Consider the following 57671-nt stretch of genomic DNA (forward strand, 5'->3'; position numbering starts at 1 on the left):
GCTTCACGTACGTGATCTTCTACCAGGAGCAGAACTACGGTGGTCGGAGCGCAGGTCAGGCGGGAACGCTGAAGAAACTGCTGACGTGGATGGTAACGGACGGTCAGAAGTACAACGAGGGGCTGGATTACGCGCAGTTGCCGAGTAACGCGGCCGCGAAAGCCAAGAGCATCATCGCCAGCATGACCTACAACGGCAAGAAGTTCTGAACCCCTGATCCGGACTCGGATTGAACGGTCTTTGCGGCCCATTCAATCCGGGTTCGGATGACCTCCCCGGCACCCCCGACAGGCAGCTCCCTCGCGCGAGGTGGGCTGCCTCTTTCGTGGCGGGCCATTTTCCGTTGCAGCCTGTATCCAGGTCACGCCGTCTCTGCCTGTGCTGCTGGTCAGTCATACGGATTCCGTTTATTTCGTTGACAGATCGGAACACCACCGATCTGCCAACTCCACGTCCGGAACCCGTTTTTCTCCCACTCGCTCCGCTCGGATTGAACGGGCTTTGCAGCCCATTCAATCGGAGTCCGTATCAGGCGCACTCCAGCGGGCGTCCGTCCATTTCTGGTCGCTGCGGGCACTCTGCACGACCTTCTCGATGAAATGCACGCCGCGCGCGCCGTCCTCCAGGGTCGGGCAGGTGCGGAGCGGGTCGGGGGCGCGGCCCTCCTGCTTCGCGCGGATCGCTTCGGCCGCGCCGTCGTAGATGTTCGCGAACGCTTCCAGGAACGCCTCGGGGTGCCCGGCGGGCAGGCGGGTGGCGGCCTGCGCGGCGGGACTCAGGTACGCCTGCCCGCGCGTGAGCACCTGCCGGGGGCCGCCCAGCGGCGTGTATTCCAGGCGGTTGGGGTTCTCCTGACTCCAGCTCAGGCCGCCGTGCGTGCCGTACACGCGCAGGTTCAGGTTGTTCTCCTCGCCGACCTCGACCTGCGAGCACAGCAGCGCGCCGCGCGCCCCACCGGCAAAGCGCAGCAGGACGCTGCCGTCGTCGTCCAGGCGGCGGCCCGGCACGAAGGTGCTCAGGTCCGCGCAGATGGCGTCCAGGTGCAGGCCCGTGACGGTCTCGGCGAGGTTCATGGCGTGCGAGCCGATGTCACCCACCGCGCCTGCCGCGCCGCTGCGGGCCGGGTCGGTGCGCCAGTCGGCCTGTTTGCTGCCGTGCGCTTCGAGGTTCGTGGCGAGCCAGTCCTGGTGGTACTCGACGATCACCTTGCGGATCTCGCCGAGCGTCCCGGCGGCGATCATGTCCCGCGCGTGGCGGATCAGGGGGTAGCCGGTGTAGTTGAACGTGACGGCGAAGACCACGCCGGACTGCCGCGCGACTCTCAGCAGGTCGCTGGCCTGCTCGCCCGTGTGCACCAGCGGCTTGTCGCAGATGACGTGAATCCCGGCCGCCGCGAAGGCCCGCGCGACCGGGTAGTGCAGGTGGTTGGGCGTGACGATACTGACCGCGTCGATGCGCTCCCCCACCGGCCGGGCCAGTTCGCCGTCCAGCATGGCCTCCCAGGTGGGGTACGAGCGGTCGTCCGGGAGGCCCAGCTCCCGCCCGGATGCCAGCGCCCTCTCCGGGGTGCCCGACAGCGCCCCGGCCACCAGTTCGAACTGCCCGTCCAGCCGCGCGGCCGTGCGGTGTACCGCGCCGATGAACGCGCCCTGCCCGCCGCCGACCATCCCGAGTTTCAGGGGGCGCGGCATGCGAACCTCCCTTCATTCCCGGTCGCCCGGAACAGCACCGGACGCCCGTCCATTGCGTGAGATTCGCTGTCGTTCCCACTCGCGTCCGCTCGGGTGTCGCGCGGCCTGCGGCCTCTGTGCACCGGAATCATCAGCGATCCCTGGAGAACGCGGCGTCGAAGGTCACGTTCGAGCCGGGAAAGTCGAGGCGGCGGGTGTACGCGGCGCTCTCGGTCGCGCCGTGCACGCGGTCCATGCGGGCGTCCTCCCACTCGATGCTCAGCGGCCCGGCGTAGCCGATGTCGTTCAGGGCGACGATGATGTCCTCGAACCTGATGTCGCCGCGCCCCACCGAGCGGAAATCCCAGTAGCGCCGGGCATCCCCGAATTCGGTGTGGCCGCCGAACACGCCGACCTCGCCGCTGCCGTGACCCCACCAGACGTCCTTCATGTGCACGTGGAAGATCCGCTCCGCGAACTGCCGGATGAACCGCACGTAATCCACGTGCTGGTACCCCAGGTGGCTGGGGTCGTAGTTGAAGCCGAAGCGCCTGTGGCCGTTCACGGCGTCCAGGGCGCGCTGCGCGGTGGCGAGGTCGAAGGCGATCTCGGTCGGGTGGACTTCCAGCGCGAAGTTGATGTCGTCCCGGTCAAACGAGTCGAGGATGGGCGTCCAGCGGCGCGCGAAATCCTCGAAGCCCGCGTCCCAGTACGCCTGATCGGTGGGTGGGAAGGCGTACAGGCTGTGCCACACGCTGGAGCCGGTGAACCCGTTGACGGTCTTCACACCGAACGTCGCGGCGGCGTGCCCGGTGTCGATCATCTCCTGCGCGGCACGCGTGCGCACGCCCTCGGGGTCGCCGTCGCCCCACACGTGCGCGGGCACGATGGCCTTGTGACGGGCGTCGATGGGGTCGCACACGGCCTGCCCCACAAGGTGGTTGCTGATGGCGTGGCACTGCAGGCCGTGCGAGTCGAGCAGCTCGCGCTTTTCTCTCACGTACGAGTCGTCTTTCAGGGCGGCCTGCACGTCGAAGTGATCGCCCCAGCAGGCGAGTTCCAGGCCGTCGTAGCCCATCTTCTTCGCCAGCGGCGCCAGGTCGGCCAGGGGCAGGTCGGCCCACTGGCCGGTGAACAGGGTGACGGGACGGGGCATACGGGAACCTCCGGGGATGGGTGATGCTCGAACGTGGGCGGGGAATGGACAGGCCGGGTGGCCGTCACCCGCCCTCGCCCAGCGTCAGGTGGGCAGCGTTGCCGTGAGCCACGTGGGCTGCGTGTCGAGCGGTGCGGGGCGTTCGGCATGGGTGCGGGGGGTCAGGGTCTTCTCGGCCTCGGCGGATTCGAGGATGGTGTGCATGACGTCCAGCACGTGCAGGGCGAGGTCGCCGCCCGCGCGGTGCGGCTGGCCGGGGGCGGCGGCGAGCATGTCGGCCAGCCCGATGCCGCGCGCGTTCTCCGCGAAGGGGCGGGTCAGGGGGATGTCCGTCCACTCCTTCTCGCCCCGCAGGCGGAGTTTGAGGGGACCGCCGAAGGTGTTCGGGTCGGGGACGCTGAGGGTGCCGTCGGTGCCGTGGATCTCGATGCGGGGCACGTCGCTGCCGGGCACGTCGAAGGACGTGACGAGGGTGACGACCGCGCCGCCGTCCAGGGTGAGGTTCGCGGCGACGTGCGTGGGCGTGGTGACGGTGATGAACTCCCCGGCGCGCGGCTGGCTGGTGATGGGGCGCTGCGAGAAGGCGGTGGTGGTCGTGGCGCTGACCTTCCGCACGCCGCCGAGCAGGGTGACCAGGGCCGTCAGGTAGTACGGTCCCATGTCGAACAGGGGTCCGGCGCCCCGCTGGTAGAAGAAGTCCGGGTTGGGATGCCAGGATTCCGGGCCGCTGCCCATCATGAAGGCGTTCGCGGCGACGGGCCGCCCGATGCGTCCGGCGTCGATGATCTCGCGGGCCGTCTGGATGCCCGCGCCGAGGACGGTGTCGGGCGCGCAGCCGACGCGCAGGCCGCGTGCGTGGGCGAGGTCCATGATCGCCTGCCCGTCCTCACGCTCGACCGCCAGGGGTTTCTCGGAGTACACGTGCTTCCCGGCGTTCAGGGCTTTCAGGCTCACGTCGGCGTGCGCGCCGGGCGGCGTGAGGTTCACGACGGCGACGATCTCCGGGTCGGCCAGCAGGCCCTCCAGGGTCATGGCCTGAATGCCGTACTCGGCGGCGACCTCGGCGGCCCGCGCCGAGTCCATGTCGGTCACGGCTTTCACGCGGAACAGATTCAGGTCACGCGCGATCTTCAGGTACGCGGCGCTGATGTTCCCCGTGCCGATAATGCCAATGATCTGCGGCCCTTCTGATGCACTTACTCCCATGTCGAGCGTCCCTCCTGGATGAGTGTCCGGGCGCTCTGGCCCACCTCGGCGAACACGTCCCCGGCGGTGCGGTCCATCTCCAGGATGTGCCAGCGGGTCTGCGGCGCGGCGGCGATGGCGGCGGCGTAATCGACAGCGCCGGTGCCGAGCGGCGTCTGGTCGGCCTCGGGCGTGGCGGGGCCGTCTTTCAGGTGCAGCGCCCGGACGCGCTCACCCAGGCGGCGGATCAGGGCGGGCATGTCCTGCCCGGCGGTGTGCGCCCAGTACGTGTCGATCTCCAGGCACACGGCCGGGTCGAGGCGCGAGAGCAGCAGGTCGAACGCGGACTGGTCCCCGAAGTGGCTCCACTCCCACCAGTGGTTGTGGTACCCGAGGCTCAGGCCGCGCGCCTGCGCGTGACGCGACGCCTCGTTCAGGGCGTCCGCGAAGCGTTCCGTGCCGCCTTTCGTGTCCATCACGTCACGCTCGAAGCCCGGCACCTCGCCCGGCCACGAGATCACGGAAAGGGTCGCGCCGAGCGCCTGGATGGCGTCCAGCACGGCCTCGGCGTTCTCGCCTGTGGGCGCGGCCGCGTGCGTGGTGGGGGCCTTCAGGCCGTGGGCGTCCAGCAGTGCGCGCAGGTCCTGCGCCCGGCTGACCTTCTCGGCGTTGCTCAGGCCGTGGTTCCCGATGCCGAACGGCTCGACGTACCGGAAGCCCAGTTCGGCGATGCGGGCAACCGTGCGGGCCGGGTCGGCGGCGTAGGCGTCCCGGAAGGTGTACAGCTGGACGGACAGGGTGCCTGGGGTGTGGGGCTGGGTCATGTGGTGGGTTCCTTCCAGTCGGCGCTGAGCGAGAGGCGGAGGGTGTGCGGCAGGTCGGCGCTGCTCTGCCCGATCAGCAGGTCGAAGTCACCGGCCCCGGCCACCCAGGCGTGGGCTGCATCGTCGTAGTACGCGAGGTCGCGCATGCCCAGCGGCAGGGTGACAGTCCCGATCTGGCCGGGGTTCAGGTGCACCTTCGCGAAGGCCCGCAGTTCCTTCTCCGGGCGGTCCAGGCGGCTCTGGCGGTCGTGGACGTACAGTTGCACGACGGTGCTGCCCGCGCGGTCCCCGGTGTTCTTCACCTGCACGCTGGCGGTCACGGTCCCGCCGGGGGCGATGCTGGCGGCGCTGAGCTGCGGGTTGGAGACCTCGAACGTCGTGTAGCTCAGGCCGAAGCCGAACGGGAACAGCGGCGTGATGCCCGCGCGGTCCACGTGCCGGTACCCGGTGTACAGGCCCTCGCGGTACGCCACGCGGCCGTCCTCGCCGGGGTACTGCACGTCCGGGTTCAGGGGGTGGGTGGGGTCGTCCTTCAGGGACGCGATGAACGTCTGCGGCAGGCGCCCGCCGGGTTCCGCGTGGCCGTACAGGACGTCCGCGATGGCGTGCCCGGCCTCCTGACCGGGGAACCAGGCCTGAAGGACGGCGGGCACGCGGTCCAGCCACGGCATGGCGACCGGGCCGCCGGTCTGGAGGACCACGACGGTGTTCGGGTTGGCGGCCAGCACGGCGTCCACCAGTTCGTCCTGGCGGCCCGGCAGGTCCAGGCCCCAGCGGTCGACGCCCTCGGTTTCCCAGTCGCCGTTCGTGCCGACGCACACCACGGCGTAGTCGGCGGCAGCAGCCACGGCGGCCGCCTGCGCCACGCTGCCCTCGTCCGGTTCGGCGCGGAAGCCGGTGCGTACGGCGTTGAAGCCCGCGATACCGTTGTCGAAGTCGTTGGGCGTGAAGGTGACGGTCAGTTCGTGCGGCCCGGCGGTCAGGGAACGCGCGCCGCGCACCTCGTCGGACCCGAAGCCGAAGTACGTGCCGCCGGGCGTCCAGGCGTCCCAGTTGTCCACCAGGGGTTCGCCGTCCACCCTGAGGCGGCTCAGGCCCGCGCTGGCGAGACTGAACTCGTACGTGCCGTCCTGGGGGGCCTGCACGGTCAGGGTCAGGACGGCGTGGAAGGCCTGGGGGTCCACGCCGTCCGGGTACGCGAACCACAGCACCTCGGCCTGCTCGCGGGTGTCGGAGGCGATCACGGTGCCGTCCGGCGCATGGTACTCGATGCGGACCGGCACCTGCGGGACGGGCAGGAACCGGTCGTTCTCGCAGCCGACGGCGGTGGTCACGGCCCCTGACCGCCGGGCTTCACGCAGGCCGTCGAGTGGGGAGACGCGGCGGTGGGCGTTCATCTGCGCGCTGCCGCCCCCCATGACCTGCGCAGTGGCGGCGTTCGGGCCGATCACGGCGACGGTCTTCCCGGCCGGAAGGGGCAGCAGGCCCGCGTTCTTCAGCAGGACCGCGCCCTCGGCCCCGGCGCGGCGGATCAGGGCGCGGGTTTCGGGGTACTCGGTGTCCCGCTCGGCGCTGTCGCGCACGTCACGCGGCGCGGCGAGGGTGCCGGTGCGCTCGATGAGGCGCAGCACGGCGCGGGCGCGTTCCCGCACGGCGGCGGCCGTGGCGGGGTCGTTCTGAGCTTCCTCCAGCAGGCCGGCGCGGGCCCTGGCGGGGCCGGGCATCTCCAGATCCAGGCCCGCGCGCACGCTCTCGCCGGCCGAGTGCGTGCCGCCCCAGTCGCTCATGACCAGCCCGGTAAAGCCCCATTCCTTTCGCAGCACCGTGTCCAGCAGCCAGGGGTGCTCGGAGCAGTACACGCCGTCCAGGCGGTTGTACGCGGTCATGATCGCCCAGGGGTCGGCTTCCCGGACGACCATCTCGAAGGGCCGCAGGTACAGTTCCCGCAGGGCGCGCGTGGGGATCTCGGAGCTGATCGTGCCGCGCTGGTACTCGGATTCGTTCCCGGCGAAGTGTTTGGGCGTGGCGGCCACGCCGCTGGCCTGGAGGCCCTGCACGTAGGCGACCGCGAGTTTCCCGGTCAGGATGGGGTCCTCGGCGTAGTTCTCGAAGTTGCGGCCGTTCAGGGCCGAGCGCAGCACGTTGATGGTCGGGGCGAGCAACACGCCCGCGCCCTTGTCGAGCGCCTCGCGGGCCAGGGAGGCGCCCACCTCGCGCAGCAGGTCCACGTTCCAGGTGCTGCCCAGCGCGATGCCGACCGGGTACGCGGCCGTTTTCATGCCGCCGACCAGCGGGCCGCCGCCGCGCACGCCGGCCGGGCCGTCACTGACTTTCAGGGCCGGGATGTTCAGGCGCGCAACGGGCACGGTGCGCCAGAAGTCCGCGCCGGACAGCAGCGACACCTGTTCTTCCAGGGTCATCCGGTCCAGCAGCGCGTCGATGTCGGTGGGCGGGTCTGAACGGATCGGCGGGGGTGGGGGGCTGGGCAGGTCTGGCATGGGTTCACCTCGGGGTGGGGTGGGGGGCTGAGGCGGCTGGTCCGGTCTTGTACGGATTCCGTTTGTTTCGCCAACAATCCGGAACTTCACCGGATTGCCGGCTCCACGTCCGGAACCCGTCCGGCTCCCACTCGCTTCGCTCGGATCGAACGGGCTTTGCAGCCCATTCAATCGGAGTCCGTATTATAGCGCTATAATTTCTGGTCCACGCGGGGGTCTCCAGGGAACTCCCCTCACAGGACATGAGCGCCGGACGCGCAGTGCCGGGAGGCAGACGGGTTATTTGTACCGCTATAATGTACGCTCTACCGCTCCCGGAATGCAATCTCGACGCACCTCACCGAAGGAAGGTCCACCCTGACAACCTCACGCCCCGCGCCCGCCACGCTCGCCGACGTCGCCCGGCACGCCCAGGTCTCCCCCATGACCGTCTCGAACGTCATCAACAACAAACCCAACGTGCGCCCCCAGACCCGCGCGCGCGTACTCGCCGCCATCGAGGCGACCGGGTATCAGGTCAACCCGCTGGCCCGCGCGCTGGCCGGCGGCAGGGCACGCGTGCTGAGCGTCCTGACCCGCCAGCAGAACCTCCCGTACGTCACGGAAGTCCTGATGGGCGCCGCGCAGACCGCCGAGGAACTCGGGTACGACCTGATCGTCCTGATGGCCGGATCCCGCACCGACAGTGACCTCTCCCCCATGGCCCGCCTGTCGGCCGGAACGCTGCTGATCCAGCCGCCCCCGGACGTGCGCGCCCGTTACCCGCACCTGCCCGCCCACCTCGTCAGCGTGGACGGCCCCTCCGACCGGCCCCTGACCGTCGACAACGCCAGCGGCGCCCTGGCCGCCACGCGCTACCTGATCGGACTGGGGCACACCCGCATCGCGTTCATCAGCGGCATGGACGCCCACGCGCGCCGACTGGCAGGCACCCCCCACGGCACGCCCGGCGTGGGCGAGGACGCCCCGCAACGCCTGAACGCCTACCTGCACGCCATGCAGCAGGCCGGGCTGGATGTACCGGCCGGGTACGTGCAGAGCGGCGATTACAGCAAACGCAGCGGCGAGGACGCCACGCGCCGCCTGCTGGCCCTGCCGGACCCGCCCACCGCGATCTTCGCGTCCGGGGACGCCATGGCCGTGGGCGCCGTGCATACCCTTCAGAACCTGGGGTTGCGGGTGCCGGAGGACCTGTCCGTGATCGGCTTCGACGACCTGCCCATGGCCGCGCAGGCCCGCCCGGCCCTGACCACCGTCCGGCAGCCGCTGCGCGAGATGGGCGCCGAGGGCGTGCGCCTGCTCGTGCGACTGGCCGAGGGCGAGGCGCTGCCCGGCGGGCCGCCCGCGCCCTTCCCGACCGAACTGATCGTGCGGGCATCGGCCGCCCCGCCTGGGCGCTGACCCACACCCGCAACGCGCCCCGGCACCCGGACGGCGCATGATCGATGGTACGGACAGGTTCATCACTTCAGGGCAGACCAGCGATGAACACGCCGTGGTTACCCCTCCCCCTTGAGGGGAGGCTGGGAGGGGGGAGGTTGGGAGGGGGTGAACAGGAATGGCGTTACAGAAGACGTGTTCCATGCTGTTCCCCTCTGATACGGACTCCGGTTGAACGGTCTTTGCCGCCCATTCAATCCGAGCGGAGCGAGTGGGAGAAAAACGGGTTCTGTATGACCCGCCCCTGACCCGCCCAGCAGAGGGGGTCGGGGGCGGTCAGTCGGGGTTCAGGTGGGCGGCTGTCAATTGTAATGTCGTGCAGGCCAGGGTCAGCTGACCAGGGGCTCATTTTTGCGTGTGGCTCGGGGTTCCCCCGGTGGGGGTATCGCCCGGCGCAGTTAATTTTTTTCACATGACCGCCGGGAAAGTGTATGATTTTCCTCACCAGAGTCGGGGGTCTGTTCGCTTCCTCACACCGTGCGGAAGGCGGCGCCCCTGACTCCAGTTCGGAGTGTTCAACGTGACGACCCATGCCATCAATCCCGCCCTGAGCGTCGCCCTGTACACCGAGGGCACCTACCCGCAAGCGCACGGCGGCGTGAGCGTCTGGGTGGATCAACTGGTGCGCGGCCTGGAGGACCACACCTTCGAGGTCCGGGCCATCTCGGGCCTGCCGTACGACCGCCCGGCGCTGGACCTGCCGGGCAACGTGCGCGCCGCGCAGATTCCGCTGTGGGGCGACCCGCCACGCGCCGCGCCGCGCGACCCGGACTGGCAGCGCCGCCTGACCGCCGCGTACGCCTCCATGATCGAGGCGCTGTGCACCCTGGACCTCGACCGCTTCGGAGCGGCGCTGCACGCCCTGAGCGTCCTGGGCCGCAGCGGCGGGTTCACGGCCACCCTGGAAGGCAGCCGCGTGACCACCCTGACCCTGGACCTCTGGAGCACCCACGCCGCCCGGCAGCGCCGCGACCGCGCGCCCGGCGACCCGCACCTGCCCACCCCCAGCGTGGCCGACGTGCTGGACGTGCAGGTGTGGCTGGAGCACGCCCTGCGGCCCCTGAGCAGCCCGGCGCCGCTGGCGCAGGTGGGGCACGCCGTCAGCAACGGCTTCGCGGGCCTGCTGGCGCTGAACGGCCTGTGGACGCACGGCACGCCGTTCATCCTGACCGAGCACGGCGTGTACATGCGCGAACGTTACCTGGAATTCCGCCGCGCCGGGTACTCGGCCGGGTTCAAGGGCATGCTGCTGCGCTTCTACCGCCTGCTGTGCAGCCTCACCTACCGCGAGGCGGCGCTGGTGCTGCCCGGCTCGCAGTACAACCGCCGTTGGGAGGAACGCCTGGGTGCCCACCCGGACCGCATCGAATGCGTGTACAACGGCATCGACCCGGACGTGTTCCCGCCGGCCGAACAGGAACCCGAGGAACCGGTCGTCAGCTGGGTGGGCCGCATCGACCCCCTGAAGGACATCGAGACCCTGATCCGCGCCTTCGACCTGGTGCGCCGCCAGCGGCCCGAGGCGAAACTGCGGCTGTTCGGCGGCACGCCCGCCGGGAACGAGGGGTACGCGCAGGGCTGCGTGAACCTGACCAACCAGCTGAACCTTCAGGACAACGTGACCTTCGAGGGCCGCGTGCCGGACATCACGGACGCCTACCGCGCCGGGCAGGTCGTGGCGCTGACCAGCGTCAGCGAGGGCTTCCCGTACACCGTGATCGAGGCGATGGCCATGGGCCGCCCGCCGGTCGCGACCCGCGTGGGCGGCGTGCCCGAGGCGGTCGGGAACGCCGGGCTGATCGTGCGCCCCCGCGACGTGATGGGCGTCGCCAGCGCCCTGGGCCGCCTGCTGGACGACGCGCCGCTGCGCCAGCGACTGGGCGCCGCCGCCCGCGAACGGGTCATGGAACTGTTCACGCTGGACGGCTGCCTGATCGCGTACCGCCGCGCGTACCCGGCCGCGCTGGCAGGAGGCGTCCGGTGAGCGGGCAGGCGCGGCCGCCCGGGAGCGGGTACCCGGACGTGAAACGCACCCTGATCGGCGGCACGCCGGGTTCGCTGACCCTCTCCGGGCACACGCTGCACGGGCACACCCAGACGGGGCACACCCAGACGGGGCACACCCAGGCGACCGCGCAGACCGATCCCGGCGCCGTGCGCGCGGCCTCCGGCCTGTGGGGCGCGGCGCCGTCGCCGGGCACGCTGCCCGAACGCCTGCGCGAGATCGACCTGACGCTCGCCCCGGAACGCGAACGCGTGATCGACGCCGAGGAGATCGCCGCGTACCTCGAAGCCGACGGGCTGGGCGACGAGGTCCTGCGCGACCGTTACGGCACCGCCGGACTGTTCGACGCCGCCGAACGCCTGTACCGGCAGCGCGGCACCGGACGCGCCCTGCACCGCCCAGCCACGCAGTCCGTTCCGGCGTTCCCGTGGCACACGCTGCTGCGCGGGCCGCTGTACCTGCTGCCGGGCGTGTCGGGCCTGCTGGTCGCCCGCGAGATGGGCGCCGGGGCCAGCGCCGCGTTCGTGTTCGCCGCCGCGTTCGGGTGGGGCTGGACCATGCTGATCGCGGGCGTCCGCTACGCCGAACCGCTGGCCGTGCCGGGCCGCGCGCTGCGCCTGACCATGCTGCTGGGCGGCCTGACCAGCCTGATCGGCGGCGCGCTCATGGCCGCCCTGAACGCCGGGATGGGCGCGGCCCTGACCGGCGCGGCCGTGGGGGGCGCCGTGGCGCTGTCCACCGGCGCGGCCGGGGTGCTGCTGGCCCTGCGCCGCACCGGGCAGCTGGCCGGTGCGTTCGCCAGTCCGCTGCTGGCGGCCGGGGTCGTCTACGCCGAGCCGTCCCGGCCGGGCGCGCTGGTCGCGCTGCTGCTGCTGGCCCTGGTGCCGCTGCTGACCGCCCTGAACGTGACCCGCGCGCCCGGCACGCTGAGCGCCCGCTGGGCCACGCTGCGCCCGCACCTGCGGCACGCCGCGTACGGCTGGTCGCTGGCACTGACCTTCGTGCTGCTGACCGGGCGGCTGGGCGCGTGGACGCTGCTGCCGCTGGTGATCAGCACCGGCCTGCTGGAGGCCGGGGTGTGGCACGCGCAGGAACGCCTTCAGCACGCCGCGCGCCGCAGCCAGAGCCTGGGCGCGCTGCGCCGCAGTGGCCGCCCGGTCGTGCTGCTGGCCGCCGCGACCTACGCGCTCGCGCTGGGCGCGTGGGTGTACGTGGCCGCCAACCTGCCCATTCCCGCGTGGGCGCAGGCGCACCCGGACGCCTGGATGCTGGTGCCCACGTACGGCGCGGCCACGCTGCTCAGCGCGTGGCTGGGCAACCACGGGCACCTGCCGCTGCTGACCGGGCTGTGGCTGCTGCTCGCGGGACTGCTGGCGTTCGCGCTGCCTTCTTCGTCTTCTGTCCTGGCGGTCACGCTGCTGGTCGCGTGCGCCGCCCTTGCCGCCCTGTCCCTCAGAACCCTTCTTGACCCCCGGAGTTACCGATGACCCAGATGGCCCCCGCCGCCCCGCAGACTTCCGCCTCTTCCCGCCCGCTGGTGGCCGTGACCGGCGCGGACGGTTTCATCGGGTCGCACCTGACCGAGGAACTCGTGCGCGCCGGGTACCGGGTGCGGGCCATGGCGATCTACAACTCGCAGGGTTCGTACGGCTGGCTCGATCAGGTCGGCCCGGACGTCATGCAGCACGTCGAGGTGCAACTGGGCGACGTGCGGGACGCCGGAAGCGTGCGGGAACTGATGCGCGGCGCGCAGACCGTGTACCACCTCGCGGCGCTGATCGCCATTCCGTACTCGTACGTCGCGCCCCGCTCGTACGTGGAGACGAACGTGACCGGCACCCTGAACGTCCTGGAGGCCGCCCGTGACCTCGGCACGGCCCGCGTGGTGCACACCAGCACCAGCGAGGTGTACGGCACGGCCCGCACCGTGCCCATCCACGAGACGCACCCGCTGCAGGGGCAGTCGCCGTACTCGGCCACCAAGATCGGCGCGGACAAACTGGCCGAGAGTTACCACCTGAGTTTCGGTCTGCCGGTCGTGACCCTGCGGCCCTTCAACACGTACGGCCCGCGCCAGTCGGCCCGCGCGGTCATTCCGACCATCATCAGTCAGGTGGCGGCCGGGCAGCGTGACATCCGCCTGGGCGACCTGCGCCCCACCCGTGACTTCAACTTCGTGGCCGACACCGCCCGCGCCTTCCGCGCCGTGGGCGAGGCGGGGAGCGAGGTGCTGGGCCGCACCCTGAACGCCGGGTCGGGCCGCGAGATCAGCGTCGGGGACACCGTCCGCCTGATCGGGCAGGTCATGGGCGCCGAGCTGCAGGTGTCGCAGGAGGACGCCCGCCTGCGCCCGGAAGGCAGCGAGGTCATGCGCCTGCTGGCCGATCACAGCGAACTGACCGCCCTGACCGGCTGGGAGCCGCGCGTGCCGCTCGAAGAGGGCCTGCGCCAGACCGCCGAGTGGTTCACGGACGCCGCCAACCTCGCCCGCTACCGCGTCGGCGAGTACACCATCTGACTGAAACTGACCCGCCCCAACCCCGCCTCTCTCGCCGCGCCCACCGCGCCCCCCCGGTGGAACAAGGAGTGCCCCATGCACGCAGTCATTCTCGCCGGAGGAAAAGGCACCCGCCTGCGCCCCTACACCACCTGCGTTCCCAAACCGCTCGTCCCGATCGGCGACACGTACTCGATCCTGGAGATCGTGCTGCACCAGTTGCGCGCGCACGGCTTCGCCAGCGTGACGCTGGCCGTGGGGCACATGGGGCACCTGATCCGCGCGTTCGTCGGGGACGGCAGCCGCTACGGCCTGAACGTGGACTACACCGACGAGGTCACGCCGCTGGGCACCATCGGCCCGGTCCTGAACCTGCTCGGCAGCCTGCCCGAGCACTTCCTGATCATGAACGGCGACGTGCTGACCAACCTGGATTACGGCGCGTTCCTGAAACGCCACGCCCGGGGCAATGCGCCGGTCACGGTCGCCACGTACCGCCGCGAGATCCGCAGCGAGTTCGGCGTGCTGGACGTCGACGAGAGCGGCGAGCGCATCGTGGCGTTCCGCGAGAAGCCCAGCGTGCCGTTCCAGGTCAGCATGGGCGTGTACGCCATGACGCGCGAGACCCTGCGCCGCTACGTGCCGGGGCAGGTGCTGGGCTTCGACACCCTGATGCTGGACCTGCTGGACAGCGGGGAACTGCCGGGCAGCGACCTGTTCGGCGGGTACTGGCTGGACATCGGCCGGCCCGAGGATTACGACACCGCCAACGAGCAGTGGGAGACCATGCAGCACGTGCTGCTGCCCCACATGAACCTCAGCGCGGCCGACTGATGACCGGGGAAGGTCCGGTGCGGCCGGTCGTGGTGCTGGGTGCCGGTGGATTCCTGGGCCGGCACGTCGTCGCGGCGCTGCGCGGGGCGGGTCAGGCCGTGCGGGTGCCCGGCCCGCCGGCAGCCCGTCCTGACCTGACTGGCCTGGACCGCGCCGCCTGGGACGACCTGCTGCGCGGCAGCGGCGGCGTGATCAACGCGGCCGGCCGCACCGCCGGCAGCGAGGCGGAACTGGAAGCCGCGAACGTGCACCTGCTGAGCGCCGCGCTGGACGCCGCCGGGCGCGTGGGCGTGCCGCTCGTGACCTTCGCGTCGGCCGCCGAGTACGGCCGCACGGAAGACGGGCACGCCGCCCACGAAACCGACGAGGCCCGCCCGCTCGCGCCGTACGGGCAGAGCAAACTGCGCGGCACGCAGGCGCTGCAACGCGCCGTGCAGGCCGGGCAGGTGCGGGCCGCCGCGCTGCGCCTGACCAACCCGCTCGGCGAGGGCATCGGCAAGGGCACCCTGCCGGGCCGCGCGGCGCGTGAACTGCGGCAGGCCGCGCGGCTGGGCCTGCCCTCGGTGCGGTTCGGGCCGCTGGGCGCGCGGCGTGACTTCGTGGACGCCCGCGACGCCGCCCGCGCTGCCCTGCACCTGCTGGCCCAGTTGCATGCAGAGGGGCCGACCCTGCCCGACGTGATCAACGTGGGCAGCGGCGAGGCCCGCCCGGTCCGTGATCTGGTCACCGGACTGGCCGCGCAGCTCGGATACCACGGCGAACTGCTGGAAGACGCGCCGGGCAGTCCCCGCAGCGGCGACGTGCCGTACCAGCGCGCCGACCTGACCCGCCTGCACGCCTCGGGCTTCCGCGCCCGGCACTCCTTCGGTGACAGCCTGCGCGCCCTGCTGCAGGAACCTGCGCCCGCCTGAACGGCACCCACCCCTCTTTCCGCCGCCCATTTCGCTGCCCATTTCGCCGCCCTCTCGCCCGGCCCCGCCTTCCTTCACCGGCCATCCCCGACCCAGAGGAGACGCCCCATGACCCGACGCACCACGCTGGCCCTGACCTTCCTGACCCTCACCCTGGCCGCCTGCGGACGCCCCAGCAGCGCGCCCGCCGTCACGGACCCGCAGACCGGGACCGTGAGCGTGGGGAGCAGTCACGGCGATCACGCGCTCGCCGCGCCCGGCCCGGACCGCTCGCGCCTCCCGGCCCGCGCCGCGCTGGGACCGGCGACCGTGCGGAATGCGGCGCGCCTGAGCACCCAGGCCCTCCCGGCGAACGCGCAGCCGGACGTGGTGGCCCTGAAGGTCCTGATTCTCAGCAGCGGTCCCGGCGACTACGGTCTGGAGGCCGCGCGGGCGCTGCTGGCCGGGTCCGGCATTCCGTTCGATGTGCTGGACGCCAGCCGCGCGCCGCTGGACATGGCGGCCCTGGTCGCGCCGGACGGCAGCGGCCGGTACCAGGGCGTGATCCTGACCGACAGCGCCCTGATCATGGACGCCGGGGACGGCACGTACCCGAGTGCCCTGAACAGCGCCGAGTGGGACACGCTGTTCGAGTACGAACGGACCTTCCGGGTGCGGCAACTGGCGCTGTACGGCGCGCCCGGCAGCGTCCCCGAGGATTACGGCCTGCGGTACGTGGCGGGCGCCGAGACCGACACCACGTCCCTGAAACTGAACGCCGCCGGGCGGACCGTGTTCAGCGACCTGAAGGGCGCGGCGATTCCCGTGTCGTACTCGTACACCTACCCGTCCGCGCTGCAGAGCGTTCCCGGCGTGAGCACGCAGGTGCTGGCGACCGACCCGGCCGGGCGGGTCCTGGCGGCCACGAGCACCAGCGCCGACGGCCGCGAACGCCTGATCCTGACCAGCGCGCAGAACCCGTACCTGACGCACTCGCAGCTGCTGGGGCGCGGGCTGGCGCAGTGGCTGACGCGCGGCGTGCACCTGGGCGAGCACCGCCGCTTCCTGCAGGTGGACATCGACGACGTGTTCCTTGAGGGCGATCACCTGACCAGCGACCTGACCTTCACCACGCCGTTCCGGATGTCGGGCTCCGACCTGCTGAACGTGCGTGCCCAGCAGGACCGCGTGCGCAGCAACTACCCGGCCGCGCCGGACTTCCGGTACGCCATGATGTTCAACGGGGGCGGCGCGAACACGGCCGTGCCGACGCTCTGCACCGACTCGCCCTGGCTGACGCGTGACCTGCTCAGCAGCGTCGCCCGCTGCCTGAACACCCAGTTCGACTGGGTAAACCACACCCTGGACCACCAGCGTATGGACGTCATGCCGCTTTCCACCGCCACCACGCAGATTCAGCAGAACCTGAGCGTGGGCGCGAAACTGGGCCTGCGTATGAGCCGCGCGTCGCTGGTCACCGGGGAGCACAGCGGCCTGGGCTTCATGGACCCCACCGACGACGGCACCCGCAACGACGACGGCACCGCCGGACCCAAACAGGACCTGGGGCTGGGCCGCAGCAACCCCAACCTGCTGTCGGCCGCCGTCAGCAGCGGCGTGACCTACCTGGCGTCCGATCACAGCGTCGCCAGCCAGTGGGACGCGCAGTGCCCGACCTGCGGCGTGCCGCACCCGCTGAATCCCGGCGTGTTCCTGCTGCCCCGCTGGCCGAACAGCGTGGCGTACCACGTGACCACGCCCGCCGAGGCGACCGCCTTCTACAACAGCCTGTACGCGCCGGGCGGCCTGTTCCCGTACTGGGACCGGAACCTGACGTACGCGGAATTCCTGGACCGCGAAAGCGATCAGGCCCTGACGCACATCCTGAACGGCACGCCGTTCCCGCACTTCATGCACCAGCCGAACCTGCGGCAGTACGCGGGCGGCAAGAGCCTCGCCACCGACTGGGTGCGGGCGGCGCTGGACAAGTACAGTACCTACAGCACCCTGCCGCTGAACACCCTGCGCTGGGACGACCTGGGCCGCTACGTGCAGCGCCACACCGCCGAAACGAAAGCCAGGGAGGCCGGAACGCTCAGCGGCCGCTGGGACCGCCGCACGAACACCGTCCGCCTGAGCAGCAGCGCCGGAACCGTCCCGGTCACGCTGACCGGCGCGAGTGCCGGGGCGCCCTACGGCACGGACCGCACCGCGCAGTTCGACCTGAGCGGCACGCTCGACGTGTCCGTCACGCCCCGCTGACCGCCCCCCCTCACTGACCGCCCCTCACTGACCGACCGTGCGGTTACCATGAAGGTCACGCGCCCGCCCTCACGCCCGCTTCCCACGCATTCCCGGAGTTCTGACACCATGCCTACCCGCACCCCTGCCCGCCGCGCCGATACCGACTGCTCCACCTCTTTCCCTGGCCGCCACGGCCCGCGCAGCGCCCTGCTCCTGCTGGCCCTGACCCTCAGCGCCTGCGGGAGCGGGCAGCCGACCGGGCAGGCGACGGACCCGTCCGCCCTGACGCCGGAAGCCATCGAGGCGAAACTGACCTCCGGGGACGTGGACCTCTCGGAAATCACCCACTACGGCGACCCGGTCACGGCCAGCGGTGACGGCCCGTACGTGCAGCCCGACGTGGACCACCCGGACGAACCCTACGCCCCCACCCTGATCGCCGCCCAGCAGGGACTCGCCTCGGCGCGGCAGGCAGCGGCCGGCGCCCGCCTGGGCGAGACGCGGGTGCCCGGCACGCTGCGCGGGCAGACCGTGAGCGCCCAGGGCCTCTCGGGCCTGACCCTCACCCCGGACCGCGTGCAGTTGCAGGTGCTGATCCTGCACGCCGGGCCCGCCGACTTCGGGCTGCCCAGTGCGCGCGCGCTGCTGCAATCGCGCGGCATTCCGTTCACCACGCTGGACGCCACGACCACCCCGCTGGACGCCGCCGCGCTGGTCGCCCCGGACGGTGCCGGGCGCTACCAGGCGGTCATACTGACCAGTAACGCCCTGACCACCGAGACCAGCCCCGGCTACTACGAGAGTGCCCTGAGCACCGACGAGTGGAGCACCCTGTTCGAGTACGAACGGACCTTCGGCGCGCGGCAACTGGCGCTGTTCGGGTACCCGCAGGTCGCGCCGGAAGACTACGGCCTGCGGGCCGCACCGGAACTGGCGAGCAGTACGGCGGACCTGACCGTCACGCCCGCCGGGAAGGCCGTGTTCACGGACCTGACCGGCGCGGTCCCGGTGCGCTACGCGTACAACTACCCCTCGCGGCTGGAGCCGGTCGAGGGCGTGACCACCACGCCGGTCCTGACCGACGCGGGCGGCAACATCCTGGCGGCCACGAGCACCAGCCCCGACGGGCGCGAACGGATGCTGCTGACCATGGCGCAGAACCCGTACCTGCTGCACACGCAACTGCTGGGGGACGGCCTGATCGGGTGGCTGACGCGCGGCGTGCACCTCGGCGAGTACCGCCGCTTCCTGCAGGTGGACATCGACGACTGGTTCCTGTACGCCGACCGCTTCGACCCGGCCACCGGCACGGTCGTGCCCCGCGACTTCCGCCTGCGCGGCAGCGACGCCCTGAGCCTGCGTGACCAGCAGAACGCCATCCGCGCCCAGTACCCGGTCGCCGCGAACTTCCGCTACGCGCAGGCCTTCAACGGACTGGGCGCCGACGTAACCGCCCCGAACACCTGCGCGCCCTCAGCCAGCGTGAACGACCCACTGAGCGCCGTGACCAAGTGCGTGGCGAAATCCTTCGACTGGGTGAACCACTCGCGGGACCACCTGAACATGGACACCATGAACCGCAGCGACTCGTTCACGCAGCTGTACCAGAACGCCCTGATCGGCTCGTACATGCGCCTGCCCATGAGCCTGCGCGCCGTGGTCACGCCGGAACACTCGGGGCTGGGCTGGTACGCGCCCGCTCCGGGGCAGAACAAGGTGGATTACGGCCTGAACGCCGGGAACCGCGAACTGATGCAGGCGACCAGCCTGATGGGCATGCGGTACGTCGCCTCGAACCACTCGGTGCCCAGCCAGTGGGACCCGCAGTGCCCGAACTGCGGCGTGACCAGCCCCCTGAATCCGCTGACGCTGCTGGTGCCGCGCTGGCCGAACAGCGTGGCGTACAACTCGACCGCGCCCGACGAGGCGGCCGGGCAGTACAACGCCGTGTTCGGCCCCGGCGGCACCGCGCCGTACTGGCCGAAGAACCTGAACTACGACGAGTTCCTGGCGCAGGACATGAACATCAGCGTGATTCACCTGCTGGACGGCACGGCGTGGCCGCACTACATGCACCAGGGGAACCTGAAGGAGTACGCGCCGGGCCGCAGCCTCGCCACCGACTGGGTCAGGGCGCTGCTGGACACCTACTCGGCGTACTCGACGCTGCCGCTGAACACCCTGGACTGGAACTCGCTGGGCCAGTACGTGGACACCCGCACCCGCTACGAGGGTGACAAGAACAGCGTCGTGGCCGTCTTCGACCGCAAGGCGAACACCGTGAAGGTGCAGCGCAGCAGCGGCAGCGGCACGCGCTTCGTGTTCCTGACCGGCGCGTCGGCCAGCGCCACGCAGAAGACCGAGGTGTACGCCGGGCGGCGCACGGCGCAGTTCACGGTCGGGTCCCTCACGACGACCGTGCCCGTCACGCCCCGCTGAACGTGCCCGCCCCGGCCACCAGTCCGGCCCCCGCACGCGAACAGGCGCGCGGGCCGCTGGCGGTGTACTACGGGCCGCCCACGCCCGCCGCGCTGAGCGCCCTGGCCACGCATGACCGGGTGGTCGTGCAGGCCGGACTGTACCAACCGGAGCAGGTGCGGGCGTTACGGCGCACGGCGCGCGTGCTGGGGTACCTGAGCGTGGGCGAGGACCACCCGCTGGGCGAGTGGCCCTGCACGCCCGGCAGCGCCCCGTACCACCTGCACGTGAACCCCGCCTGGGGCAGCGTGACCGTGGACGTCCGGCACCCGCAGTGGCAGCGGACGCTGCTGGAGCGGGCCGCGCAGGCACTGGCGCACACGGACGGCCTGCTGCTGGACACGCTGGACAGCGCCGACCCGGCCGGGACGCTGGCACTGATCCGGACCCTGCGCGCCCGCTGGCCCCGCGCGACCCTGATCGGCAACCGGGGCTTCGGGCTGCTGCCGCAGCTGGCGCCGCTGCTGAGCGGCGTGCTGTTCGAGGCGTTCAGCACCACCCACGCCCCCGCCCCGGCCCTGCACCCGCCGGACGGACTGGCGTACACCGGGCACTGGCTGCGGGAACTGCGCCGCCACGGCCTGCCGGTGGACGCGCTGGACTACGCGGACACGCCCTCCCTGGCGGCCGCCGCGCACGCCCGCGCCCACGCGCACGGCCTGCGGACCTTCGTGACCGACCGCAGCCTCTCGCAACCCCGCGATCCGTACGTTCCCGTCCACCTCGCCTCGCCCACCGGAGGGCCGCCATGCACCGACACCTGATACGGATTCCGTCTGTTTCGTTAACAGATCGGAACACTACCGATCTGCCCACTCCAAGTCCGGAATCCGCTTCGACTACTCGCTCTGCTTCGCAGCTCTACGAGACTCAATCGGAGTCCGTATGAACCGCCCATCTGCCGCCCGCTGCCCGCGCGCCGCCCTGTTGCTGCGGGCGCTGCCGGGCCTGCTGCTCGTCGCGTGCGCGGCCGGTGCAGGCGCAGGCGGCCAGCCCGGCACGCCGCCCGCCGCAGGTGCGACCCGGCAGGCCCGCCTGCACGCCGCGCGCAGCTGGGGCTACCAGCTCACCAACTACATTCCCGCGCGGCTGGGACCGGTCGGCGCTTCCAGTTTCGATCTGGTGGTCGTGGACGCCGGGGACGACAACGGCGCCCCCTGGCCCCCGGCCGAGGTGCACGCCGCCGCCGCCCGGACCGGCCAGAACGACCGCGTGATGCTCGGGTACCTGAGCATCGGCGCGGCCGAGAGTTACCGCCCGTACTGGCAGGACACCTGGAAGACCAGCCCGCCCGCGTGGCTGCTGCAGGAGGACCCGGACTGGCCCGGCAGTTTCAACGTGGCGTACTGGCACCCGGACTGGCAGGCGACCGTGCTGCGCAGCCTGGACCGCCTGATGGACTCCGGCTTCGACGGCGTGTACATGGACCTCGTGGACGCCTACTACCGCAACCCGCAGCACCCGGCCGCGCGGGAGGACATGATCACCTGGGTGTGCCGGATCGCCGCGCACGCCCACGCCCGCGACCCGGATTTCCTGATCGTGCCGCAGAACGCCTCTGAGCTGATCCGCGACCCGCGTTACGTGCCGTGCGTGGACGCCCTGGGCAACGAGGAGACCTTCATGTACGCCATGAACACGCCCACCGAACCCGAACGGCAGACGCAACTGCTGGCCGATTACGCGCAGTGGAAGGCGCGCGGCAAGCCCGTGTTCACCATCGAGTACGCCGACCGCGAGCCGCTGATCACGCAGCTGTACGCCCGCGCCCGCGCCGCCGGACTGGTGCCGTACGTGACCGTGCGTAACGTGGATGTCCTGACGCCCGGCCGCTGACCGGGTGGCCGGTTACCCGCGCCCCCCGGCGATCAGGCGGGCGTCCGGGTGGCGGGCGAGCCGCTGCATGGCCCACGCGCCCAGCAGCGGCCCGGCCGCCAGCACCGCGAGCGCGGCGGGCCACCCGGCCGCGCCGACCAGCACCGGCACCAGCGCGATGGTCACGGCGGTCAGCGTGAACCCCAGGGCCAGTTGCGCGGTCAGGGCGGTGCCCACGAACTGCGGGTCGGCGATCTCGCTGACGACCGTGCTGAACTGCGCGCTGTCCGCGATGATCCAGAATCCCCAGAACACACCCACGGCCAGCAGCAGGCCCGGCGGGGCGTGCAGGAAGGTCAGGGCGGCCAGCAGCAGCGCCGCGCCCCCCGACAGCAGCATCGCCAGGGTGGTCAGGCGCGTGCGGCCCCAGCGGTCGCCCAGCACGCCGCCCAGCACGCACCCCAGCGCGCCCACGCCCACGACCAGCGCCGTGGCGAGGGCCGCGCGGCCCGGACTGCCGGGTCCGGTCTGCGCGGCGTAGTACACGGCGAACCACGTCCACATGGCGTACAGCTCCCACATGTGCCCCAGGTACCCCAGGGTGCTCAGGCCCACGCCGCCGCGCGTGACGGCCTGCCACGCCCGGCCCGGCTGGAAGGGGGGCGCCCGGACCGGGCCGCCGGGTGCGGGCGGCACGCTCAGGGCCAGCAGGCCGCCCAGGGCCGCCAGGACGCTGGTGACGCCGATCACGGCGCGCCAGTCCGCGCCGCCCAGGCCGTTCACGAGGTGCGGCAGGGCGCCGCCCAGCGTCAGGGCGCCGACCATCACACCCAGCGCCAGCCCCCGCCCGCGCGCAAAGTGCGCGCTCATGAGTTTCAGGGTCACGGGGTACACCAGCGCCAGGGCCGCGCCGGTCAGGGCGCGCAGCAACGTGCCTTCCAGCGGGCCGTGCGCCAGCAGCAGCGCGGCGTTCGCGGCGGCGGCGGCCAGCGAACCGGCAGCGATCAGGCGGCGCGGCGACACGCGGTCCGGCAGGTTCAGGGCGGCGCTCAGGACCGCGCCCAGCACGAACCCCAGTTGCACGGCCAGCGTCAGCCACGCCGACGCCCGGTCGCTGACGGCCCACTCGGCGCGCAACTGCCCGATCACGGCCGCCGCCGAGAACCACGGGGACATGCTCAGGACCACCGAGGCGGCCAGCAGGCCCAGGGCCAGCCAGCGCCGGGACGGACCCGCCGGGTGGGCGGCGCGGACCTCGGGTGAAACGCGGTCGGAAGGCACGCCCCAGACCGTAGCACGCGCCCTGCACCCGGTTCAGCGGCCTGCCGGGCGGCAGGCGCGGGCCGGAAGTGTCACAATGCCAGCGATGCAACGCTCTGTGGTGACTTCTTGACGCGCCCTCCCCTGCTGCTGGGCCTGGATGCCGGTGGCAGCGGAACCAAATGGGTGCTGTTCCGCGCGGGGCAGCGGGTGGCGGACGGCCGCACCGCGCCCCTGACTGCCGCGCTGGTGGGTACCGACGCCGGTGACGCCGCGCTGGCCGAATTGAAGGCTGGCGTGCCGGGCCGCCCGGACGCCGCGCACGCCGGCGTGCCGGGCCTGAGTGCCGGGACAGGGCAGGCGGGCGCCGTGCGGGACGCGCTGGCCGCCGCGCTCGGCATGAACGCCGCGCACCTGAGCCTCGAAGGCGACCTGGACCTCGCGTACCGCGCGCACCTCGCGCCGGGCGCGGGCGTGCTGCTGTACGCCGGGACGGGCAGCATCGCGTACCACGTGACCCGCAGCGGCGAGGTCGTGCGGGCCGGCGGGCGCGGATACCGCATCGGGGATGACGGCGCGGGCTTCAGCCTGGGCCGCGCGGCGCTGCGTGCCCTGACCGAGACGCTCGACCGGGGGCAGGAACCCGACTCGGTCCTGGCGCGCGAGGTACGCGCCATCAGCGGCGGCACCGACTGGGACACGCTGCGCACCTTCACGTACGGGCAGCCGGGCGCGTCGGCCGTGGCGCGACTGGCTCCGGCCGTGTCCCGCGCCGCCGAGCAGGGCGACCCGGTCGCCGCGCACCTGATCGAGGAGGCCGCGCAGGCGCTGGCGGAACTCGCGCGGCGCGTGCAGGAGCAGGTGGGCGCGCTGCCCGTCACCGCGACCGGCGGGGCGCTGCGCTCGGCGCTGATGGCGGCCGCGCTGGGCCGCGCGCTGCCCGGCGTGAACGTGCAGCAACGCGATCACGCCGACGCCGCCGCCCGGTACGCCGGCGCGCAGTACGGCGACTGACCCACTCCTGCGCTGCGTGTCCTGCGCTGCCACCCCTGCACTGCGGGGCGTGCGCGGGGGGTTCAGGCGCCGGGTTGCAGCAACTCGCGGGCCGTGATCTCGTCGATGATCAGGGTGTTCATCAACCGGCCCGCCAGGGCGGCGCGCACCGCCTGAACCTTGCCGAGGCCACTGACGATGCAGATGGACTGCGCGGCCCGCTGGGTCAGGGTCAGGTCCGGGCCGCTGCTGCGGGCATTCATGGGAATACCGCCGAAGGAACCGTCCGCGCGGAAGAACACGGTGGCGATATCCCCGGCGACCCCCTGCTCGCTCAGCGCCTGCTGATCGTGCGGGTCGAGGTACCCGGCGACATACACGTGACTGGGCAGGTTCGCCCCGGCCGCGCCCACCGAGTACAGCAGCACGTCCGCAGCCTCCTGCAGGTCCAGCACGTGACGGACGCTGCGTTCGCGCCACATGGCCTGCCGCGTGGCAGGATCGTCGAAGAAGGTCGGCACCGGGAACAGGTGCGCCCGCGCGCCGTAGTTGCTGGCAAAGCGGGTGACGGTATCGGTCACGAAGCCGCTCATGAAGTCGCGGGCGTTCGCGCTGCCGTTCAGTTGCACGAACTGCAGGTCCGGAATGTGGCGGGGCGTCAGGCAGCGGGACACGGCGTCCAGGGTGGTGCCCCACGCCAGCCCGACCGTCTGACCGGGCCGCAGCGTCTGCCCCAGCAGCGTGGCGCTGGCGACCGAGACGCGCTCCAGCCACACGGATTCCGGACTGCCCGGCGGCACGCTCACCACGTGCGGCGTCAGGAAAGGGTACGCGGCGCGCAACTGCGCTTCCAGGCTCTGCGGCTGCGCCTGCGGGTCATGGATGCGGATCTCGACCAGACCGGTACGGCGGGCGTGCGACAGCAGCCGCGAGACCTTCGGGCGGGACAGGCCGAGTTCGCGGGCGATGGCGTCGGTGGTCAGGCCCTGGACGTAGTACAGGCGGGCGACCTGCGCGGCCTGGGTGTCCGTGATGGCGTCGTTCACGCCCGGCAGCATACGGCAAGGGTGTGGGGGCTGGAATGCACGCGCCCCACACCCCGTCCCCTGCACTGAACATCTGTTCATGGAGTTTGACATTCTGTTCAAAGGGTGGTGTGATCAGCGGGCAATCACAGCCTGCTCCGCACGCCTGCCGCCGCGTGCCCTCCTTTCAGTCCGAGTCCGTCCCAGGAGTTTCCCGCATGACCCAGTACATTCTGGCCCTCGATCAGGGCACCACCAGCAGCCGCGCCATCGTGTTCGACCGTCAGGGCCGCATCCGCCGCACCGCGCAGAAGGAATTCCCGCAACTGTTCCCCCGGCCCGGCTGGGTCGAGCACGACCCGCAGGAAATCTGGAGTACCCAGATCGGCGTGGCGCAGGAAGCCATCAGCGGGGCGGGCCTGAAGGCCAGTGACCTCGCCGCCATCGGGATCACCAACCAGCGCGAGACGGTGGTCGTGTGGGACCGCGCCACGGGCGAGCCTGTCTACAACGCCATCGTGTGGCAGGACCGCCGCACCGCGCCGCTGTGCGACACGCTCAAAGCGCAGGGGCACGAGGACCTGATCCGCGAGCGCACGGGCCTGCTGATCGATGCGTACTTCAGCGGAACCAAGATCGGCTGGATTCTGGATCACGTGCCGGGCGCCCGCGCCCGCGCCGAGCGGGGCGAACTGGCCTGCGGCACCATCGACTCGTGGCTGGTGTACCGCCTGACCGGCGGTGCGCTGCACATCACGGACGCCAGCAACGCCAGCCGCACGCTGCTGTTCAACATCCATACCGGCGCCTGGGACGACGACCTGCTGGCCCTGCTGAACGTGCCGCGCGCGCTGCTGCCCGAGGTGCGCGCCAGTTCCGAGGTGTACGGCGAGACGGCCGAGGGCCTGCTGGGCGCCCGCGTGAAGATCGCCGGGATGGCCGGGGACCAGCAGGCCGCGACCTTCGGGCAGGTGTGCCTGGAGCGTGGCATGGCGAAGAACACCTACGGCACCGGGTGTTTCATGCTGATGAACACCGCCGGTGAGGTCGTCGAGAGCCGTAACCGCCTGCTGAGCACCGTGGTGTGGCAGCTGGGTGCCGGGGCGCAGGCGCAGCGGACCTACGCGCTGGAAGGGTCGGTGTTCGTGGCGGGCGCGGTCGTGCAGTGGCTGCGTGACGGGCTGGGCATCATCCGGCACGCCTCGGAGGTCGAGGCACTGGCGGGCAGCGTGCCGGACAGCGGCGGCGTGTTCCTGGTCCCGGCGTTCGTGGGCCTGGGCGCGCCGTACTGGGATCCGTACGCACGTGGGACGATGGTGGGCCTGACGCGCGGCACCACGTCCGCGCACATCGCGCGCGCGGCGCTGGACAGCGTGGCGTTCCAGGCGGCCGAACTGCTGGACGCCATGGAGCAGGACAGCGGGGCACGCCTCACGGAACTGCGCGTGGACGGCGGGGCCAGCGGGAACAACCTGATGATGCAGTTCCAGGCGGACATTCTGGGCGTGACCGTGACCCGCCCGCAGGTGACCGAGACGACCGCGCTGGGAGCGGCGTTCCTGGCGGGGCTGGCGGTGGGGTTCTGGTCCGGCACGGATGAACTCCGGACGCTGTGGAAGGCCGACCGGTCGTTTGAGCCGGGTCTGGATGCCGACCGCCGCGCGCACCTGCTGGGCCGCTGGCGGCGGGCAGTCGAGCGCAGCCGCGCCTGGGCGGAGGCAGAGCAGGACTGACCGCCGCGTGACCGATCAGCCGCGCTGCCGCCTGCTGCCGGGCTTCATGTGTTGCCGGTGTGCAGTGAATTGAGACAACCCGCTTGAACATCCGTTCGCATCGTGTGAACATGTGTTCATAACGGGTGATGCTGCCCCGGCCCTCCCCCACCCCCCGATACTCCTCACACCTACAGGCAGGTTCCCCCATGACCACCCAACCCACCCCCACCGACCCCCGTACCGCCGTTCTGCACGCCGCCACGACCGATCAGACCTGGGATCTGCTGGTCATCGGGGGGGGTGCGTCCGGCCTGGGCACGGCGGTCGAGGCGGCCACACGCGGGTACCGTGTGCTGCTGCTCGAATCGCATGATTACGCCAAGGGCACCAGCAGTCGCTCGACGAAGCTGGTGCACGGCGGCGTGCGGTACCTCGCGCAGGGGAACGTGTCCCTGGTGCGCGAGGCGCTGCACGAACGCGGCCTGCTCAAGCAGAACGCGCCGCACCTCGTGCATGACCTGGGCTTCCTGATCGCCGCGTACAAGTGGTGGGCCGCGCCTTTCTACGGCATCGGCCTGAAGATGTACGACCTGCTGGCCGGGAAACTGAACCTGAAAGCCAGCCGGTACGTGAACAAGGCCCAGGCGCTGGAGCGCACGCCCACCCTGAAGAAACAGGCGCTCAAGGGCGGCATCCTGTACTTCGACGGGCAGTTCGACGACGCCCGGCTGGCCGTGACGCTGCTGCGCACCCTGGAAGACCACGGGGGCGTGGCCCTGAACCACGCGCCGGTCGTGGGCCTGATCAGGGAAGGCGGGAAGATCACGGGCGCCCGCTTCCGTGACGGGGAGACCGGACAGGAACACGCCGTGAAGGCACGCGCGGTCGTGAACGCCACGGGCGTGTTCGTGGACGACGTGCGCCGCATGGAGAACCCGTCCGTCAAGCCCATGCTCTCGCCCAGTCAGGGTGTGCACGTGGTCGTGGATCGCCGTTTCCTGCCCGGTGACAGCGCCATCATGGTGCCCCGCACCGACGACGGCCGCGTGCTGTTCGCCGTGCCCTGGCACGACCACGTGGTGATCGGCACGACCGACACGCCCCTGCCCGAGGCGAGCGTGGAGCCCCGCGCGCTGCCCGAGGAGGTCGAGTTCATCCTGAAGACCGCCGCGCAGTACCTGGACCCGGCCCCCACCCGCGCCGACGTGCGCAGCGTGTACGCCGGACTGCGCCCCCTGGTGAAGGCGGCCGAGGGCACCGACACCAAGAGCCTGTCGCGTGATCACGTGATCCGCATCAGCGACGGCGGCCTGATCACCCTGACCGGCGGCAAGTGGACCACGTACCGCCGCATGGGCGAGGACACCGTGAACCGCGCCGCCGCGCAGGCCGGACTGCCCGAACGTCTGAGCCTCACGGCGGGCCTGAAACTGCACGGGGCCGCCGCGCCCGATACGCACCTCGCGGATCACTGGCGGGTGTACGGGACGGACGCCGCGCGTATCCAGGCGCTGCCCGGCGCGGACGCGGCCCTGCACCCGGAGTTGCCGTACACCGAGGCGGAGGTCCGCTGGGCGGTGCGTGCCGAGCAGGCCCGCACGGTCGAGGACGTCCTGTCGCGCCGCCTGCGCGCCCTGCTACTGAACGCCCGCGCCAGCATCGAGGCGGCGCCGCGCGTGGCCGCCATCCTGGCCGGGGAACTGGGCCGCGACGCCGCGTGGCAGGAGGCGCAGGTGCGCGCCTACACGGAACTGGCGGGCGGGTACGTGCTGAACTGACCGGTGCGTGAACTGACCGGTGCCTGAATTGGCAGGATTCTGAACTGGCCCCGTCTTGAACGGACTGAACCGGCGCGGCGCCGGGCGGTCGGGGGGCCTGCCGGCACCCGTGAAGCTCCTGCGCCGTTCCGTCCGGGCGGTGCGGGGGCCTCGCGGGTGTGTCGTGTGGGTGTCCTGATACGGACTGCCGTCTGTTTCGCCGACAACCCGGAGGGGCATTTCTCTCCTTCTGGCATCCGCCCGGACCCAGTGGCCTTGTAAGCCGTTCAGTCGGAGTTCGGATCGCAGCCGTCTGGACTGCTCCTCATCAGTTGATTGAAAGTTCAGGATTCGTTTCTCCTTCCTTCGCTGTCGTTGTGGGTGCGTCATGCTCGTGGGCACCGGGCGTGCCGGATGGGTATGCTGCGGTACTGATGACCCGCCGTACGCCACACCAGCCTGTCTCCCGCGCGCAGGAACCGCTGCGCCGCCGGGTGTACGTGGCTGTGTGCCTGCTGGCGGCGGCGGCACTGGCAGTGATCGTGCTGGTTGATCTGCGTGGTGGGCGCATCGAGATCGGCCCGACGGCCGGACTGACGCTGTGCCTGGGTGTGGCGGCCACACTGCGCTTTACCCGCGTGCCGTGGGTCGTGGTGGATTACATGGTGCTGGTGGGCGCGACGGGCATCGTGGCAGCGCAACTGCTGCAACTGCAACAGCAGCAGGTGCCCATCCCGCTGCGCACCTACTTTCCTGGCGTGTTCCTGGTGATCGCGGCGTTCAGTGTGTTGCCGGTACGGGCCGCGCTGGTGTACGGCGGGGCGCTGCTGGCGGTGTTCGCGGCCCTGTCGTTCGCCACGGGCAGCGACGTGGTGCTGCTGGGTGAATTGATCCTGGCCTCGCTGCTGATCGCTCACCTGTCGTACTTCGGGCGGCAGGTGAGCGCGGAGCGTGCCCGTTCGGACGAGCAGTACCGCCTGTCGCGCACGGACGTCCTGACCGGCCTGGAGAACCGGCGCGGCATGTACGAGCGCGTGCAGCAGGCCTTCTCGCGGAATGTGCGCGGCGAGTCGGGGGCGTTCACGGTGATGCTGGCCGACATCGATCACTTCAAGCGCGTGAACGACACGTTCGGGCATGACGTGGGCGATCAGGTGTTGCAGCGCGTGGCGCAGGTGCTGGGGCGCGAGGTGGGGCACCAGGGCAGCGTGGCCCGCTGGGGCGGCGAGGAATTCCTGATCCTGCTGGAAACCGACGATCCGCCCGTGGTGCGGGCCGTGGCCGGGCAGGTCTGGCACGCGGTGCGTAGCGGGCAGGTGGCCGGGCTGCCGCCCGTGACGACCAGCCTGGGGGTCGCCAGTTCCAGCGAGGTCGTGTCGGTCAGTGACCTGCTGCGCGTCGCGGACCGCCGCCTGTACGAGGCCAAGGAAGCCGGGCGTGACCGGGTGCAACTCGGCCCGGCCCGCCCGGTGGTTCCGCCGTCTGCGCCCGCGTCTGGACCGAACCTCTCGGCGCCCGGCCGGGGTGCGCCGACCAGTCCCGCTTCACGCGAGTGACGCAGTCCCGCTGGACAGGCACACCGCCGAACGGATGTGACGCTGAACGGGTGTGCTCAGCTTGATGGGTCCGCAGGGGCGGGCGTGCGGGTGTGGTGCAGGAAGCGCGCCAGGAGCAGCGCGGCGGTGCACATCAGGCCCACGCACAGCCCGAACCACAGGCCGCGCGGGCCGACGCCCAGACCGAACGCCAGCAGGACGCCGCTGCCCAGGCCCACGACCCAGTACGCGCCCAGTGAGATCAGCATGGGCACGCGGGTGTCCTGAAGGCCGCGCAGTGAGGCGGCCATGCTGACCTGAAGGCCGTCGAACGCCTGGAACAGCGTGGCGATCAGCAGGAACGTGGCGGCCTGCGCGATCAGGCGGGCGTTGGCGGGGTCGTGCACGTTCACGAACACGCCGATCACGGTGCGGGGCGTGAATACGTACGAGAGGCTGACCAGCAGCATGATCAGCACGGCGATCCCGCCGCCCAGCAGGCCCACCCGGCGGGCCGCGAGTGGGTTTCCGGCGCCGTGGTGGTGGGCGACGCGGATGCCGGTGGCGGTCGCCAGTCCCAGCGGCACCATGAACACGGCCGTGATGACCTGCAGCGCCACGTTGTGCGCGGCCAGGGCGTCCGGGCCGAACCGGGCCATCAGCAGCGAGGTCACGGTGAACAGGCCTCCCTCGGCGCCCAGGGTCAGGCCGATCGGCCAGCCCAGGCGGGCCAGGGTGCGCAGTTCGGCACGCACGGCGCCCGGTTCGGTCGGCGCGGCGGGCATGCGCGCGCGGACCACGGCGGCCAGCAGCGCGGCGCTCAGCCAGTACACCAGCACGCTGGTGAGGGCCGCGCCGGGGACACCCAGCGCCGGGAACGGTCCCCAGGCGAAGGTCAGGGCGGGGCTGAGCGCGGCGGCCAGCAGCGCGCCGCCCAGCGCGATGGCGGTCACGGTGCGCGGGTGCCCGGTGCCTTCCAGCGCGCCGCGCAGGGCGCTGAAGGCCAGCGTGGCGGGCATGCCCAGCGCGTAGATGCGCAGGTACAGGCCCGCGAGGTCGCCGCGCAGTCCTTCGGGAGCGTGCGTCTGGAGGAGGTGCGCGGCCAGGAATGCCAGCGGCAGGAACGCCGCTGAGAGCAGCGCGGCGAGCAGCAGTCCGGCGCGGGCGGCGCGGTTCACGCCGGCCGGGTCGCCCGCGCCGTGTGCGGCGGCCACGCGGGGCGCGACCGAGAGCATGACGCCCAGCAACACGATGAATCCCAGGTAGTACGCGGCGTTTCCGTAGGCGACGGCGGCCAGTTCGGCCGGGCCGAGGCGGCCGATCACGGCGGTGCTGATCAGGGACAGGGCGTTCACGCTGAACTGCGAGACGATCACGGGCGCGGCGAGGCGCAGCAGCGTGGCGGTCTCGCCGGGTGGCCGGGTGGGTGCCGGAGCGGTGGAGGGGGAGGGGATCGGCACCCGCGCAGTGTAGTGGCGCGGGGTGCGCGGCGGGGAACGGCGCGGCCGGGTCGTGGGTGCCGGGTCCAGCAGTGCTGGGTGCCAGCGCATTCGGTCACGCTGGAACGAACGTTCGTTAGCAGGCTTCGGGTACAGTGAGGCATGACCCACAACCCAGACCCTGCCCGGACGCCGGGCTTCCGGACCCGTGCCGTTCACGCCGGTCACGGTCTCGACCCGGCCACCGGCGCGCACGCCACGCCCATCTACGCCACCAGCACCTTCGGCTACGGCAGCGCCGAACGCGGCGCGCGCCTGTTCGCGGGCGAGGAACAGGGGTACTTCTACTCGCGCCTGACCAACCCCACCGTCCGCGCCTTCGAGGAGAAGGTCGCCAACCTGGAGGGCCTGCCGGACGCCGTGGCGTTCGCCAGCGGCATGGGGGCCGTGTCCGCCGTGTGCCTGACCCTGCTGAACCCCGGCGACGAGGTCATCTTCATCGCGCCGCTGTACGGCGGCACGACCGGGTTCCTGACCGAGGTCGCCGCGAAATTCGGCGTGACCGTCCACGAGGCCGCCGACGAGACCGCCGCCGAGGCCCTGTGCGGCCCCCGCACCCGCCTGATCTGGGTGGAAACCCCCACCAACCCCGCCCTGAACATCGTGGACCTCGCGCGCGTGTCACGCATGGCCCGCGCGTGCGGCGCCCTGAGCGTCGCGGACAACACCTTCAGCAGCCCCTACCTGACCCGCCCGGCCGAGCACGGCGTGGACCTCGTCATGCACAGCGCCACCAAGTACCTCGGCGGGCACGGCGACGCCATCGGCGGCGTCCTGACTGGCCCGGCGGACCTGCTGGCCGAGGTGCGCGGCGTGGGCCTGCGGCACGTGGGCGCGTCCCTGGGACCCACCGAGGCGTTCCTGTTCCTGCGCGGCCTGAAGACCCTGCCGCTGCGCATGGACGCCCACTGCGCCGGGGCCGCCGAACTGACCGCCGCGCTGGACGGCCACCCGGCCCTGCACGCCCTGCACTACCCCGGCCTGGGCCGCCACCCGGGGCACGAGGTCGCCCGCCGCCAGATGCGCGCCTTCGGGGGCCTGCTGAGCCTGGACCTGGGCAGTCAGGCGGCCGCGTTCACGTTCCTGAACACCCTGCGCCTGTTCACGCAGGCGGTCAGTCTGGGCGACGTGGAGAGCCTGTCGTGCCATCCGGGCAGCACCACGCACCACCTGCTGGGCGACGAGGCGCTGCTGCGCCAGGGCGTGACGCCCGGACTGGTCCGCCTGAGCGTGGGCATCGAGGACCCCGCCGACCTGATCGACGACGTGCTGAGCGCCCTGAACCACGTCGGGACGCCCGCCCGCACGGACCGCGACCTCAGCCGCGCCTGATCCGGGCCGTCAGCGTGGCTGGCGCAGGTCGGTCACGCGGCGCAGCTTGCCGCCCTCGCTGCGCGGCAGGCTGCCGGGCTCGCAGGGCTGGCAGCGGACGGTCACGCCCACCTGCGCCTTGACCTGCCGCTCGACCTCGGCGGCCAGCGCGGCGGCCGACACGGCGGGGGCCGCCACCTCGAGGTGCAGGGTCAGTTCGTCCATCAGGCCGCTGCGGGTCAGGGTGACGTGGTAGTGCGGGCTGGTCTGCCCCAGGCGCAGCAGCGCGTCCTCCAGTTGCGCCGGGTACACGTTCACGCCGCGCAGGATGATCAGGTCGTCGCTGCGGCCCCGCACGGCGTCCATGCGGCGCAGGGTGCGTCCCGTGCCGTTCGGGCCGGGCAGCAGGCGCGTGATGTCGCCGGTCCAGTAGCGCAGCAGCGGCAGGGCCGTGCGGGTCATGGAGGTCAGGATCAGCACGCCCCACTCGCCGTCCGGCAGCGGCTCGCCGGTCTGGGGGTCCACGATCTCGGGGTAGAAGTGATCCTCCCAGACGTAACTGCCGCTCTGTTCGCGCACGTCCTCGTTGCTGACGCCGGGGCCGATGATCTCGGACAGGCCGTAGATGTTCGTGGCGCGCACGCCCAGGCGTTCCTGCACGGCCCGGCGGGTCTTTTCCGCCCAGGGTTCCGCGCCCAGCACCGCGTAACGCAGCGCGAGGTCACCGGGAAGGACGCCCCGCCGCTCCAGTCCCTCGGCCAGCACGAGCGCGTAACTGGGCGTGCAGGCGATCACCTCGGGTTGCAGGTCCAGCAGCAGGTCCAGTTGCCGTTCGGTGCCGCCGCCCGAGACCGGGACGGTGCACAGGCCCAGCCGCTCGGCCCCGGCGTGGGTGCCCAGGCCGCCCGTGAACAGCCCGTACCCGTAGGCATTGTGGAAGGTCATGCCGGGCCGCGCGCCCGCCGCGTGCAGGCTGCGCGCCACGACCTCGGCGAAGACGTTCAGGTCGTGCGCGTCGTACGCCACGACGGTGGGTTTACCGCTGGTGCCGCTACTGGCGTGAATGCGGCGCAGGTCGGCGCGGGGCGCGGCGCACAGGCCCAGCGGGTAGTGGTCACGCAGGTCGCTCTTGCGGGTGAACGGGAAGGCCCGCAGGTCGTCCAGGCTGCGCAGGTCGCCGGGCGCCAGGCCCGCCCGCGCGAACCGCTCCCGGTACGCGGGCACCCGCGCGTCCTGAAGGGCCAGCATCTGCTGAAGCTGCGTCAGTTGCAGGGCGCGCAGAGCCTCCAGGGGCATCGCCTCGCGGTCCGGCTGGTAGAGGGTGGGGGCAGCAGCGTCGGCAGGCAGAGTGTCGGCGGGCAGGGCATCGGCAGGCAGGTCGGACACGGGCGTCCTCCAGTCGGGAAGCGGGGCGGTGCAGGAGTGGGAAACGCCCGCAGTCTAGCGCCGAACACGCGGGGGCGTCCCGGTGGTCCGGCAGGTGGTCGCGCCGCGCGGGCTTCAGGTCTGCGGGGTCGGGACCGGCCCGCTGGCGGGCAGCGTGAACGTGAAGGTCGCGCCCTGGTCGGGTTCTCCCGTGGCGGACCAGCTGCCGCCGTGGCGGGTCAGGATGCGGCGCACGTTGGCGAGGCCCACGCCGGTCCCGCCGAACTCCTCGGGGCGGTGCAGGCGCTGGAACACGCCGAACAGCTTGTGCGCGTAGCGGCTGTCGAAACCCACGCCGTTGTCGCGGACGTGAACGGCCCACTGGTCGCCCTGCGGCTCGGCCCACAGTTCGATGCGGGCGTGGTCGCGCCGGGAGGTGTACTTCACGGCGTTCCCCATCAGGTTCGACAGCACCTGTCGCAGCAGGGCCGGGTCGCCCTTGACGGTCGGGAGCGGCCCGATCTGCCACTCGACGCTGCGGCCGTGCAGGTCGGGGGTCAGGTCGCGCTGCACGTCGGCCGCCAGCGCCGCGAGGTTCACGTCGCCCAGCCGCAGTTCCTGGCGGGCGGTGCGCGAGAGGTTCAGCATGGCGTCGATCAGGTCGTTCATGTGCGCGGCCGAGTCGGAGATGACGTTCAGGGCGCGGCTGGCCTTGGCGTTCGTGTCGAGTTCGCTGCCGAGCGCCTTGCGCAGCAGGTCCGTGAAGCCCGCGATGTGCCGCACCGGGGCGCGCAGGTCGTGACTGACCGAGTACGCGAACGCCTCGAGTTCCTCGTTCGCGGCGTGCATGGCGGCGTTGCTGCGTTCCAGTTTGGCGCTGTAGTGCCGCAGGTCCGTGACGCTGCGGGCGCGGTCCAGCGCCAGCGAGAGGCTCTGCGTGACGCTGCTGAGCAGCGAGCGGTCCGCCTGACTCCAGTGGCGGGCGTTGAACTGCCCGATGCAGAACACGCCGATGGGCTCTCCGCGCAGTGTCACGGGCAGGCAGGCGGAGGCGCCCACGACCTGCCGGGTTTCGGGCAGACCATCGGTGCTGGTGTCGTAGGTGTCCTGATAGTAGGGTTCGCCGCTGCGCCAGGGGGTGATCAGGTTCAGGGTGCGCTCGAAGTCCAGTCCGGCGTCCACGGCGGCCTGCAACGCCGGGTCGCGCAGGTCGCCGACCTGGGCGCGCAGTCGCCACCTGCCGCCCTCGGGTTCGTAGTACACCGCAAACCCGTCGTCCAGCAGGGACAGCGCGACCTCCTGCGCACGGCGGATCAGGCCGTAGCGGTCTTCCTGGGCGCCCAGGTCGGCGCTGAGCTGCGCGAAGGCTTCCAGCGAGCGGGTCTGGGCGTGCAGCGCGGCGTTCTGTTCGCGCAGCAGTTCGGCGTTCGCGCTGCGGTCCAGGGCCATGCTGAGGCTGCGGCCCACCGCGAGGAACACGCTGCGTTCCCGCTCGTTCCAGTCGGTGCCCAGGCGGCGCGCCATGACCAGCAGCCCGAACGGGCGCGCACCGCTGAACATGGGGTACAGGGCCAGCGCGCGGTACCCGTGGTTGCTGCTGAACCCGTCGCCCTGCGCCTGCCAGTCCGGCAGGAACAGCGGGGCGCGGGTTTCGAGCAGGCTGCGGGAACTGGTGGCGTCCAGGCTGACGCCGACCCGGAGTTCGCTCAGCATGCCTGCGGGCATGTCGGGGGGCAGCGCGACCGGCATCCACTGGTCGCCGCGCGCCGCGAAGTACCCGACGCTCACGCCGCGCAGGGTGGCGCCCAGCACCTCGGCGGCCCGCCCGGCCAGTTCGGAGGGGTCGCGGCTGTTCATGGCCTGCTCCTCGAAGCGCACGAACGCGGCCAGCGCGGCGCGTTCCTCCGCGAGTTGCTGCACGTGCCACGCGCGGCTCAGGGCCAGGTGCAGGCTGCGGCAGGCGGCGGCGAAGATCCCGCGTTCCAGCGCCGTCCAGGTGTCGTGGCTGGTGGTGCCCACGCCGATCAGGCCGACCAGCTGCCCGTCGCGGTGGAAGGCCTGAAGGGCCACGGCGCGGTAGGCGCGGGTGCTGGGCAGGTGCTGCTCGGCGGCGTTCCAGTGGTCCACGAAGACCGGCAGGCCGCTGCGGGTGGCGTCCAGGAAGGCCGGGGACAGGGACGGCTGGCCCGGCTGGTCGGGGGCCAGGATGTCCGGGTGGGCGTCGCCGGACAGGAAGCTCACGCTCCAGGTGTCTGCGCGGCGTTCCAGGTACGTGACGGTCACGCCGGGCATCAGGCGGCGCACGCCCTGTTCGGCGCTGCGGATCAGTGCGTCGGGTTCCAGGTCCGCGCCCAGTTGCTCGGTCAGGGTCATGAAGGCGCGCAGGACGGTCTCGCGGTCCTGGCCCCTCAGGCTGCCGCCCAGCCGGGGCGTGCGGGTCAGGGCGGCGCTGATCAGCGGCCCGGTGGCGCGCAGCAGGGCGCGGTCCTGTTCGGTCAGGGCGGCGCCCGGCGGGAAGTGCAGGGCCGCGCTCAGGGCGGCGCTGTGCAGGCCCGCCGGGCCGCTGAACGTGACGTCCACGGTCTCGCCGTCCGGGAAGGGCGGGATGGCCGGGTCCGGCGTCTCGCCGAGGTGCAGTTCCACGTGCGCGCCGAGCCCGCGCAGGGCGTCGCGGACCTGGGCGGGGGTGCTGGCGGCGGCCAGCGCGCTGGTGACCTCCTGCCAGCGTTCGAACAGGGAGGAGGTGAACGCCGTCATACGGCCCGCAGCATACTGCCCGGCACCGGCCGGAACGCTGGCAGGCGCGGCGTGCCGGGGCGGGGAATCCCTTCATGTTCGGCGCGGGCAGGCGCGGGCCGCGCCGGTCTGTTCACATGCGCGCGGGCGCCCGTCTGATACAACAGAGGGGTGATTCTGCCGCAACTGAAAACCCGCACCCGCGTGCAGCACGAGCAGGCGGAGGCCAGTCTGAACCTGATGGACCCGCTCCTGACGCGCGGGGAGTACGTGCGGGTGCTGCGGCACATGTGGACGCTGTACGTGCCGCTCGAGGACCGGCTGGGGGCGCTGCTGGGCCCGGCGAACCGGGCGGCGTTGGACTGGCCGGCACGCCTGAAACGCCCGCTGCTGGAACGCGACCTGCGGGACCTGGGCAGCCCACTGCCGGACCGTGCGCTGCACCCGGACGCGCTGGACTTCCTGCACGCAGAGGCGGACGCCTGGGGCGCGGCGTACGTGCTGGAGGGCGCCACGCTGGGCGGCCAACTGCTGCGCCGCCACCTGCACACGGCCCTGGACCTGGGGAACGGGGGCGCGGCGTTCTACGGCAGTTACGGCGAGCTGGTCGGGCCGCGCTGGAAGGCGTTCGGCGCGGCGCTCGAGGCGCGCGGCGCGGCCGACCCGGACCCGCAGGGATTCGCGGAGCGGGCGGTGCAGGCGGCCGGGCGGACCTTCGCGCTGTTCATCACGCCCGGCGCGGCGGTCCCCGCAGGGCAGCCGTCCGCGCGGCCCGGTCAGGTCGGGGGGGCACTGTGACCGGCCACGACGATCAGGCGCCCGGCGCCGCGCCACCCGCGCTGGCCGTGCAGGTGGCGCGGCTGGGCGAACCGGTGGACCTGACCAACTGCGACCGCGAACCGATCCACATTCCCGGCGCGGTGCAGCCGCACGGGGTGCTGCTGGTGCTGCGCGGCGACGTGGCGGTGCAGGTCAGCGGGAACACCGGGGCGCACTTCGGGCTGAGCGTGAACGACGTGCTGAGCGGTGGCCTGGAGGTCCTGCTGGACCCGCCGACGCTCTCGCGGGTGCGGGCGGCGCTGGACAGCGAACCGCTGCGCGACAACCCGCTGTACCTGCTGAGCACCCCGGTGTGCGGGCGGGGCCTGTTCGACCTGATCGCACACCGGCGCGGCGAGCAGCTGATCCTGGAATTCGAGACGGCGCGGGCGGGCCGCCCCCCGGTGGACAGTTACAGTCAGGTCAAGCGGTCCGTGGCGCGCCTGAACGCCACGCTGGACCTGGGTGAGTTCGCGGTCGCGGCGGCCGAGGAGGTGCGCCGCCTGACCGGCTTCGACCGCGTGATGGTCTACCAGTTCGCCGAGGACGGCACCGGCACGGTCATCGCGGAGAACGTCCGTGAGGACATGACCCCGTACCTGGGGCTGCGGTACCCGGCGTCGGACATTCCGCAGCAGGCGCGGGCGCTGTACGTGCAGAACATGCTGCGCATCATCGCGGACGTCACGTACGACCCGGTCCCGATGTTCGCGCGCCAGGGCGAGGGCGTCCCGGACGACATGACCACACCGCTGGACATGAGTTACTGCGTGCTGCGCAGCGTCTCCCCCATTCACCTGCAGTACCTGAAGAACATGGGCGTGCACGCCTCCATGAGCATCAGTCTGGTGCGCGGCGGGGCGCTGTGGGGCCTGATCGCCTGTCATCACAACTCGCCCCGGCACCTGCCGTACGACGTGCGGTCCGCCTGCGAACTGCTGGGGCAGGTGGCCAGCGTGCAGATCAGTGCCCGCCAGGAGCAGCGCGACCAGTCCTACCAGCTGCAACTGAAGACCGCGCAGACGCAACTGGTCGAACGCATGGCCGAGGAGAGCGACCTGCTCGAGGCGCTGGTGGGCAGCGGCATGAACCTGCTGCACTTCATCGACGCGCCGGGCGCGGCCGTGTGCCTGGACGGCGAGGTGGTCCTGCTGGGCGCCACGCCGTCACGCACGCAGGTCATGGAACTGGGCGCGTGGCTGGACACGCAGGCGGAAGTGGACATCCTGCACACGCAGTCGCTGGGTGAACTGCACGCCCCGGCGCAGGCGTACGCGGCGCGGGCCAGTGGGCTGCTGGCCGTGAAACTCTCGCGCAGCCGCCACGATTACGTGATGTGGTTCCGGCCCGAGGAGTTGCAGACCGTCACCTGGGGCGGCGACCCGAACAAACCCGTGGAGGTCAGCGAGGACGGCACGGAACGCCTCACGCCGCGCCAGTCGTTCGCGGCGTGGCAGCAGACCGTGCGGGGCCGCAGCGCCGTGTGGCAGTCCGAGGAACTGGTGGCCGCGCGGGCGCTGCGCCGGGCGATCATGGCGGTCGTGCTGCGCCGCGTGGAGGAACTCGGTCGCCTGAACGAGCACCTGGAACGCAGCAACGCCGACCTGGAACGCAGTAACGCCGACCTGGACGCCTTCGCGTACATCGCCAGCCACGACCTGAAAGAACCGCTGCGCGGCCTGCACAACTACTCGGCGTTCCTGCTCGAAACGTACGAGCAGCAGCTCGACGAGGACGGCGCGGCGAAACTGAGGACGCTGGTGCGGCTCACGCAGCGCATGGACGACCTGATCGACTCGCTGCTGCTGTACTCGCGGGTGGGCCGCGTGGACCTGAGTTTCCGGCCCACCGACCTGAACGACCTGCTCGTGGACGTGCTGGAAGTCATCGCGCCGCGCCTGGAGCAACTGAACGTGCAGGTGCAGGTGCAGCCGGACCTGCCGACCCTGACCATCGACCGCGTGCGGGTGGGCGAGGTGCTGAGCAACCTGATCACCAACGCCATGAAGTACAACGACAAGGCGCAGCCGCAGGTGCAGGTCGGCGCGGTCCGCGCGGGCGAACGCGCCCAGCACCCGGACCTGCGCGTGCCGGACGGCGTTCCGGCGCAGGCGCACGTGCTGTTCGTGCGCGACAACGGTATCGGCATCCGCGAGAAGCACTTCGAGAACATCTTCCGGATCTTCAAACGCCTGCACGCCCGCGACCAGTTCGGCGGCGGGACCGGCGCGGGCCTGACCATCGTCCGCAAGATCGTGGAACGGCACGGCGGGCAGATCTGGGTCAGCAGCGAGTACGGTCAGGGCAGCGTGTTCTACTTCACGCTGGAGGCCTGAGGTGTCACTGAGCCCCGTCCTGGTCGTCGAGGACAGCGACGAGGACTACCAGGCGACCCTGTGGGCCATGCAGAAACTGGGCCGCAGCGACCTGCTGGAGCGCTGCACCGACGGCGACGACGCCCTGGACCGCCTGTCGGACCGCGCGCGCCCCTGGCCGAAACTGGTGCTGCTGGACCTGAACATGCCCGGCACCGACGGCCGCGAGGTGCTGGCCTTCATTCGCAGCACGCCGTTCCTGCGGCCCCTGCCGGTCGTGATCCTGTCCACGTCGGCCAGCGAACGCGACGTGAACACCTGCTACGACCTGGGCGCCAACGCCTACCTGCTCAAGCCCGTGAACTTCACGCAGTACACCGAGCAGTTGCGGGTCACGCTGGACTTCTGGCTGGGCCTGGCGCAACTGCCAGAGCCCGTGGAGTCCACTTGAACGGGCCGCACCCTGACACTGAACTGCAGGCCGGGCCGCCCACGCTGCCGCCGCTGCGCGTGCTGATCGTGGACGACAGCCCCGAGGACACCGAGACGTACCGGCACCTGCTGCGCCACTGGCCGGAACGTGAGGTGCACACGCAGGCCGCCGCGCTGGGTGACGACGCGCTGGACGCCCTGCAACACGGCACCCCGGACGTGATCCTGCTGGACTACCAGTTGCCGGACATGACCGGCCTGGAATTCCTGCACGAGGCCCGCCCGGACTGCGCGGTGATCATGCTGACCGGCGTGGGCGACGAGCAGGTGGCCGTGCAGGCCATGCGTGCCGGAGCGCAGGACTACCTCGTGAAGGGCCGCCTGAGTGCCGACCTGCTGCGGCAGACGCTGCTGCGCGCCCTGCACACCCACGCCCTGGCACGTGACCTGCGGCGCTCGCAGGCGCGCACGGCCGCGATCCTGGGGTCCATCACGGACGGGTTCGTCACGCTGGACGAACGCGGGCAGGTCATGGAACTCAACGGCGCGGCCGAGGTGCTGCTGGGCGCCGACCTGGACCACCTGCGCCGCGCGCCGCCCCCCTGGCACGCCGACCCGGACTTCACGGCGGCCATCGAACGCGCCCGGCAGGGGGGCGAGATGACGACCGCCGAACTGCACCTGCCGGAGCGGGGCACCTGGCTGCACGCGCGGCTGTACCCGTCGCGCACCGGACTGACCATGTACCTGTACGACGTCACGGCCCGCCGCGAGGCCGAGGCCCGCGAGCAGCGGTACTCGCGGCGCATGCAGGGCCTGTACGACGCCGCGACCACCCTGAACACCGTCCGGGAACGCCAGGACGTCCTGCGCGCCATCGTGCGGGTGTCGCAGGCGCTGGTGCGCAGCCCGCTGGTCGTGCTGGCCACGCCGGACCCGGTGAACGCCGGGGAATGGCTGCTGACCGGCGCGGACGGCCCGGTGGGCAGCCCGGACGACCTGCCCGGCGCGGCCGCCCTGCGGGCCGGACTGCAACTGGCCGTGCAGCCCGAACAGATCGGCGCGTGCGGCGCAGACTGGACGACCCTGACCCTGACCCGGCCACGCGAGACGGCCGACCCGCAGGCACACGGCCCGCAGACATCCGACCAGCAGGCACCCGCCCCGGACACCGGCACCCTGCTGGGCGTGCTGGCCTTCAGGCCGCCGCAGGACGCCGAGCACAGCGACGACACCCGCACGCTGCTGCTGACGCTGGCGCAGATGCTCTCGCACACCCTGACCCGCTCGGCGCTGTTCGAGGCGGACCGCGAGCACCGCCAGACCCTCGAGGCGCGCGTGCAGACCCGCACGGCCGCGCTGGAACGCAGCAACCGGGAACTCGAGCAGTTCGCGTACGTCGCCAGCCACGACCTGAAAGAACCGCTGCGGACCATCAGTTCCTTCACGCAACTGCTTCAGAGCCGCTACGGGCCGCAACTGGACGACCGGGCCCGGCGGTACATCGACATCACCGTGGCGGGCGCGCAGCGCATGTCCACCCTGATCGAGGACGTGCTGGCCGTCAGCCGCCTGAACACCCAGCCCAGCGTGCCCACCCGCACGGACCTGAACACCCTGGTCGGGCACGTCACCACACAGTTGCAGGCGCTGATCCACGAGACCGGCGGGACCGTGCAGGTCGGCCCGCTCCCGAACCTGATGGTGGACGCCACGCAGTTCACGCAACTGTTCCAGAACCTGATCGGCAACGCCCTGAAGTTCCGCCGCCCCGACCGGCCCCCCACCGTGCAGGTGCAGGCGCAGCCCGGCGCGGACAGCTGGACCTTCACGGTGACCGACAACGGCATCGGCATCGACCCCGAGTACCACGAGCGGGTGTTCGTGATCTTCCAGCGGCTGCACACCCGCGACCACTACGCCGGGAACGGAATCGGGCTGGCGCTGTGCCGCAAGATCGTCGAGGGGCGCGGCGGGACCATCTGGCTGTCGGCAACCGACGGGGGCGGCACGACCGTGCAGTTCAGCGTGCCGCACCGCCAGGGCGACGCCCGCAGCGCCTGATACGGACTCCGTCTGTTTCGCCCTCCACCCGGAATGCACCGGGGCTGCGGGTCAACTGCCCAGGATGCCGCCCACCTGTTCGAGCAGTTCCATCGGACTGAACGGCTTGATCAGGTAATGGTCCGCGCCTGCCTGACGGCCCTGCTCGATGTCGTCGAGTTGCGCGCGGGCCGTGACCAGCATCACGCAGGTGTGCCGCAGCGCCGGGTCGTCCTTGACGCGGCGGCACACCTGATAGCCGTTCAGGGTGCCGGGCATCATGACGTCCAGAATCACGAGGTCCGGGCGCAGTTCCGGGATGCGGGCCATGGCCTCGTCGCCGCTGGACGCCTCGTGCAGGCGGTAGTCGGTGCCCAGGAACGTCAGGCGGATCAGTTTGCGCAGGTCGGCGTGATCCTCGACGATCAGGATGACCGGGGGCTGGCGGGAGGCGGTCGGATCGGGCGTTATCGGAAGTTCGGTCATGTGGGGTTCCTCGTGCGGCGGGTGCGGATCGGTGACGTGTGCAGCAGCGGAAACGGGCGGCGCGCGTCCCACTGCCCGGCCTGCAACGCTCAGTCTGGTGGCGGGTGGACACTCAGCGGGAACCGCAGGGTCACGGCCGTTCCCTGGCCGGGTTCGCTGGCCAGGGACACGCTCCCGCCGTGGCAGTTCATGATCTCCTGAACGAGACTCAGGCCCAGTCCGGTGCCCGGAATGCTGCCCGAGTGATCGGCGCGGTAGAAGCGTTCGAAGGCGCGGGCGGCCTGCTCGCGGGTCATGCCGATGCCGCTGTCGGTCACGGTGACCAGCACGCAGCCGGTACCTGCCGGGTCCGGGGCAGCGTCGATGCGCACCTCGCCGCCCGGCGCGTACTTGAAGGCGTTCGAGATGACGTTCCCCAGCGCCTGGTGCACCTTCCCGCCGTCCACCGGGACGGGCGGCAGGAGCGGCAGGTTCAGGGTCAGGCGGCCGCTCTCGCCGGGCGGCGCGAACGCCTGGGCGGCGCTGCGGATCAGCGGCGCGAGGTCCTGCCGGGCGATCACGAAGTCCTTCCCGGCGCGCGCCTCGATCCGCGCGAGGTCCAGCAGTTCGGTCAGCAGCAGGATCAACCTCCCGGCCTGCCGGTAGATGGTGTCCAGCAGGTCGCGGGTGGTGTCGGGGTCCAGTTGCCGGGTCAGCAGCAGTTCCGCGAACCCGTAGATGGACGTCATGGGGGTGCGCAGTTCGTGCGCGGCGGTGCTCATGAACTCGCTTTTCATGGAGCTGATCTCGGCCTCGTGCGTGATGTCACGGAAGTACATGACCCGCCCCAGCGTGCGGCCCGAGTCGGTTTCCATGGCGCGGGTCGTGCGTTTCAGGACGCGCCGGGCCGGGCGGCTCAGGTGCAGCAGCTCGCCCCCGGCGCGCAGCGGGTCGCAGATGCGGGCCAGCAGCGCCTCGAACGGCTGTTCACGCAGGCCCAGCAGGTCGGCGTGGGTGGTGCCGGTCAGGTCCAGGAAGGCCGGGTTGACGTCCACGATCACGCCCGCCTGACTGAACGTCACGAAACCGTCGGGCGAGACGTTGAACACGGAGTTCAGTTGCGTGGTCCGCTCGCGCAGGCGTTCCTCGGCGGCGCGGCGTTCCGTGATGTCCCGCACGAACCCGGCGTACATGACGGGCGTGGTGGGCAGCGGCACCACCGACAGTTCCACCGGGAATTCCTCGCCGTCGGCGCGGCAGGCCGTGAGTTCCAGGCGTTTGCCCGCAATGCGGGTCGCGCCGCCCCCGCGCAGGCGTTCCAGGCCTGCCACGTGCCCGGCGCGCAGGTGGGGCGGCACGATCAGGTCCGCCATGACCTGCCCGCGCGCCTGCTCGCGCGTGAATCCGAAGATGCTCTCGGCGGCCGGGTTGAACTCGCTGATGACGCCCCAGCGGTCCGTGGTGATGATGGCGTCCAGCGACGAACGGATGATCGCCATGTTGCGTTCCTCGCTGACGCGCAGCAGTTCGTGGGCGCGCAACCGCTCGGCCGCCTGCTCCAGCCACTGCCCGATCAGGTTCGCGAAATCCTCGTCCGGACGCCCGAACGGCGGGGCGCCCGGCGCCCGGTGGAACACCAGCGCGCCGTGCAGGTCGCCGCCCGCCATGACCGGCACGGCCAGCGCGTCGTCACTGCGGCACGCGCCGCCCACCTGCCGGGCCTGCTCACCGCAGCGCAGCAGGCCCGCCGGGTCCGGCACGTCGCCCACGCTGGCCTGCACGAACGGCCCGTGCGCGTTCCAGCGTACGTACGCGCCCTGCGCGCCCCGGAAAGCCTCGCGGCCCACCCGGAGCAGCCGCTCCAGCGTGCCCGGCAGGTCGTCGTCCGGGTCGGTCGTGACCTCGTACAGGTTCCGCAGGCGCGCCTCGGCCTGCTTGATGTCGGTCAGGTCCGTGATGACCGAGATGCTGCCGCCCCCGCCGCGCGGCACGCGGGTCAGCAGGGTCGGCATGACCCGCCCGTCCGGCAGCGGCAGCGGCAGTTCCGCCGTCACGCGCTCGGCGCCCACCGCCCCACTCAGAGGCGCGCCGCTCAGTGGCGCTCCGACCGGCTGGCCGACCAGTTCGGCGGCGCTGCGTCCCAGCGTGCGGGCCAGGGTGGGGTTCACGTACTCGAAGCGGTCGTCCGGGCCGGTCACGTACAGGCCCTCCCCCATGGCGCCCATGACCTGCAACGCGAAATCCCGTTCGCGTTGCAGGTTCGTTTCGGCGGCGCGCAGTTCCGCCGCGGCGCGTTCCAGTTGCGCGCGGGCCGCCTCGGCCTCCTCGCTGCGGGCCACCTCGGTCTTCAGGGCGTGAAGCGTGCCGGTCAGGAGTTGCCGCACGGCCACGGCACTCATGACGGCCAGCAGGACCGCCAGGATGCCCAGCGCCCACTCGGCGGCGCGCAGGTCCGAGGCGATGCGGCTGCGTTTGAGGCCCAGGGTCGCCACGGCCCCGGTGTAGCCTTCCAGCGCGCCGTCCATCACGGCCGCCAGGGTCGCCTGCCCGGCCGGGGTCCGCAGGGCGTCCGGCGTGAGGTCCTGCACGGCCTGCGCGGCGCGCAGCAACGCCCGGCGCGGCGTGGGCGGCAGTTCGCCCGTCAGGGGTTCCCCGGTGACGATCACCGCCTTGGACTGCAGGATCGCCAGCGGAACCGCGAGGTCGGCGGGCCGCGCGCCCTGACTGACCAGCAGGCGCGTCTCGGCCGTCTGCCGCGTGAACTCCGAGTACGTCCAGCCCGTGATGGACACGCTCGCCAGGTTCGCCACGTTGTTCAGGCGTGAGAACGTCAGGGCCAGCGTCATCAGGGTCAGGAGGGTCAGCACGGCCAGCGCCGCCAGCGTCAGCCGGGGCCGCCAGCCGCGCAGCAGCGGGGGCGCGCGGCGTGTCATACGGACTCCGATTGAATGGGCTGCAAAGCCCGTTCAATCCGAGCGGATGCGAGGAGGAGAGAAACGGATTCCGGACGTGGAGTTGGCAACCCGGCGCCCTCCCGGGTTGTCAACGAAATAAACGGAATCCGTATCACGGCACGCCGCGCGCCGCAGCGCCGCAGGATCGTGGCACGCCGGTCATGGGGCCGCCGGGCGCTCCTCGATTCTCATGAGTTGCCACACCCACGCGCCGTTGTACAGGTTCGGGTCCAGTTTCACCGCGTGGTACGGCAGCGTCAGGTACACCGGCCCGAAATCCCGTAATTCCAGCGTCTGCCCGTCGCCCTTCAGGGCCATGATGATCGGCACGTCCTTCAGCGCGGCCAGTTTCAGGTCGAAGGTGTACCGGTCGTGCGCCACGAGGTGCAGCGTCGCGTCGCTCTGCACGCCACTGGCCTCCAGCGCGCGGCTCAGCAGCGGTCCCACGTAGGTGTGCGCCTCATTCTTGCGGGACGGGTCGGGCGTGGTGAACGTCACCAGTCCCAGCGCCGCCAGTCCGGCGCGCGTGAACGTCGTCTGCCTGCCCTGCGCGTTCACGACCGTCAGCACGACCGGCCCCGGAACCGCCAGCGCCGGGTCGGGCGGCACGGCCGTGAACACCGGCGCCGATGAACGGCACGCGGACAGGGACACCACGGCCAGCGCGGCCAGCACGAAACGGGACTTGATCACGGAAGAGACCTCCATAGTACGCGGCGCGGGGCGGACACGGCTGAACACGGGCAACAGCGAAAGCGGCGTATGCCCGGCAGCGTAACGGGGCGGGTCATGCAGTTTTCTTGCAGACCCGCCCCACCCGCTCACCTGCGGGCCGCCCATATCCGTCACGCAGCAGCCGGGCGGGCCGCACAGATCACTCTGCGCGGCCCGCTCCGGCTGTCCGATCGTTTCCGCCCTGACCGCTCTTCTACGTCAGCGGTTCCGTATCAGCGGTTCTGCGTCAGCGGTTCTGGGGGAAGCCCAGGTCCACGCGGCTGGTCGCCGGGTCGGGCCAGCGGGACGTGATGACCTTGGTACGCGTGTAGAACTTGATGCCGTCCGGGCCGTACATGTGCGTGTCCCCGAACAGGCTGGCCTTCCACCCGCCGAACGAGTAGTACGCGACCGGCACGGGAATCGGCACGTTGATGCCCACCATGCCCACCTGACAGTCGAACTGGAACTGCCGCGCCGCGCCGCCGTCACGCGTGAAGATCGCGGTGCCGTTCCCGAACTCGTTGTCGTTGATGAGTTTCAGGCCCGCCTCGTAGGTGGGCACCCGCACGACGCACAGGACCGGCCCGAAGATCTCGTCGCGGTAGGCGTCCATGTCCGGCGTGACGTGATCGAGCAGCGACACGCCCAGGAAGAACCCGTTCCCGTCGAAGGTCTGCGCCCGGCCGTCCACCACGACGGTCGCGCCCTGATCGGCGGCGCTGCCGATGTACCCGGCGACCCGGTCGCGGTGCTCGCGGCTGATCAGCGGCCCCATCTCGTTCGCGGCGTCACTGCCGGGACCGACCTTCAGGGCAGGCAGGCGCGACGCGATGGCGTCCACCAGCCCGTCCCCCACGTCCCCGACGGCCAGGACCACGCTGATCGCCATGCAGCGCTCCCCGGCCGAACCGTACGCGGCGCTGACGGCGGCGTCGGCGGCCATGTTCACGTCCGCGTCCGGCAGGACCAGCATGTGGTTCTTCGCGCCGCCCAGCGCCTGCACGCGTTTGCCGTGCTCGGTGCCCTTCTGGTAGATGTACCGCGCGATCGGCGTGCTGCCCACGAAACTGACCGCCGCGATGTCCGGGTGCTCCAGCAGCGCGTCCACCGCCTCCTTGTCCCCGTGGATGACCGTGAACACGCCGTCCGGCAGGCCCGCCTGCTGCAACAACTCCGCGATGAACAGGCTGGCCGAGGGGTCCTTCTCGCTGGGTTTCAGGATGAAGGCATTCCCGCACGCCAGCGCGTTCGCGATCATCCACAGCGGCACCATCGCCGGGAAGTTGAACGGCGTGATGCCCGCCACCACGCCCAGCGGTTGCTGGATGGAGTACACGTCCACGCCGGTACTCACCCCCTCGGAATACCCACCCTTGAGGAGGTTGGGAATGCCACACGCGAAATCCACGTTCTCGATGCCGCGCGCGATCTCCCCCAGCGCGTCCGCATGAACCTTGCCATGCTCGCGGGTCAGGATGCGCGCCAGGTCGTCCCGGCGGGCGTCCAGCAGCGCCCGGAAGCGGAACATGATCTCCGCCCGGCGGCTCAGCGGCACCGTGCGCCACGACCGCGCAGCTGCCGTGGCCGCCTGAACGGCCGCGTCGATCTCCTGGGTACTGGCGAGGTCCACGAGGCCCTGCACCTCCCCGGTCGCCGGGTTGAACACCTTCGCGCTGCGGCCCGACGTGCCGGGCGTCAACTTGCCCCCCAGCCAGTGGTTGATGGGGGCGGGCTTGGTCATCGTGTCAGTCATGGGGAACTCCTGTGGAGGGCAAGGCGGGGAGGGAGAGCGTCAGTCGGCGGCGACGGGTGAGCCGATCATCTGATCGACCAGGGCGAGGGCTTCCTCGTAGGCGGCGAGGCCCTCGTCGAGTTCCTCGCGGGTGACGACGAGGGGCGGGCAGACCCACAGGAAGTTGAAGCGGCTGTACGCGTACACGTGTTTGCTTTTCAGGTGCGCGGCGAGGCGGCCCATCTCGGGCGAGGTGCCGTTGAACGGGGCCAGCGGCTCCTTGGTGGCCTTGTCCCGCACGAGTTCCAAGACGCTGAACAGGCCCTTGTAGCGCACGTCGCCCACGCAGGCGTACTTCGCCTTCATGCCTTCCAGGCGCTGGCCGAGGTACTCGCCGAGTTCACGGGTGTGCTCGAAGAGGCCCTCGTCCTCATAGACCTTCAGGTTGGCGACGGCGGCGGCCAGCGAGACGGGGTGGCCGCTGTACGTCAGGCCGCCCGCCAGGAAGTGCGTCTCGAAGTACTCGGCAATGGCGTCGCTGACGACCACCGCGCCCAGCGGCATGTACCCGCTGGTCAGGCCCTTGGCGCAGGTGACGATGTCGGGCTTGATGCCGTAGTGCTGCGTGGCGAGCCACGTGCCGGTGCGGCCGAAGCCGCTCATGACCTCGTCGTCGATCAGGAGGATGCCGTACTTGTCACACAGGGCGCGCAGTTTGGGGTAGTAGTCGTCGGGCGGGACGAGCAGGCCGTTGCTGCCCGTGATGCCCTCGACCATGATCGCGGCGATGGTGTGCGGCCCTTCCATCTGGATGATCTCCTCGATGTGGCTCACGCACTCGCGCCCGCAACTGTCCGGCGTCTTCCCGAACGGGCAGCGGTAACAGTACGGGTCGAAGGCCCGCACGATGCCGGGCACGCCGGGCTCGACCGGCCAGCGCCGGGGGTCGCCGCTGGCGGTCATGCTGCCCATCGTCGCCCCGTGGTAGCTGCGGTAGCGGGTGATGATCTTGTCCCGGCCGGTGTACAGGCGGGCGATCTTCATGGCGTTCTCGTTCGCCTCGCTGCCGCCCAGCGTGAAGAAGCTCTTGCCCAGGCCCGTCACCTCGCGCAGTTTCTGCCCCAGCTGCGCGCGGACGTCCGTGGCGAAGCTCGGCCCGGCGAAGCACATGGTGTCCACCTGCGCCTTGATGGCGTCCAGCACCGCCGGGTGCTGATGCCCGACGTTGATGTTGATGAGCTGACTGGAAAAGTCCAGCCACGCGTTCCCGTCCCCGTCATAGAAGTGGCTGCCCTTCCCGCCGGTCATGTGGATGGGGTTCGTCTGGGTCTGCACGCTCCACGAGAACAGGGTGTGATCGCGGTTCGCCTGGATGATGTCGTGCGTGTCGGGATGCGGGTCGGGCATGGGCGGAACCTCCAAAAATGACAGGGTGAACCCGGCAGTGTGCAGGGCGCAGACTTCAGAAAGAAAAGCGGAAACCGAATGTTACCCGAAGTGTAGTTTTTTGCGTGCTGGAGCGGCAAGAGACAGTCTGTCCAGTCGCACGGCCTACGTCCGTTCGGCGGCGCTGAGGGCCTCGCCCGCCTCGCTGCGCGTCAGCTCCAGCGCCAGATGCAGGCCCAGCTGCCGCCGGGGTTCGTCCAGGTCGGGCAGCATGGCGCGCAGCTGCTCCAGGCGGTAGTACACCGTCTGGCGGCGCACACCGAGGCGCCGGGCCGTCTCGGCCATGTTGAAGTTCGTGGTCAGCAGCGCGTCCAGCGTGCCCAGCAGCGTCGAGCGGGGCCGGGCAGGCAGGTTCAGCAGCGGCCCCAGCTGCGCGCGCAGGAACGCCACGCTGCGGCCCGTCTCGGCCAGCGCGTCGAGCAGCGGCGCGAGGCTCGGGTCCAGCGCCGGGCCGCCGTGGTTCAGGATGCGGGCGTGCGCCGCGCGGGTCAGCGCCGCGAAACTCACCTCGGAACGGAACACGATGAGCGGCAGCCCGTGCAGGCGCGACGCGCCCAGCAGCGCGGGCGGCACGTCGCGGAACACCTGCACGAGTTCCAGCGCCAGCCCGTGCGCGCCCCGCTGCGCCAGCGACGCCACGAAGCCCTCCAGCTCGCCGTCGTTCATCCGGGCCAGCAGTGACCCGGTCGAGAGGAGCAGCTCCCCGCCCGTCAGGAAGCGCGCGGCGTCCGCGACCTCCGACACGTGCACCCACGTGACGGGCTGCGTCAGGTGCGCGTGCCCGCTCACGACCTCCGCGCCCGCGAACGCCGGAAGCGTCAACAGTTCCGCCAGCGTCGGCAACATCGGATCCTCCAGTCGAACAGGGGTCATGGTGACTTCAGTGTGCGCCATCTTGCCCTCTCCCCTTGTGGGAGAGGGAGGGAGGCGCGGAGCGCCGGAAGGGTGAGGGGGCGACCGCTCGGCTGTGTCTGATCTGGCCTCGCCCGAGTCTCACGTCAGATGCCTTTCGCAATCCAGTCCATGGTGCGGGTGGTGAGTTCATCCAGGGCCTGCACGCTCAGGGCGATGTGGCCTTCGCGGGTGTCCTCGATCCTGTTGTGGCTGATGCCGCGCAGGGACTGCACGAACAGCATGACGGTGGGGACGCCCGCGCGGGCGACCTCGGCGGCGTCGTGGAGCGGCCCGCTGGGGAGGCGGTGCGCGGCAGGCGTGACGGTCAGGATGCTGGCCTCGGCGGCGTCGATGAGCATGGGGTGGAAGGGGATGGGTTCGATATTCCAGAGGGAGCCGAAGGTGACGGTGCAGCCGGCCTCCTGCGCGAACTGCGTGGCGGCGTCCTGCGCGTCCTGCCACATGGCGGCCAGCTTGTCCGCGTCGAGGTGACGCTGGTCGAGGGTGAGTTCGCAGGTTTCGACGACGCTGGTGACGATGCCCGGCAGGGTCTTCACGCTGCCGATGGTGCACACGCCTCCGTGCCGCGCGGCGATGTCGTAGATGGCCTGCCCGAAGCGTCCGGCGGCGAGGAAGGCGTCCTTGCGGACGTTCATGGGCGTGCTGCCGCTGTGCGCGGCCTGCCCGTGGAACGTGATCGTGTGCCGTTCGACGCCGACCGTACCGAGGACCGCGCCGAGGGGCAGGTCCATTCCTTCGAGGACGGGACCCTGCTCGATGTGCAGTTCGAGGTACGCGGCGGCGCCTTGCAGTTCCGCGCGGGCGTCCGGGGCGTCCGCGAGGGTGATGCCGACGCGGCTCAGGGCGTCTTCGAGGCTCACGCCGTCGCGGTCTTTCAGTCGGCGCATCTCGGTCACGTCGAGCTGGCCCCCGGCGGCACTGGACCCGTACAGGCTGCGGCCGAAGCGGGCGCCTTCCTCGTCGGCCCAGTCCACGAGTTTCAGCGTGACGGGCGGCCGCCCGGCGTACTGTTCGTTCACGCGCCGCAGGACTTCCAGGCCCGCCAGGACGTTCAGGCACCCGTCCAGCCACCCGCCGTTCGGGACCGAGTCGAGGTGCCCGCCGATCAGCAGGGCGCGGTCGCTCTCGCCGGGCAGGGTCGCCCACCAGTTCCCGGCGGCGTCCATGTGCTGCGTGACGGGCAGCGCGTCCAGCCTTTCTTTCAGGAACGCGCGGGCGGCGACCCAGGTGTCCGTGAACGCCACCCGCTGCGCCCCGTGCTCGTCGCCCGTCAATTCACGCAGGGCCTTCAGTTCATCAATGGTTCGTTGTGGATCAAGCATGAGTCTCCTTCGGAGACGGTTGAGGGTTGAAAGTCGATGGTGAAAGGAAAACCACCCTCTAGGAGCTCTGGGCTTCCGTTACACGTGTCCGGGAAAAGCGCCCGAACCCGCTCCACTTCTGCCCAGAGCTCCTCTTGCCTTCTCGCTCCGCTCGGGGTGATGATTGCATCATCACCCGGCAGTGACTTATCAACTTTCAACCATCAACCATCTACTTCTTCCCGGTGGCTTTTTCCCAGACTTTGTACGTGACGGCGGCGGGGCTGGGGTCGGCTTTCAGGATGCCGAGGTTCTTGAGGAGCGTGACGTTGGCCTTGTACGTGGCGGGGTCGAGGTACCCGGCGCGGCCCTTCAGGGTGGGGCCGGCGTTGTACAGCTTGGCGACCTCGGTCATCTGCCAGGTCTGGTGGCTGGCGGCGCTGGAGCGGGTGCCGCTGCCCTTGCAGGTGTTCCCGCAGTTCACGAGGACGGTCTGCACGGCTTCCTTCTGGTTCTTCACGGCGTAGTTCCAGCCTTTCAGTGTGGCGCGCACGAGTTTCGCGGCGATGTCCTCGCCGCTCATGCCGCTGCCCTTGAAGTTTTTGTTCGCCAGGGTGCGTTCGGTGGTGAACATGAGGTCCTCGAGGAGGTTGATGCCGTAGTCGCTGGCGTTGAAAATCTGGAGTTTGTCGAGGGGGTAGCCCAGGCCGACGATCTGGTCGACCTCGTTGTAGGTCATGGCGGACACCAGGTCGACCTTGTCGGGGAAGACGATGCTGGGGTCGAAGGGATACGTGACGGCCTGCACGCTGGGATTGCTGACACTGCTGTCGAGGCTGGTCGTCAGGCCGTACTTCTTCAGGAGGGCCACGGCGGGGTACTCGTTGCCGCTGGGCCACACGCCCACGCGTTTACCCTTGAAGTCGGCGGGGGTCTTGATGCCGCTGCTTTTCAGGGCGACGAGGGTGTAGCCGCTCTTCTGGAACAGCTGCGCGATGTGCACGACCGGGATGCCCTGCTGCCGGGCGGTCAGGAGGTCGGTGATCCAGGTGGTGCCGAAGTCGGCGGTGCCGGTGGCGACGGTCTGGATGGGGCTCTGGTCGCCGGTGGGGAGGAACTGCACATCCAGCCCCTCGGCCTTGTAGTAGCCCTTGGCCTGCGCGACGAAGAAGCCCGCGAACTGCGCCTGCGGGAACCACTTGAGCTGCACCTTGACGGGCACGAGTTTCTGCGCGGAGGCGCTGGAGGCGGTGGTCAGGAGCAGGGCGGCCAGGATCAGGGTGCTGCGTTTCATGGGAACCTCCGGGGAGTGGGGAGCACGTTCGGGTGAAACGGGGGGGGTCAGGAGCGGCGGGGCAGCAGCCGCGTCTCGGCGGCGCTGACGAGCGCGAAGAAGGCGATTCCGGCAATGCTGGCGAGCACGATGGCGGCCCAGACGATGTCCAGCCCGAAGCGGCCCACCTCGATCTGGATGCGGAACCCCAGGCCGTGCCCGTTCGTGCCGAAGAACTCGGCGACGATGGCGGAGATCAGGGCCAGGGTGCTGGCGACTTTCAGGGCGCCGAACACGAACGGCAGCGCGCCGGGCACGCGGACGTCCCGGAAGGTCTGCGCGGGCGTGGCGGCGTAGGTGTGCATCAGGTCGAGGTGCAGCCGCGAGGCGCTCTGGAGGCCGCGCACGGCGCCCACCACGACGGGGAACAGGACGGTGACGGCCACGACGACCGTCTTGCTGGGCCAGTCCAGGCCGACGGCTTTCACGATGACCGGCGCGAGGGCCACGATGGGAATCGAGGAGAACAGCGCCGCGTACGGCAGCAGCCCGCGTTCCAGAAAGCGGAACCGCACGACCAGCAGCGCCAGAGCCAGCCCCAGGACGGTGCCCGCCACGAAGCCCAGCAGCGCCTCCAGCACGAAGGTGGTGTACGTGTCCTGCAGCAGGACGGTGCGGGCGGTCCACAGGGCACTCAGGACGCGGCCCGGCGTGGGGATCAGTCCGGCGGGGACGGCGTAGGCGCGCAGCAGCGCCTCGGTGCCCAGCACGGCCAGCATGAGCGTGAACGCGGCGGGCAGCGTGCGGGCGGCGCGGGACTCGCCCTGCGCCACGCCGCGCACGCCCACGGCCCCCACGGCCAGCAGGACGAGGATGCCCGCCAGCCACGCCCGCGCGTTCGGGGGCGTGCCCTCGCCGGGGGCGGGCAGGGTCAGCGCAACGAGCAGCAGGCCTCCCACGCCGATCAGCAGCGCGGCGGCGGTGAGCAGCGTTCCGCCGGGCCGGGCGGCGAGGGTACGCGCGGGGGTCATCGTCTGCTCCATGGCGTCACCCACCTCTCCAGCGCGTTCACCAGGGCGACCAGCGTCACGCCCAGCACCGCGCCGTACCCCATGATCACCCACAGGGCGACCGTGTCACTGGCGCGTGAGTTCTCGGCGAGCATCTTGCCCAGCCCGGAGAACGAGATGGTGCTGATCTCCGCGACGATACTGCCCACCAGCGCGGACGTGACCGCCACCTTCAGCGCTGTGAACAGGTGCGGGAGGCTGGCCGGGAAGCGCAGCAACCGGTACGTCTGCGCGGAAGAAGCGTGGTACGTGCGCATCAGGTCCAGGTGCAACGGATCGGCGCTGCGCAGCCCGCGGCTCATGCCGACCGCGACCGGGAAGAACGCGATGTACGCCGCGATGATCGCCTTGGGCAGGAAGCCCTGCACGCCGTACTGACCGAGCAGCACCGCCAGCATCGGCGCGATCGCCACGACCGGCACGGTCTGCGACGCGACCAGCCACGGCAGGGTGGCCCGCTCGAACGCGCGACTGGCGACGAGCAGCAGCGCCAGCCCGATCCCGGTCACGGTGGCGAGCAGCAGGCCCAGCAGCGTCTCCCCGGCGGTGACGCCCACGTTGTACGGCAGCGCCAGCGGCGACGTGACCGGCGTACTCAGGCGCACGAAGCCCTGCGCGAGCTGCGCCGGGGCGGGCACCACCGGGTTGCGCAACTGAGAGGCGCAGGCCAGCGCGGTCGTGCAGTCCAGTTCCGCGCCGCTCGCCAGCGTCCGCCCGGCCGGGCCGACGTTCGCGGCAAGCATCAACGGCCAGTACAGCGCCGCCGCGATCAGCGCGACGATCAGCATCGGGCCAATTCCCGCCATGCGGGAGGGCCGGGCGACCGTCACAACCTCTCCCAGTCAGTGGTCAGTGGTGAGTGGTGAGTGGAAACAAGCCCCGACCCACTCCCCACTGCCCACTCCCCACTCCCCCCGTTCACGCGTGCCCCTTCTTCAGCAGTTCACGGATCTCGGTGGCGAGCGTGAAGAAGCGGGGGTCCTCGCGGGTGTCGTCGCTGCGCGGGTGCGGCAGGTCAATGTCCACGATGCCCTCGATGCGGCCCGGGCGGGCGGTCATGACGACCACGCGCGTACTCAGGAACACCGCTTCCGGAATGGAGTGCGTCACGAAGATGACGGTCTTGCCGGTCTCGCGCCACAGCCGCAGCAGTTCGAGGTTCAGGTGCTCGCGGGTGATCTCGTCCAGCGCGCCGAAGGGCTCGTCCATGAACAGCAGCGGCGGGTCGAACGCCAGCGCGCGGGCGATGCTCACGCGCTGCTGCATCCCGCCGGACAGCTGCCAGGGGTAGTTCCGCTCGAACTTCTCCAGGCCGACCAGCTTCAGCATCTCGCGCGCACGTGCGACCCGGTCGCCGGGCACGTTCATGACCTCCAGTGGCAGCAACACGTTCTTCAGCACCGTGCGCCATTCCATCAGGGCAGGCGCCTGGAACACGTACCCGTACTGCCGCTCCCGGCGGGCCTCGTCGGCGGGGCGGCCCGCGATGAGCAGCTCCCCGCCGGTCGGTTGTTCCAGGTCGGCCATCAGGCGCAGCAGGGTGGTCTTCCCGCAGCCGCTCGGGCCGATCAGGCTGATGAACTCCCCTTTCTGGATGCTGAGGTTGGCGTCCTTCAGCGCGACCGTCTCCCCGCCGGGCACCGGGAAGACCTTCTGCAGGTCGCGGATGGACACGATGGGCGGCTCGTTCGGGGGCGGACTGGTCTGTGCCGGGCTGGCCTGCGGGCTGGGGCTGGTGTACGTCACGTCTCCTCCTTGAAACTCCGGGCAGGCACAGGCCTGAACCCACTCACCACTTCCGACTTCCCACTTACCGCCTGAGCAGTTGCCCGCGCGCCGGGTCGCCCACGAACTCGCCGCCCTGCACGGCCACCTGACCGCGCACGGTGACGACCTCGGGCCGCCCGTCGATCTCCCAGCCCTCGTAGCCGCTGTAGTCGTTGTTCATGTGGCTGCTCCTGGCGCTGATGGTGCCCCGGTAAGCGGGGTCGTAGATCACGAGGTCAGCGTCACTGCCGACGCTGACGGTGCCCTTGCGGGGGTACAGGCCGAAGATCTGCGCGGCGCGGGTGCTGGCGGCGTCCACGAAACGCTCGACACTCAGGTTGCCCCGGCTGACGCCCTGCGTGTACAGGACGTTCACGCGGTCCTCGATGGCCGGAATGCCGTTCGGGATGAGGGTGAAGTTCCCGTCGCCCATGCGTTTCTGCTCGACGTCGAAGGGGCAGTGGTCGGTGGCGACCGTGGCGATGTCCCCACGTTCCAGTGCCGCCCAGAGTTTCGGCTGGTTGCCCTTCTCGCGTAGGGGGGGCGACATGACGTACTTCGCGCCCTCCACGCCGGGCCGCTCCGCGTACGTCCTGTCGAGCGTCAGGTGCGGAATCACGACCTCCACGTCCAGGTTCACGCCGCGCGAGCGGGCGTCCAGCGCCGCCTCCAGCGCGCGGGCGTTGCTGAGGTGCACCACGTACCCGTGCGCGCCCGTCATCTCCACGAACGTCGCGAAGTGCGCGGTGCCCTCCGCCTCCACGCTCTCCGGACGGCTGGGCTCGTGCCACTCGGGGCCGGTCTTGCCCTCCGCGATCAGTTTCTGCTGCAATTCCGCGACCAGATCGGCGTTCTCGCAGTGCGCGGTGACGACCACGCCCAGTTCCGCCGCCAGACGGCACACCCGGTACAGCGCCGCGTCGTCGATCCCGAACGCTCCCCGGTACGCCAGGAACACCTTGAAAGACCGCATGCCCTGCCCCACCAGTTCGCGTAGCGTCGCCTCGGTCCGGTCGTCCCAGCGGGTCACGCCGATGTGGAAGGTGTAATCGCAGGCGCTGTTCCCTTCCGCCATGCCCGTCCAGGTGCGCCAGCCGTCCATCAGGTCCTCACTGCCGGCCGGGGCGAGCATCTCGATGAACGTCGTCGTCCCGCCGATCAATGCCGCCTGCGACCCGGTCGCGTGCGTGTCCTTCGCGAACGTCCCCATGAACGGCAGGTGGATATGAACGTGCGGGTCGATGAAGCCGGGGAAGACGAACTTCCCGCTCGCGTCGATCACGGTCGCCCCCTCGGGCACCGGGAGGTTCTCGCCGATCTGGGCGATGGTCTCCCCTTCGATCAGCACATCCGCCCTGAAACGCTTCCCGTCCGTGACAATCTCGCCGTGTTGAATCAGTAGGGTCATGCAGCCTCCTAATGGTGGTCGTCTCAACCGTTGGGCAGGTAGTAGAAGGTAAATCCAGACGCCTTGAGTGCCAGGAATATCTCGACCCTGTCGGAGAATTCAGAGCCTCTGAGTCGATCAACATCGACCTTCTCCGGATCAAGTACGTGGCGGTTGAAGTCCCAGGGATCAATTCCGAAATATGAGGCGAGTTCGTAGCTGAGATCCGAAGTCACAGCCTGAAAGACCGTCACGATGACCGTCGCTCCATCACGAGTGTTCCTGTAGAAATCAGCGGGATAT

At 71.0% G+C, this 57671-nt stretch carries 42 protein-coding genes and 1 pseudogene (1 of these 43 running past the window's edge); 20 read left to right on the plus strand and 23 right to left on the minus strand.

What is annotated here, in order from left to right:
- Positions 1-209: pseudogene (locus IEY70_RS13820) on the plus strand (phosphate ABC transporter substrate-binding protein PstS); the annotation flags it as partial.
- 303 nt (positions 210-512) lie between these two features.
- Here IEY70_RS13820 and IEY70_RS13825 read toward each other — a convergent pair.
- The 5 genes from IEY70_RS13825 to IEY70_RS13845 all read right to left on the minus strand — a co-directional run bounded on the left by IEY70_RS13825 (position 513) and on the right by IEY70_RS13845 (position 7333).
- A complete protein-coding gene (locus IEY70_RS13825; protein ID WP_189065619.1) occupies positions 513-1691 on the minus strand; it encodes a Gfo/Idh/MocA family protein in 1179 nt (392 codons plus the stop codon).
- A gap of 130 nt (positions 1692-1821) precedes the next feature.
- Positions 1822-2826 (minus strand): sugar phosphate isomerase/epimerase family protein, encoded by a 1005-nt coding sequence (locus IEY70_RS13830; protein ID WP_189065620.1) that lies wholly within the window; start codon positions 2824-2826, stop codon positions 1822-1824.
- 84 nt (positions 2827-2910) lie between these two features.
- On the minus strand, positions 2911-4032 hold the full coding sequence (locus tag IEY70_RS13835; RefSeq protein ID WP_189065621.1) for a Gfo/Idh/MocA family protein: 1122 nt from the start codon (positions 4030-4032) through the stop codon (positions 2911-2913).
- On the minus strand, positions 4023-4835 hold the full coding sequence (locus tag IEY70_RS13840; RefSeq protein WP_189065622.1) for a sugar phosphate isomerase/epimerase family protein: 813 nt from the start codon (positions 4833-4835) through the stop codon (positions 4023-4025). Before IEY70_RS13840 ends, IEY70_RS13835 begins: the two co-directional genes overlap by 10 nt.
- Positions 4832-7333: a glycoside hydrolase family 3 C-terminal domain-containing protein gene (locus tag IEY70_RS13845; RefSeq protein ID WP_189065623.1), complete on the minus strand. Its 2502-nt coding sequence runs from the start codon at positions 7331-7333 to the stop codon at positions 4832-4834. Before IEY70_RS13845 ends, IEY70_RS13840 begins: the two co-directional genes overlap by 4 nt.
- 423 nt (positions 7334-7756) lie before the next feature.
- On the opposite strand from IEY70_RS13845, the gene IEY70_RS13850 reads away from it, so the two are divergent.
- From IEY70_RS13850 to IEY70_RS13895, 10 genes are all read left to right on the plus strand, one after another.
- Positions 7757-8734: a LacI family DNA-binding transcriptional regulator gene (locus IEY70_RS13850; RefSeq protein ID WP_189065624.1), complete on the plus strand. Its 978-nt coding sequence runs from the start codon at positions 7757-7759 to the stop codon at positions 8732-8734.
- 559 nt (positions 8735-9293) lie between these two features.
- Positions 9294-10757, plus strand: a complete 1464-nt coding sequence (pelF, locus tag IEY70_RS13855; RefSeq protein WP_229777928.1) for a GT4 family glycosyltransferase PelF — start codon at positions 9294-9296, stop codon at positions 10755-10757.
- Positions 10754-12265 carry a hypothetical protein gene (locus tag IEY70_RS13860; RefSeq protein WP_229777929.1) on the plus strand — a complete coding sequence of 504 codons (1512 nt, stop codon included), beginning with the start codon at positions 10754-10756 and terminating at the stop codon, positions 12263-12265. The genes pelF and IEY70_RS13860 overlap by 4 nt, the downstream gene beginning before the upstream one ends.
- A complete protein-coding gene (locus IEY70_RS13865) occupies positions 12262-13296 on the plus strand; it encodes an NAD-dependent 4,6-dehydratase LegB (RefSeq protein WP_189065626.1) in 1035 nt (344 codons plus the stop codon). Before IEY70_RS13860 ends, IEY70_RS13865 begins: the two co-directional genes overlap by 4 nt.
- Positions 13297-13371: 75 nt before the next feature.
- Positions 13372-14109: a nucleotidyltransferase family protein gene (locus tag IEY70_RS13870; protein ID WP_189065627.1), complete on the plus strand. Its 738-nt coding sequence runs from the start codon at positions 13372-13374 to the stop codon at positions 14107-14109.
- On the plus strand, positions 14109-15020 hold the full coding sequence (locus IEY70_RS13875) for an NAD-dependent epimerase/dehydratase family protein (protein WP_189065628.1): 912 nt from the start codon (positions 14109-14111) through the stop codon (positions 15018-15020). The genes IEY70_RS13870 and IEY70_RS13875 overlap by 1 nt, the downstream gene beginning before the upstream one ends.
- A gap of 108 nt (positions 15021-15128) precedes the next feature.
- Positions 15129-17261 carry an Agd3-related carbohydrate deacetylase gene (locus tag IEY70_RS13880; protein WP_189065629.1) on the plus strand — a complete coding sequence of 711 codons (2133 nt, stop codon included), beginning with the start codon at positions 15129-15131 and terminating at the stop codon, positions 17259-17261.
- 108 nt (positions 17262-17369) lie between these two features.
- Positions 17370-19682, plus strand: a complete 2313-nt coding sequence (locus IEY70_RS13885; protein WP_229777931.1) for an Agd3-related carbohydrate-binding protein — start codon at positions 17370-17372, stop codon at positions 19680-19682.
- Between the two features lie 2 nt (positions 19683-19684).
- Positions 19685-20485: a putative glycoside hydrolase gene (locus IEY70_RS13890; protein WP_189065630.1), complete on the plus strand. Its 801-nt coding sequence runs from the start codon at positions 19685-19687 to the stop codon at positions 20483-20485.
- A gap of 121 nt (positions 20486-20606) precedes the next feature.
- Positions 20607-21557 carry an MJ1477/TM1410 family putative glycoside hydrolase gene (locus tag IEY70_RS13895; RefSeq protein WP_189065631.1) on the plus strand — a complete coding sequence of 317 codons (951 nt, stop codon included), beginning with the start codon at positions 20607-20609 and terminating at the stop codon, positions 21555-21557.
- Positions 21558-21569: 12 nt separating this feature from the next.
- On the opposite strand, the gene IEY70_RS13900 is transcribed toward IEY70_RS13895, so the two are convergent.
- Positions 21570-22817 (minus strand): MFS transporter, encoded by a 1248-nt coding sequence (locus IEY70_RS13900; RefSeq protein WP_229777933.1) that lies wholly within the window; start codon positions 22815-22817, stop codon positions 21570-21572.
- A 108-nt stretch (positions 22818-22925) separates the two neighbouring features.
- Here IEY70_RS13900 and IEY70_RS13905 point away from each other — a divergent pair, with 108 nt between their 5' ends.
- The gene (locus IEY70_RS13905) at positions 22926-23810 is read left to right on the plus strand and encodes an N-acetylglucosamine kinase (RefSeq protein ID WP_189065632.1); all 885 of its coding nucleotides are present in this window, start codon (positions 22926-22928) and stop codon (positions 23808-23810) included.
- 62 nt (positions 23811-23872) lie between these two features.
- Here the strand turns inward: IEY70_RS13905 and IEY70_RS13910 are convergent, their stop codons facing one another.
- On the minus strand, positions 23873-24847 hold the full coding sequence (locus IEY70_RS13910) for a sugar-binding transcriptional regulator (RefSeq protein WP_229777934.1): 975 nt from the start codon (positions 24845-24847) through the stop codon (positions 23873-23875).
- Between the two features lie 185 nt (positions 24848-25032).
- Here IEY70_RS13910 and glpK point away from each other — a divergent pair, with 185 nt between their 5' ends.
- From glpK to IEY70_RS13925, 3 genes are all read left to right on the plus strand, one after another.
- Positions 25033-26547, plus strand: coding sequence for a glycerol kinase GlpK (gene glpK, locus IEY70_RS13915; RefSeq protein ID WP_189065634.1), 1515 nt, complete (start codon positions 25033-25035; stop codon positions 26545-26547).
- Positions 26548-26735: 188 nt separating this feature from the next.
- On the plus strand, positions 26736-28307 hold the full coding sequence (locus IEY70_RS13920) for a glycerol-3-phosphate dehydrogenase/oxidase (RefSeq protein ID WP_189065635.1): 1572 nt from the start codon (positions 26736-26738) through the stop codon (positions 28305-28307).
- A gap of 413 nt (positions 28308-28720) precedes the next feature.
- Positions 28721-29842, plus strand: a complete 1122-nt coding sequence (locus tag IEY70_RS13925) for a GGDEF domain-containing protein (protein WP_189065636.1) — start codon at positions 28721-28723, stop codon at positions 29840-29842.
- A gap of 56 nt (positions 29843-29898) precedes the next feature.
- Here IEY70_RS13925 and IEY70_RS13930 read toward each other — a convergent pair whose 3' ends face one another.
- Entirely contained in the window at positions 29899-31275 is a 1377-nt protein-coding gene (locus IEY70_RS13930; protein WP_229777942.1) for an MATE family efflux transporter, read from the minus strand.
- A 147-nt stretch (positions 31276-31422) separates the two neighbouring features.
- Here IEY70_RS13930 and IEY70_RS13935 point away from each other — a divergent pair, with 147 nt between their 5' ends.
- On the plus strand, positions 31423-32652 hold the full coding sequence (locus IEY70_RS13935) for a trans-sulfuration enzyme family protein (RefSeq protein WP_189065638.1): 1230 nt from the start codon (positions 31423-31425) through the stop codon (positions 32650-32652).
- A 9-nt stretch (positions 32653-32661) separates the two neighbouring features.
- Here the strand turns inward: IEY70_RS13935 and IEY70_RS13940 are convergent, their stop codons facing one another.
- The gene (locus IEY70_RS13940; RefSeq protein ID WP_189065667.1) at positions 32662-33927 is read right to left on the minus strand and encodes an AMP-binding protein; all 1266 of its coding nucleotides are present in this window, start codon (positions 33925-33927) and stop codon (positions 32662-32664) included.
- A 204-nt stretch (positions 33928-34131) separates the two neighbouring features.
- The gene (locus tag IEY70_RS13945) at positions 34132-36753 is read right to left on the minus strand and encodes an ATP-binding protein (RefSeq protein WP_189065639.1); all 2622 of its coding nucleotides are present in this window, start codon (positions 36751-36753) and stop codon (positions 34132-34134) included.
- A 150-nt stretch (positions 36754-36903) separates the two neighbouring features.
- On the opposite strand from IEY70_RS13945, the gene IEY70_RS13950 reads away from it, so the two are divergent.
- The 4 genes from IEY70_RS13950 to IEY70_RS13965 are packed head-to-tail and all read left to right on the plus strand — an operon-like array spanning position 36904 to position 42362.
- The gene (locus IEY70_RS13950; protein WP_189065640.1) at positions 36904-37530 is read left to right on the plus strand and encodes a biliverdin-producing heme oxygenase; all 627 of its coding nucleotides are present in this window, start codon (positions 36904-36906) and stop codon (positions 37528-37530) included.
- The gene (locus IEY70_RS13955) at positions 37527-39887 is read left to right on the plus strand and encodes an ATP-binding protein (protein WP_229777935.1); all 2361 of its coding nucleotides are present in this window, start codon (positions 37527-37529) and stop codon (positions 39885-39887) included. The genes IEY70_RS13950 and IEY70_RS13955 overlap by 4 nt, the downstream gene beginning before the upstream one ends.
- Before the next feature lies 1 nt (position 39888).
- Positions 39889-40317, plus strand: a complete 429-nt coding sequence (locus tag IEY70_RS13960; RefSeq protein WP_189065641.1) for a response regulator — start codon at positions 39889-39891, stop codon at positions 40315-40317.
- Positions 40314-42362 (plus strand): ATP-binding protein, encoded by a 2049-nt coding sequence (locus tag IEY70_RS13965; protein WP_189065642.1) that lies wholly within the window; start codon positions 40314-40316, stop codon positions 42360-42362. The genes IEY70_RS13960 and IEY70_RS13965 overlap by 4 nt, the downstream gene beginning before the upstream one ends.
- Before the next feature lie 51 nt (positions 42363-42413).
- Here the strand turns inward: IEY70_RS13965 and IEY70_RS13970 are convergent, their stop codons facing one another.
- The 13 genes from IEY70_RS13970 to IEY70_RS14030 all read right to left on the minus strand — a co-directional run.
- Positions 42414-42827, minus strand: coding sequence for a response regulator transcription factor (locus IEY70_RS13970; protein ID WP_189065643.1), 414 nt, complete (start codon positions 42825-42827; stop codon positions 42414-42416).
- Positions 42828-42916: 89 nt separating this feature from the next.
- Positions 42917-45739 carry a PAS domain S-box protein gene (locus tag IEY70_RS13975; protein ID WP_189065644.1) on the minus strand — a complete coding sequence of 941 codons (2823 nt, stop codon included), beginning with the start codon at positions 45737-45739 and terminating at the stop codon, positions 42917-42919.
- Between the two features lie 180 nt (positions 45740-45919).
- Entirely contained in the window at positions 45920-46453 is a 534-nt protein-coding gene (locus tag IEY70_RS13980; RefSeq protein WP_189065645.1) for a putative pterin-binding protein, read from the minus strand.
- A gap of 268 nt (positions 46454-46721) precedes the next feature.
- On the minus strand, positions 46722-48230 hold the full coding sequence (locus IEY70_RS13985; RefSeq protein ID WP_229777936.1) for a CoA-acylating methylmalonate-semialdehyde dehydrogenase: 1509 nt from the start codon (positions 48228-48230) through the stop codon (positions 46722-46724).
- Positions 48231-48269: 39 nt separating this feature from the next.
- Positions 48270-49616 carry an aminotransferase class III-fold pyridoxal phosphate-dependent enzyme gene (locus tag IEY70_RS13990; RefSeq protein WP_189065646.1) on the minus strand — a complete coding sequence of 449 codons (1347 nt, stop codon included), beginning with the start codon at positions 49614-49616 and terminating at the stop codon, positions 48270-48272.
- Between the two features lie 144 nt (positions 49617-49760).
- On the minus strand, positions 49761-50528 hold the full coding sequence (locus tag IEY70_RS13995; protein ID WP_229777937.1) for a PucR family transcriptional regulator: 768 nt from the start codon (positions 50526-50528) through the stop codon (positions 49761-49763).
- Positions 50529-50653: 125 nt separating this feature from the next.
- Positions 50654-51892 carry a Zn-dependent hydrolase gene (locus tag IEY70_RS14000; RefSeq protein WP_189065647.1) on the minus strand — a complete coding sequence of 413 codons (1239 nt, stop codon included), beginning with the start codon at positions 51890-51892 and terminating at the stop codon, positions 50654-50656.
- Positions 51893-52103: 211 nt separating this feature from the next.
- Positions 52104-53165, minus strand: coding sequence for an ABC transporter substrate-binding protein (locus tag IEY70_RS14005; protein ID WP_189065648.1), 1062 nt, complete (start codon positions 53163-53165; stop codon positions 52104-52106).
- Positions 53166-53212: 47 nt separating this feature from the next.
- Complete coding sequence (locus IEY70_RS14010; protein WP_189065649.1) at positions 53213-54175, minus strand: ABC transporter permease; 963 nt, start codon at positions 54173-54175, stop codon at positions 53213-53215.
- The gene (locus IEY70_RS14015; protein WP_229777938.1) at positions 54172-55044 is read right to left on the minus strand and encodes an ABC transporter permease; all 873 of its coding nucleotides are present in this window, start codon (positions 55042-55044) and stop codon (positions 54172-54174) included. Before IEY70_RS14015 ends, IEY70_RS14010 begins: the two co-directional genes overlap by 4 nt.
- An 88-nt stretch (positions 55045-55132) precedes the next feature.
- Complete coding sequence (locus IEY70_RS14020; RefSeq protein WP_229777939.1) at positions 55133-55960, minus strand: ABC transporter ATP-binding protein; 828 nt, start codon at positions 55958-55960, stop codon at positions 55133-55135.
- Positions 55961-56024: 64 nt separating this feature from the next.
- On the minus strand, positions 56025-57389 hold the full coding sequence (gene hydA, locus IEY70_RS14025) for a dihydropyrimidinase (RefSeq protein ID WP_189065650.1): 1365 nt from the start codon (positions 57387-57389) through the stop codon (positions 56025-56027).
- Between the two features lie 23 nt (positions 57390-57412).
- Positions 57413-57671, minus strand: partial view of a hypothetical protein gene (locus IEY70_RS14030; RefSeq protein WP_189065651.1) — the 3' portion only. The gene runs 65 nt beyond the window's last position; only the last 259 of its 324 coding nucleotides appear in the window; its start codon lies beyond the right edge, outside the window — the gene reads right to left on this strand; it ends in the stop codon at positions 57413-57415.

Source organism: Deinococcus seoulensis (assembly GCF_014648115.1).
Taxonomy (GTDB): Bacteria; Deinococcota; Deinococci; order Deinococcales; family Deinococcaceae; genus Deinococcus; species Deinococcus seoulensis.

Coding starts and splice junctions, on each gene's coding strand:
- IEY70_RS13985 (WP_229777936.1), bottom strand. CDS start 48,230: ATGACTGACACGATGACCAAGCCCGCCCCCATCAACCACTGGCTGGGG.
- IEY70_RS13840 (WP_189065622.1), bottom strand. CDS start 4,835: ATGACCCAGCCCCACACCCCAGGCACCCTGTCCGTCCAGCTGTACACC.
- IEY70_RS13865 (WP_189065626.1), top strand. CDS start 12,262: ATGACCCAGATGGCCCCCGCCGCCCCGCAGACTTCCGCCTCTTCCCGC.
- IEY70_RS13845 (WP_189065623.1), bottom strand. CDS start 7,333: ATGCCAGACCTGCCCAGCCCCCCACCCCCGCCGATCCGTTCAGACCCG.
- IEY70_RS13970 (WP_189065643.1), bottom strand. CDS start 42,827: ATGACCGAACTTCCGATAACGCCCGATCCGACCGCCTCCCGCCAGCCC.
- IEY70_RS14005 (WP_189065648.1), bottom strand. CDS start 53,165: ATGAAACGCAGCACCCTGATCCTGGCCGCCCTGCTCCTGACCACCGCC.
- IEY70_RS13910 (WP_229777934.1), bottom strand. CDS start 24,847: ATGCTGCCGGGCGTGAACGACGCCATCACGGACACCCAGGCCGCGCAG.
- IEY70_RS13945 (WP_189065639.1), bottom strand. CDS start 36,753: ATGACGGCGTTCACCTCCTCCCTGTTCGAACGCTGGCAGGAGGTCACC.
- IEY70_RS13975 (WP_189065644.1), bottom strand. CDS start 45,739: ATGACACGCCGCGCGCCCCCGCTGCTGCGCGGCTGGCGGCCCCGGCTG.
- IEY70_RS13895 (WP_189065631.1), top strand. CDS start 20,607: ATGAACCGCCCATCTGCCGCCCGCTGCCCGCGCGCCGCCCTGTTGCTG.
- IEY70_RS13935 (WP_189065638.1), top strand. CDS start 31,423: ATGACCCACAACCCAGACCCTGCCCGGACGCCGGGCTTCCGGACCCGT.
- IEY70_RS13885 (WP_229777931.1), top strand. CDS start 17,370: ATGCCTACCCGCACCCCTGCCCGCCGCGCCGATACCGACTGCTCCACC.
- IEY70_RS13870 (WP_189065627.1), top strand. CDS start 13,372: ATGCACGCAGTCATTCTCGCCGGAGGAAAAGGCACCCGCCTGCGCCCC.
- IEY70_RS13825 (WP_189065619.1), bottom strand. CDS start 1,691: ATGCCGCGCCCCCTGAAACTCGGGATGGTCGGCGGCGGGCAGGGCGCG.
- IEY70_RS13880 (WP_189065629.1), top strand. CDS start 15,129: ATGACCCGACGCACCACGCTGGCCCTGACCTTCCTGACCCTCACCCTG.
- IEY70_RS13995 (WP_229777937.1), bottom strand. CDS start 50,528: ATGACCCCTGTTCGACTGGAGGATCCGATGTTGCCGACGCTGGCGGAA.
- IEY70_RS13925 (WP_189065636.1), top strand. CDS start 28,721: ATGACCCGCCGTACGCCACACCAGCCTGTCTCCCGCGCGCAGGAACCG.
- IEY70_RS13990 (WP_189065646.1), bottom strand. CDS start 49,616: ATGCCCGACCCGCATCCCGACACGCACGACATCATCCAGGCGAACCGC.
- IEY70_RS13830 (WP_189065620.1), bottom strand. CDS start 2,826: ATGCCCCGTCCCGTCACCCTGTTCACCGGCCAGTGGGCCGACCTGCCC.
- IEY70_RS14000 (WP_189065647.1), bottom strand. CDS start 51,892: ATGCTTGATCCACAACGAACCATTGATGAACTGAAGGCCCTGCGTGAA.
- IEY70_RS13875 (WP_189065628.1), top strand. CDS start 14,109: ATGACCGGGGAAGGTCCGGTGCGGCCGGTCGTGGTGCTGGGTGCCGGT.
- hydA (WP_189065650.1), bottom strand. CDS start 57,389: ATGACCCTACTGATTCAACACGGCGAGATTGTCACGGACGGGAAGCGT.
- IEY70_RS13920 (WP_189065635.1), top strand. CDS start 26,736: ATGACCACCCAACCCACCCCCACCGACCCCCGTACCGCCGTTCTGCAC.
- IEY70_RS13850 (WP_189065624.1), top strand. CDS start 7,757: ATGACCGTCTCGAACGTCATCAACAACAAACCCAACGTGCGCCCCCAG.
- IEY70_RS13940 (WP_189065667.1), bottom strand. CDS start 33,927: ATGCCCCTGGAGGCTCTGCGCGCCCTGCAACTGACGCAGCTTCAGCAG.
- glpK (WP_189065634.1), top strand. CDS start 25,033: ATGACCCAGTACATTCTGGCCCTCGATCAGGGCACCACCAGCAGCCGC.
- IEY70_RS14010 (WP_189065649.1), bottom strand. CDS start 54,175: ATGACCCCCGCGCGTACCCTCGCCGCCCGGCCCGGCGGAACGCTGCTC.
- IEY70_RS13835 (WP_189065621.1), bottom strand. CDS start 4,032: ATGGGAGTAAGTGCATCAGAAGGGCCGCAGATCATTGGCATTATCGGC.